The following is a 57,671-nucleotide window of genomic DNA, read 5'->3' as shown; positions in this document are numbered from 1 at the left end:
CCGGTGAGCGAGGCGGCGACGAAGGCGTCGGCCTCCGAGCAGACGGCGAGCACGATGGCGAGCGCCGCGAGGAAGAGCACCGACAGCCAGGGGGAGTCGGCGAAGGCGTCGAGCACCGAGCGCGGGACGAGCACGTTGAAGCAGGCCGCCGCCATGGCGCCGACGACGAGGAAGCCCCCGGCGTGCAGGAAGTCGTGCTGGAACCCGATCCGGAACTCCTCCCAGCGGCTGTGCCCGGGGCGGTGGCCGGTGTGCCGCGCGGGCATCCTCAGCCACTCGGGCCGCCCCCACCTCAGCCAGAGCCACCCCATGGTGGCCGCCGTCGCGAGGGACGCGACGAGCCGGGCGGCCACCATGTCGGGCCGGCCGGGGAACGCGACGGCGGTGGACACGAGCACGACGGGGTTGACCGCGGGCGCGGAGAGCAGGAACGCGAACGCCGCGGCCGGGGCGACCCCGCGCCGGATGAGGCTTCCGGCGACCGGCACGGAGGCGCACTCGCAGCCGGGCAGCACCACGCCCGCAGCACCCGCGACCGGCACGGCCAGGGCGGGGTTGCGGGGCAGCGCCCGGGCGAACACCCGCTCGGGTACGAAGGCGTTGACGGCTCCCGAGACGACGGTGCCGAACAGGAGGAAGGGCAGCGCCTGCACGGTGAGGGCCACGCACACGGTCTGCCACGCCCGGAAGCCGGGGTGGCCCAGTACGGGCACCGCGAGCGCGGCGACCAGGAGGAGCGACACGGCCCCCGTGACGGCGACGGACGGCGGTATGGCGCCGGGTGGACGCTCCCCCGCCGGTGCGGCTCGGTTCATGGGGCGACACCTTAGCCGCCGAGGCGAATGACAATCATTTCGGGTAGGGCCTCGCCCGGCTCCCGCCGCCCGACCGCCCCGGTGGGCGGGGACCCGGGTGTGCGAGGGCCCGCGCGGACGGCGTCCGCGCGGGCCCTCGGCTCCGCTTCCTCGTCCCGGGTCCGGTCAGCCGCCGAAGACGGCCGGGTCCGGGCCCAGGCGCTTGCCCTCGTCCAGGGCCGCCAGGGCCGCGAGGTCGTCGGCGTCCAGCTCGAAGTCGAAGACGTCGATGTTCTCCTGGATCCGGGACGGCGTCACGGACTTCGGGATCACGATGTTGCCCAGCTGGAGGTGCCAGCGCAGCACCACCTGGGCGGGGGTGCGGTCGTGCTTGCGGGCGATGGCGACGATGGTCGGGACCTCCAGCAGGCCCCTGCCCTGGCCCAGCGGCGACCACGCCTCGGTCCGGATGTCGTGCCGGGCGTGGAACGCGCGGGACTCCGCCTGCTGGAGCTGCGGGTGGAGCTCGATCTGGTTGAGCACCGGGACCACGGAGGTCTCCGCGAGGAGGCGCTCCAGATGCCCGGGCAGGAAGTTGGAGACGCCGATGGCCTTGGCGCGGCCGTCCGCGTGGATCTTCTCGAACGCCTTGTACGTCTCGGTGTACAGGTCCTTCGAGGGCACCGGCCAGTGGATCAGGTAGAGGTCGACGTAGTCGAGGCCGAGGCGGCCCAGCGACTCGTCGAACGCGCGCAGGGTCGCGTCGTGGCCCTGCTCGCTGTTCCAGAGCTTGGTGGTGACGAAGAGCTCGTCGCGGGCGATGCCGGAGGCGGCGATGGCCTGCCCGGTGCCCTTCTCGTTCTCGTAGATCGCTGCGGTGTCGATACTGCGGTATCCGGCCTCGAGGGCCGTGCCCACCGCCTTCGCCGCCTCGTCGTCGGGCACCTGCCAGACACCGAAGCCGAGCTGCGGCATGGAGACGCCGTTGTTGAGGGTGATGGAGGGGACCTTGCTCACGAGCGGTCGATCCTTTTCGTCGTCGGTTGTTACTCCCAGGTGCAACGATCGCCTTCCGGAACGTGTTCCCCGGAACCGCGCGCCGCACCCCGGTCAGCGGTACAACGCCTCGACCTCCGCCGCGTACGCCGTCTCGATCGCCTTCCGCTTCAGCTTCAGCGACGGCGTCAGCAGCCCGTGCTCCTCGGTGAAGGGATGCGCGAGTATCCGGAACGTACGGATCGACTCGGCCTGCGACACGAGCGTGTTCGCCGCCACCACGGCCCGCCGTATCTCCGCCTCCAGCGCCGGGTCCCGCACCAGCTCGGCGGGCGGCAGGGGCGGGCGGTTCTGCATGGCCAGCCAGTGGTCGACCGCCTCCTGGTCCAGGGTGACCAGCGCCGCGATGTACGGGCGGTCGTTGCCGACCACGATGCACTGCGCCACCAGCGGGTGGGACCGCACCCGCTCCTCCAGGCCGGACGGCGGCACGCTCTTGCCGCCCGAGGTCACCAGCATCTCCTTCTTCCGGCCGGTGATGGTCAGGTAACCGTCCGCGTCGAGCGCGCCCAGGTCACCGGTCGCCAGCCAGCCGTCCCGGAGCACGGCGGCGGTCGCGGCCGGGTTGCCCAGGTAGCCGGAGAAGACGTGCGGGCCGCGCAGCCACACCTCGCCGTCCTCCGCGATGTGCACCGTCGTGCCGGGGATCGGCGGGCCGACCGTGCCGTACTTGGTCCGCTCCGGGGGGTTGGCGGTGGCCGCCGACGCCGACTCCGTCAGCCCGTACCCCTCGTACACGGTGACGCCCGCGCCCTCGAAGAACAGGCCGAGGCGCCGGGCCATCCCCGATCCGCCGGACATCGCGTGCCGCACCCGCCCGCCCAGGGCCTCGCGCACCTTGCCGTACACGACCTTGTCGAAGAACTGGTGCTGCACCCGCAGCGCCGCCGACGGGCCGGGGCCCAGCCCGAAGGCCCTCGCCTCCAGCGCCTCGGCGTACCGCACCGCCACCTCGACGGCCTTGTCGAAGGGCCCCACCCTTCCGTCCGCCTCCGCCCGGCGCCGCGCCGCCTGGAACACCTTCTCGAAGATGTACGGGACCGCCAGCACGAACGTCGGCCGGAACGCCGCCAGGTCGGCCAGCAGCGGGCCGGCCGACAGCTGGGGCTGGTGGCCGAACTTGACCCGCTTGCGGACCGCAGCGACCTCCACCATCCGCCCGAAGACATGGGCCAGCGGCAGGAACAGCAGGGTCGACGCCTCGTCGCCGGGTTTGGAGTGGAACACCGGCTCCCAGCGGCCGACGAGGGTGTCCGCCTCGAACATGAAGTTCGCGTGCGTCAGCACGCAGCCCTTCGGGCGGCCCGTCGTCCCCGAGGTGTAGATCACCGTGGCGACCGACTCGGGCGTCACCGCGCGCCGGTGCCGCTGCACCACCTCCTCGTCGATCCGCGTCCCCGCCGCCACCAGCTCGGCGACCGCCCCGGCGTCCAGCTGCCACAGCCGCTTCAGCCGGGGCAGCCGGTCGATCACCGAGCCGACGGTCATGGCGTGGTCCTCGTGCTCCACCACGCACGCGGTCACCCCGGCGTCGTGCAGCATCCAGTGGACCTGGTCGGCGGAGGAGGTCGGGTAGACCGGGACCGACTGCGCGCCGACCGTCCACAGGGCGAAGTCGAAGAGCGTCCACTCGTAACGGGTGCGCGCCATGATGGCGACCCGGTCGCCGAACCGCACCCCGTCGGCCAGCAACCCCTTGGCGAGCGCCAGCACCTCGTCGCGGAACTCCGCCGCCGTCACATCGGCCCACCGGCCGTCCGCGTCCTTGCGCCCCAGCGCGACGCGATCCGGATCGTCCATGGCGTGCTCGAACACGGAATCGGCCAGTCCGCCGACCAGGGGAGCCGTCGCCACGGGTGGGACAGTGAACTCGCGCAATGGCCTGCTCCTTGGGGGGTGCTCCGCACGGCGGAGGGTGACGGTACCCCAGACGGGACCCGCGCGGGAGGGCCTTCGTGAACCCCGTCGGCCCGGCATCACCACTGGTCAGGAGCGGAGTGCCCGGCCATGGGCATGGGTGCGCGCGGACTACTGACTGCCGGGTAAGTAGCTGCTGCCGGAATCTCCACGGAATCTGTACGGCCCGCTCACGCCGGGCCGCCGTCCCCCTCCCGGGCGGTGCCCCGAGGGCGTCCGTGCGGGAGTCGCGTCGACGCCGGCCGGACCCGGACCGGGCCGGCCCGCGCGGGCACCGGGGCGGGTCCGCCGCCGGCCGGGCCGCCCCGGGGGGCGCCCGGGCCATGCCGATCACGCGCCGGTCCGCGCCGGTCGCGCACCCCGCCGCCCCGTGATGATCACCCGGCTCGATACCGTGAGGTCATGCCCTCACTCGACGCCCCGGACGCCGCCCGGTGAACCGCACCTGGATACGCCCCGGCGCCGCCCGCCCCTGCTCCCTGGTGGTCTGCCGCGGCTGCTGCTGCGGTGACGCCCGCAAGCACCCCGGTACCGACCACGCCGGCCAGCTGGCCCGCCTGCGGGAGGCCGCCGCGTCCTCCGGCGGCCGACTCGTCGTCCGGACCAGCGACTGCCTCGGCCCCTGCGGCCAGGCCAACGTGGTGGTCGTCCAGCCCTCGACGGAGGCCCGGCGGCGCGGCGCCCGTGCCGCGTGGATCGGCTGGGCGCTCGACGACGACTGCCTCGACGACATCCTCGCGTGGGTGGAGGCCGGCGGGCCCGGCGTCGCGGAGCCCCCGGCCACGCTGGCCCTCCAGATGATCGACCCGCCGGGGAAGTAGCGGACGGGGCGGAAGGAGCGGTACGGCGGGGGCCCTGGCAGGGGCAGTCGCGGGGGACGGGGGCGGGGCGCGCCCGGTGTCAGTCCCGCCGGGCCGCCGGCTCGAAGGCGATGCGGTCCTCGCCCGCGTACACGTTCATGTTCGGGCCCCGCAGGAAGCCGACGAGCGTCAGGCCCGTCTCGGCGGCCAAATCCACCGCGAGCGACGACGGCGCCGACACCGCCGCCAGCACCGGGATGCCCGCCATCACCGCCTTCTGCGCCAGCTCGAACGACGCCCGGCCCGACACCAGCAGGATCGCCCGGTCCAGCGGCAGCAGGTCCCCCCGCAGCGCACGGCCGACCAGCTTGTCGACCGCGTTGTGCCGGCCCACGTCCTCCCGCACGTCCAGCAGCTCGCCGTCCTCCGAGAACAGCGCCGCCGCGTGCAGCCCGCCGGTCCGGTCGAAGACCCGCTGCGCCGCCCGCAGCCGGTCGGGGAGGTCCGCGAGGAGCCCGGGCCCGACGCGCACCGGGGGAGTGTCGGCGATCGGGAAGCGGGCGGTGGTGCGTACGGCGTCGAGGCTTGCCTTGCCGCACAGACCGCACGACGACGTCGTGTAGACGTTCCGTTCCAGGGTGATGTCCGGGACGGGCACGCCGGGAGCGAGCTGGACGTCGACCACGTTGTACGTGTTGGTCCCGTCGTCCCTGGCCCCGGCGCAGTACACGATGTTCCGCACGTCGGCGGCCGAGCCCAGGACGCCCTCGCTGACGAGGAAACCGGCCGCCAGCGCGAAGTCGTCGCCAGGGGTGCGCATGGTGATCGCCAGGGGCCTGCCGTTCAGCCGGATCTCCAGCGGCTCCTCGGCGACCAGGGTGTCGGGCCGGGTCGAGACCGCCCCGTCCCGGACGCGGATGACGCGGCGGCGTTCGGTGACCCGTCCCATGCTGATCAGTCCCGCTTCCGAACGTATTGGCAGCCGAAACGGCCCTTGACGCAGAGGTTGCCGTCGGTCACCGGGTCGTCGTCGTGCGGCGGGGTGACCTCGACGGTCCCATTGTCCCGTACGCCCGGGACGAGGTCGCGGTCGCGTGCGCGGTCAGCGGGGCCCTCGTCGTTCCCGTGGAGGACGGAAGGCGCGGCCCCCGGTTTTCGCGGGGAGGGGCCATTGGGAAGGGGGATGTTGCGGACTCTCCAAGAGGCGGGCGTAAATCCTGTCGGTTCACCTCACCGGTTACTCGCCGGTCGCTGACGAGACTGAGGAGCTCCTGTACCGGCCGGAGCCCGGCCGAGCATTCGCAGCACTTCACACAAGGGGGTCCCGAGCATGACGGGCACTCGTATCGCCGCGCTCGGGCACTACCAGCCCGCCAAGATCCTGACGAACGCCGACCTGGCCGAGCTGGTGGACACCAGCGATGAGTGGATCACCAGCCGGGTCGGGATCCGGACCCGCCATGTCGCGGGCCCCGACGAGCCCGTCGACGAGATGGCAGCCCACGCGGGCGCCAAGGCGCTGGCCGCCGCGGGACTCGCCCCGGCCGACATCGACCTGGTCCTGGTCGCCACGTCCACGGCGATCGACCGCTCCCCGAACACCGCCGCCCGGGTGGCCGCCCGGCTCGGCATGGGAGCGCCCGCCACCATGGACCTCAACGTCGTGTGCGCCGGGTTCACCCACGCGCTGGCCACCGCCGACCATGCCGTACGGGCGGGTTCGTCGGTCCGTGCGCTGGTGATCGGCGCCGACCAGATGACCGCGATCACCGACTGGACGGACCGGACCACCTGCGTCCTGGTGGGCGACGGCGCGGGCGCGGCGGTCGTGGAGGCGGCGCCCGGCGAGACCGGCATCGGCCCGGTGCTGTGGGGATCCGTCCCGGAGATGGGGCACGCCGTCCGCATCGAGGGCACCCCGCCGCGGTTCGCCCAGGAGGGCCAGGCGGTGTACCGCTGGGCCACCACCCGGCTGCCGCCCATCGCCCGCAAGGCGTGCGAGCGGGCGGGCATCGCGCCCGAGGACCTGGCGGCGGTGGTGCTGCACCAGGCCAACCTGCGGATCATCGAGCCGGTCGCGCAGCGCATCGGCGCGGTGAACGCGGTGATCGCCCGCGATGTCACCGAGTCCGGCAACACCTCGGCCGCCTCCATCCCGATGGCGCTCAGCAAGCTGGTCGAACGCGGCGAGGTCGCGTCGGGGGCGCCCGCGCTGTTGTTCGGCTTCGGCGGCAACCTCTCGTACGCGGGCCAGGTCGTCCGCGTGCCCTGACGGGCCACGCGGCGCGGGGCGCGGCATGGGGCGCGGGCCGGGTGCGGCCGTAATGAGCCGCACCCGGGGCTGTGAGGCGCCGCACCTCCGGGCCGCGCCGCCGGACCTCCGCGCCCTCCCCCCCGGCACTCCCCGTCGTGTGCCGCCGCCTTCGCGCTGCGACGGACCGCGCCGAGCGGCTTTGTCCTGGCGGTGGGGAAAGTTGGCGTCGATCGACGCGCAACTTCTTCCCCCTGCGGCAAAGCGCTGCTACGTTCCCCTCCGAAGCAGCACACCGAGGCCGGACTCGACGGCGGGGAGGGGCGCGTGAGACGTATGACGGCTCGACCCGCCAACGCGCACCAGGCCCGGCTGCTGCGGCTGTTGCGCGACGGGGGTCCCAACTCCCGGGCACAGCTGGGCGATCAGGTGGAGCTGTCCCGCTCCAAACTGGCCGTCGAGGTGGACCGGCTCCTGGACACCGGGCTCGTGGTGGCGGACGGTCTCGCCGCGTCGCGCGGCGGGCGGCGGTCGCACAACATCCGCCTCGCGCCGGGCCTCCGGTTCCTCGGCGTGGACATCGGCGCCACCTCGATCGACGTCGCCGTCACCAACGCCGAGCTGGAGGTGCTGGGCCACCTCAACCAGCCCATGGACGTCCGCGAGGGCCCCGTCGCCGTGTTCGAGCAGGTGCTCGCCATGGCGGCGAAGCTCAGGGCGTCCGGCCTCGCCGAGGGCTTCGACGGCGCCGGGATCGGCGTACCGGGCCCGGTCCGCTTCCCCGAGGGCGTACCGGTCGCGCCGCCGATCATGCCCGGCTGGGACGGGTTCCCGGTCCGGGAGGCGCTCAGCCAGGAGCTGGGCTGCCCGGTCATGGTCGACAACGACGTGAACCTGATGGCGATGGGGGAGCAGCACGCGGGCGTCGCCCGTACCGCACGCGACTACCTCTGCGTCAAGATCGGCACCGGTATCGGCTGCGGCATCGTCGTCGGGGGCGAGGTGTACCGCGGTACGACGGGCAGCGCCGGCGACATCGGCCACATCCAGGTCGTCCCGGACGGTCGCCCCTGCGCCTGCGGCAACAGGGGTTGCCTGGAGGCCCACTTCAGCGGCGCGGCGCTCGCCCGCGACGCCGAGGACGCGGCGCGCGCCGGCCGGTCCGAGGAGCTCGCGCGCCGCCTGGAGGCGGCCGGGCGGCTCACCGCCCTGGACGTCGCCGCCGGTGCCGCCGCCGGGGACGCCGCCTCGCTCGCCCTGATCCGCGAGGGCGGCAACCACGTGGGCCAGGTCATCGCCGGGCTCGTCAGCTTCTTCAACCCCGGCCTGGTGGTGATCGGCGGCGGGGTGACCGGCCTCGGCCACAACCTGCTCGCCGCCGTCCGCACCCAGGTCTACCGCACGTCCCTGCCCCTGGCCACCGGAAACCTGCCCATCGTCCTGGGCGAGCTGGGTGCCGTCGCCGGAGTCACCGGCGCCGCCCGGCTCATCAGCGACCACCTGTTCTCACCGGCCTGACCCACAGGCGCGGCACGCACGCACCACCCCGTACGCGCCACCGACCGCCCCGCAGGCACCACCCGGCACGCACGCACCGCCCCGCACGCACCACCCCGTACGCGCCACCCGGTACACATCGCCCAAGCCACCGCACGCCTGGTTCATTCGCCCTGCCCGCTCACCGGCACCGCACCCGCCCGCCGAGGGGATTGTCATGGCAACACCGGAACCACCCCTGCTCACCATGTCCGGCATCACCAAGTCGTTCCCCGGCGTACGCGCCCTCGACGGCGTCGACCTGGAGGTCCGGCCCGGCGAAGTCCACTGCCTCCTGGGCCAGAACGGCGCCGGGAAGTCCACCCTCATCAAGGTCCTCGCCGGCGCCCACCAGCCCGACGACGGCACGATCACCTGGCGCGGCGAGCGGGTCACGCTCAAGTCCCCCATCGCCGCCATGCGTCTGGGCATCGCGACCATCTACCAGGAACTGGACCTGGTGGAGGGGCTGTCCGTGGCCGAGAACGTCTTCCTCGGCCATGAGCCCACCACCGCCGGGTTCGTCGTGCGCGGCCGGGCCGCGCGCGCCGCCACCGCCGCCCTGCTGCGCCGCCTGGGCCACCCGGAGATCGACCCGGCGCGGGCGGTCGGCGACCTGTCGGCGGCCCAGCGGCAGATCGTCTCGATGGCCCGCGCGCTCTCCCACGACGTACGCCTCATCGTGATGGACGAGCCGTCCGCCGCCCTCGACCCGGACGAGACCGCCAACCTGTTCCGGATCGTCCGCGACCTCACCGCCGACGGGGTCGCCGTCGTGCACATCTCCCACCGCCTGGAGGAGATCCGCCGCATCGGCGACCGCGTGACCGTGCTCAAGGACGGGCGCGCCGTGGCCGGGGGGCTGTCCGCCGAGGACACCCCGACACGCGACATCGTTGCCATGATGACCGGCCGGAACGTCGAGTACGTCTTCCCCGAACGTCCCCCGGCCGCGCCGTCGCGGACCCGCCCGCCCGTGCTGAGAGCCGAAGGGCTCACCCGCGAGGGGGAGTTCGCACCGGTCGACCTGGAGCTGTGGCCGGGGGAGATCGTCGGGCTCGCCGGGCTCGTCGGCTCGGGGCGTTCCGAGATCCTGGAGACGATCTTCGGCGCCCGCCGCCCCACCGCCGGCCGCGTCCTCGTCGACGGCCGGCCCCTGCGCCCCGGGAGCGTCCGCGCCGCCGTCCGCGCCGGACTCGGGCTCGCCCCCGAGGAACGCAAGGCGCAGGGCCTGCTGATGCTCGAATCCGTCACGCGCAACGTCTCCGTGTCGTCCCTGGCCCGCTTCTCGCGCGGCGGCTGGATCGACCGCGCCGCCGAGCGGGCCGCCGCCCGCGCCGCCACCCGTGAACTGTCGCTGCGCCCGGACGCCCCCGACGCCCGGGTCCGCACCCTCTCCGGAGGCAACCAGCAGAAGGCGGTGCTGGCCCGCTGGCTGCTGCGCGGCTGCCGCGTCCTCCTCCTCGACGAACCGACCCGCGGTGTGGACGTCGGCGCCCGCGCCGAGCTGTACGCCGTGATCCGCCGCCTCGCCGACGACGGGCTCGCCGTCCTGCTGGTGTCCAGCGAGGTGCCCGAGGTTCTGGGCCTGGCCGACCGGGTGCTGGTGCTCCGGGAGGGAGAGGTCGTGCACACGGCACCCGCCCGGGAGCTCGACGAACACCGCGTACTCGACCTGGTGATGGAAGGGAGCCCGACGTCATGACCCAGCCCGCTCCGGTCACGACCGCCGAACCACCCGTGGGCAAGACCGCGGGCCGCCCGCCCCTGGGGCTGCGGGCCGACGTCCGCAACCTCTCCCTCCTCGGCGTCCTCGCCGTGCTGATCGCGGTCGGCGGCGTCACCAAGCCCGACCAGTTCCTCGACACCTCCAACCTCCAGCTGGTCCTCACCCAGGCGTCCGTCATCGGCGTCGTCACCGTCGGCATGACGTTCGTCATCACCAGCGGCGGCATCGACCTGTCGGTCGGCGCGATCGTCGCCCTCGCGTCCGTGTGGGCGACGACGGTCGCCACGCAGGAGTACGGCTTCGCCGGCATCCTGTTCACCGCCGTGGTGGTGGGGCTGGGCTGCGGCCTGGTGAACGGCGTCCTCATCGCGTACGGGGGCATGGTCCCCTTCATCGCGACCCTGGCCATGCTCGCCTCGGCCCGCGGCCTCGCCCTCCAGATCACCGACGGCCGCACCCAGATCGTCACCGTGCAGTCCGTCCTGGACCTCGGCGTCCCGGACGCGTACGTGCTCGGCGTACCGCCGCTCGTGCTGGTCTTCGCCGCCGTCACCGTCGTCGGCTGGCTGCTGCTGAACCGCACCACCTTCGGCCGCCGCACCGTCGCCGTCGGCGGCAACGCGGAGGCGGCGCGGCTGGCCGGGATCGACGTACGCCGCCAGCGCCTCTACCTGTACCTGCTGTCCGGCCTGTGCTGCGGTGTCGCGGCGTTCCTGTTGATCGTGCTGGCGGGCTCGGGCCAGAACACCAACGGCAACCTGTACGAACTCGACGCCATCGCCGCCGCGATCATCGGCGGCACCCTCCTCAGCGGCGGACGCGGCACCATCGCCGGCTCGGTGCTGGGTGTGCTCGTCTTCACCACCATCACCAACATCTTCGCCCTGAACAACCTGCAGAGCGACGTGCAGCAGATCGCCAAGGGCGCGATCATCGTCGCCGCCGTCCTGGTCCAGCGCCGCACCGCGCGCGGCGCCGGCGAGGGCTGACGCCCCGCCCGGCTCCGCCCCGCGCCCCGCCCGCCGCCCGCGCCCCGTTCCCCGCCACACCCCGCTCCCCGCGTCACCGCTCCCGCCACCGTCCCAACGGAAAGGGTCGAACCGCCATGCCACCAACCAGCCGCAGAGGACTGCTGTTCGGCACCGCCGCCGTCTCCGCCGGCGCGCTGCTCACCGCCTGCACCAGCAACGAACCCAAGAACGCGGCGCCCGCCGCCGGCAACGCCCCCGCCGCCGACGACAAGCCCGGCCGGCCCGTCACCATCGGCTTCGCCGGACCGCAGGCCGACCACGGCTGGCTCAACGCCATCAACCAGAACGCCAAGCGGCGGGCGGAGAAGTACTCCGAGGTGACCCTGGAGATCACCGAGGGCTCCAACGACACCGCCGCCCAGATCGGCCAGATCCAGACACTGATCAACAAGAAGGTCGACGTCCTGGTGGTCCTGCCCGCCGACGGCAAGGCCCTCACCCAGGTGGGCCTCCAGGCCATGCGGGCCGGTATCCCGGTGATCAACCTCGACCGGGTCTTCGCCTCCCCGCAGGCGTACCGCTGCTGGATCGGCGGCGACAACTACGGCATGGGCCTCAACGCCGGCCGCTACATCGGCGAACAGCTCAAGGGCAAGCCGAACGCCAAGGTCGTCGAACTGGCCGGCCTCGACAACCTGGAACTGACCAAGCAGCGCACCCAGGGCTTCGACGACGCACTGAGGAACTACCCCAACATCACCAAGGTGGCGCGCCAGGCCGCCGAGTTCACCGTCGAGTCCGGCCAGGCCAAGATGGCCCAGCTGCTCCAGGCGCAACAGCGGTTCGACGCCCTGTGGAACCACGACGACGACCAGGGAGTGGGCGCCCTGCGCGCCATCCAGCAGGCGGGCCGCGACGACTTCCTGATGGTCGGCGGGGCGGGCGCGAAGTCGGCGATGGACGCCATCAAGGCGGACGACGGCGTGCTCAAGGCGACCGTGCTCTACCCGCCGACCATGGCGGCCTCCGCCATCGACCTGGCCCGCGCGCTGGGCCAGAAGAAGGGCGTCGGCGGCATGTCGGAGCTGGAGATCCCCGCCTCGATCACCCTGTACTCGGCCGTCGTCACCAAGGACAACGTCGACGAGTACCTCCCCACGGGCTTCAGCTGACCCGGCTTCGCCCCCCACCGAGCAACCGACGAGGAGGAACCGAATGGCCGGGAAGGAACACAACGGCGGCCGCGCCCCGGGCCGGACCCTGGGGATCGGCATGGTCGGCTACGCGTTCATGGGCGCCGCCCACTCACAGGGCTGGCGCACCGTGGGCCGCGTCTTCGACCTGCCGCTGCGGCCGGTGCTCGCCGCCGTCTGCGGACGCGACGCCGGCGCCGTGCGGGCCGCCGCGGACAGGCACGGCTGGGCGGCCGCCGAGACCGACTGGCGGGCCCTCGTCGCGCGGGACGACGTCGACGTGGTGGACATCTGCACCCCGGGCGACAGCCACGCGGAGATCGCCATCGCCGCCCTGGAGGCGGGCAAGCACGTCCTGTGCGAGAAGCCCCTCGCCAACACCGTCGCCGAGGCGGAGGCCATGGTCGCCGCCGCCGACCGGGCCCGCGCCCGGGGCCGGGCCGCCATGGTCGGCTTCAACTACCGGCGTGTGCCCGCCATGGCGTACGCGCGGGAACTGGTCGCCGGCGGGCGGCTCGGCGCGCTGCGCCACGTCCGGGTGACGTACCTCCAGGACTGGCTGGTCGACCCGGACTTCCCGCTGACCTGGCGGCTGGAGCGCGCACACGCCGGGTCGGGCGCGCTCGGCGACCTGGGCGCCCACATCGTGGACCTGGCGCAGTACCTGGCGGGGGAGCCGATCGTGGGGGTGTCGGCGCTGACCGAGACCTTCGTGCGCGAGCGCCCGCTGCTCGCCGGCGCGTCGTCCGGGCTCTCGGCGTCGGGGGGCGCCGAGCGCGGGACGGTCACGGTGGACGACGCGGCGCTGTTCACCGGACGGCTGGCGTCCGGGGCGCTCGTGTCGTTCGAGGCGACGCGGATGGCGGCGGGCCGCAAGAACGCGCTGCGGCTGGAGCTCAACGGCGAGCGCGGCTCGCTCGCCTTCGACCTGGAGCGGCTCAACGAGCTGTCGTTCTTCGACGGGGCCGACCCCGCCCGGACGGCCGGGTTCCGGCGCATCCTCGTCACCGAGCCCGACCACCCCTACCTGGAGGCGTGGTGGCCGCCCGGGCACGCCCTGGGGTACGAGCACACCTTCGCCCACCAGGCGCGCGACCTCGTACACGCCATCGCCTCGGGCACCGAACCCGTGCCGTCCTTCGCGGACGGGCTGCGGGTGCAGCGGGTGCTCGCGGCGGTGGAGGAGAGCGCCGAGAAGAACGCCGTCTACACGCCCGTCACCCCGTAGGAGGCCCGCCGTGCCCCGTCCCTTCACCCTCTTCACCGGCCAGTGGGCCGACCTGCCGCTGGAGGAGGTCTGCCGCCTCGCCCGCGACTTCGGCTACGACGGCCTCGAACTCGCCTGCTGGGGCGACCACTTCGAGGTCGACAAGGCGCTGGCCGACCCCGCCTACCTGGACGGGCGGCGGGCGCTGCTCGACAAGTACGGACTGGAGTGCTGGGCGATCTCCAACCACCTGGTCGGCCAGGCCGTCTGCGACCATCCCATCGACGAGCGCCACCAGGCCATCGTGCCCGGCCGGGTCTGGGGCGACGGAGACCCCGAGGGCGTACGCCGGCGGGCCGCGCGCGAGCTGGCGGACACCGCGCGGGCGGCCGCCGCCTTCGGCGTGCGGACGGTCATCGGGTTCACCGGGTCGTCCATCTGGCACCTGGTGGCGATGTTCCCGCCGGTGCCCGAGCGGATGATCGAGCGCGGCTACGAGGACTTCGCCGAGCGGTGGAACCCGGTCCTGGACGTCTTCGACGCGGAGGGCGTGCGGTTCGCCCACGAGGTCCACCCCGGCGAGATCGCGTACGACTACTGGACCACGCTACGGGCCCTGGAGGCGGTGGACCGGCGCCCGGCCTTCGGCCTCAACTTCGACCCCAGCCACTTCGTGTGGCAGGACCTCGATCCGGTCGGTTTCCTCTACGACTTCCGGGACCGGATCTACCACGTCGACTGCAAGGAGGCGCGGCGGCGGCTCGACGGCCGCAACGGCCGGCTCGGCTCGCACCTTCCCTGGGGCGACCCTCGGCGCGGCTGGGACTTCGTGTCCGCCGGGCATGGTGACGTGCCGTGGGAGGACGTCTTCCGGATGCTGCGCTCGATCGGCTACGACGGCCCCGTCTCGGTGGAGTGGGAGGACGCCGGAATGGACCGGCTGACCGGTGCTCCGGAAGCGCTTGCCACGCTGAAGCGGTACGACTTCGACCCGCCCACAGCCTCCTTCGACGCCGCGTTCGGGGGTGCCGACTAGGCGGAAACGGCAGGTGGACGGCCCGATGGCGCACCCGCCACCGGGTGGTCCGCCGTGCCCGGCGGGCGCTTTGTCCTGTGCCGGGAAGAAGTGGGAGCGAAGTCGTGCACAAGGGCTTTCGGCCAGGGACCAACCCGGCTAACGTCCCTCCCGTACGCCCCTGAGGTGTACAGGTCAGGAATTCCCGGTTCGGTCCCCTTCCGCCCGACGACCAGCGTGACGGCGCACGCCGGTCCCCGGACAACCCGGCGCGGCACTCCTGGGAGCACCCCCAGGAGCGGCCGCCCGATCGAGGCACCAGGCAACTCGCCCGTACCCCGGCCTTCTCCGGAGGACATTCGTGCACAGGACAAAGCTCGGAGCACGCAGGAAACCCACGGCACACAAGGCACTCGCGCTCCTCACCGGCGGCCTGCTGGCCGCGACGTCGATCGCCCTCGGCGCCCCACCGGGCATGGCGGCCGGGGCACCCGCCACCGCGGCGGCCGGTGAGCAGTTCCAGCAAGTCACCCTCGCCAAGGGCGGCGAGGAGGTCGGCGAACCGATGTCGCTGGCCGTGATGCCCGACCGCAGCGTGCTGCACACCTCCCGCAACGGCCAACTGCGGCGCACCGACGCCGCCGGGAACACCGAGGTCATCGGCACCGTCCCGGTCTACTCCCACGACGAGGAGGGCCTGCAGGGCATCGCCCTCGATCCGGACTTCGCGCGCAACCGATCCGTCTTCCTGTACTACGCGCCCCCGCTCGACACCCCCGCCGGGGACGCGCCCGACGACGGCACCCCCGCCGACTTCGCGCGGTACGACGGCGTCAACCGGCTCTCGCGGTTCACCCTGAAGCCGGACGGCACGCTCGACAACGCCAGCGAGAAGAAGGTCATCGACATCCCCGCCACCCGCGGCATCTGCTGCCACGTCGGCGGTGACATCGACTTCGACGCGCAGGGCAACCTGTACCTGTCGACCGGAGACGACTCCAACCCGTTCGCCTCCGACGGCTTCACCCCGATCGACGAACGGCCCACCCGCAACCCCGCCTACGACGCGCGCCGCACCTCGGGCAACACCAACGACCTGCGCGGGAAGATCCTCCGCATCAAGGTCGCCGAGGACGGCTCGTACACGGTGCCCGACGGCAACCTCTTCGCCCCCGGCACGGCGAAGACCCGTCCCGAGATCTACGCGATGGGCTTCCGCAACCCCTTCCGCTTCAGCGTCGACAAGAAGACGGGCGTGCTGTACGTCGGCGACTACGGGCCCGACGCGGGCGCCGCCGACCCGGCCCGCGGCCCGGCCGGCCAGGTCGAGTTCGCCCGTGTGACCAAGCCCGGCAACTTCGGCTGGCCGTTCTGCACCGGCGACAACGACCCCTACGTCGACTACGACTTCGCCACCAGGATCTCCGGCGCCCCCTTCGACTGCGCGGCGCCGAGGAACGACTCGCCGCACAACACCGGCCTGGTCGACCTCCCGCCGGCCGAGCCCGCGTGGATCCCCTACGACGACGGGTCACTGCCCGCGTTCGGCTCCGGGTCGGAGTCGCCGATGGGCGGACCGGTGTACCGCTACGACCCCGCGAACCCGTCACCCGTGAAGTTCCCGGAGGCGTACGACGGGGACTTCTTCGCCGGCGAGTTCGGGCGCCGCTGGATCAAACGCGTCGAGCACGACGCCGACGGGACGGTGCGGTCCATCGACCCGGTGCCCTGGACCGGCACCCAGGTGATGGACATGACCTTCGGCCCGGACGGCGCGCTGTACGTCCTCGACTACGGCACCGCATGGTTCGGCGGCGACGAGAACGCGGGCCTGTACCGGATCGAGAACGCCACCGGCGGCTTCTCGCCGGTCGCCGAGGCATCGGCGAACAGGACGTCCGGCACGGCGCCGCTGCGGGTCGCCTTCTCGTCGGCGGGCACCACCGACGCCGACGGCGACGCGCTCACCTATAGCTGGGACTTCGGCGACGGCACCGCCACGTCGACGGCCGCGAACCCGGTGCACACTTACCGGAAGAACGGCACCTACACCGCCACCGTCACCGCGCGCGACCCCTCCGGCCGCACCGGCTCCGCGAGCGTACGCGTCGTCGTCGGCAACACGGCCCCCAAGGTGACGCTCGACCTGCCCGCCGAGGGCGCGCTGTTCGCCTTCGGCGACGAGATCCCCTTCAAGGTCACCGTCACCGACCCGGAGGACGGCGCGATCGACTGCGCCAAGGTCAAGGTCACCTACATCCTCGGCCACGACAGCCACGGCCACCCGGTGACCTCGGTCCAGGGCTGCTCGGGCACCATCAAGACCTCGGCGGACGGCGGCCACGACCCCAACGCCAACATCTTCGGCGTCCTCGACGCCGAGTACACCGACGGCGGAGGCGGCGGCCAAGCGGCGCTGACCAGCCACGACCAGGCGCAACTCCAGCCCCGGCACCGCCAGGCCGAGCACTTCTCGGCACAGTCCGGCATCCGCACCCACGACAAGGCCACCGCACACGGCGGCCGTACGGTCGGCGACATCGACGACGGGGACTGGATCTCCTTCACGCCCTACCACCTGACCGGGTCCACCAAGCTGACCGCCCGGATCTCGTCGGCCGGCGCGGGCGGCTTCCTCGAGGTGCGCGCCGGATCGGCGACCGGCACCCTCCTCGGGTCCGCCCCGGTGCCGGTGACCGGCGGCTGGGAGACCTTCCAGGACGTCGACGTCCCGCTGCGGGCCGTCCCCAAACGCACCACCCAGCTGTTCCTGGTCTTCAAGGGCGGGGCGGGAGCCCTCTACGACATCGACGACTTCGAGCTGTCGAACACGCCGGTGGACCGCACCGCCAAACGGGTCCTGGTCTTCTCCAGGACCGCCGGCTTCCGGCACGACTCCATCCCGGCCGGCATCGCCGCCCTCAAGGAACTGGGCGCGTCCAGCAACATCACGGTCGACGCCACGGAGACCGCCGCGCAGTTCACCACCAGCAACCTGGCCCGGTACGACGCGGTGGTGTTCCTGTCCACCACCGGTGACGTCCTCGACGCCGGGCAGCAGAAGGCGTTCGAGCACTACGTCGCCACCGGCGGCGGGTACGTCGGTGTCCACGCCGCCGCCGACACCGAGTACGACTGGGAGTTCTACGGCGGCCTCGTCGGCGCCCACTTCGCCTCCCACCCGCACATCCAGAAGGCCACCGTCCGCGCCGAGGACCACCGGCACCCCGCCACCGCACACCTCCCCGCGGCCGGCTGGGAACGCACCGACGAGTGGTACAACTACCGCACCAACCCGCGCGGCCAGGCCCGCGTCCTCGCCACCCTCGACGAGACCACCTACGAGGGCGGCACCATGAAGGGCGACCACCCCATCGCCTGGTGTCAGAGCTACCAGGGCGGACGCTCCTTCTACACCGGCGGCGGCCACACCGCCGCGTCCTACGCCGAACCCGCCTTCCGGCAGCACCTGCTCGGCGGCCTGCGGTACGCCACCGGACAGGTGAAGGCGGACTGCGCGCCGCGCACCGGCCACCGCCCCCTGTTCAACGGACACACCCTGGAGGGCTGGAAGCAGGCCGGGCCGGGGAGGTTCACCGTCGTGGACGGCGAGCTGCGCACCGAGGGCGGCATGGGGATGCTCTGGTACCAGGCGAAAGAGCTCTCGTCGTACTCGCTGAAGCTGGACTGGCGGATGACGGACGACGACAACTCCGGCGTGTTCGTCGGGTTCCCGGCGTCCGACGACCCGTGGTCGGCCGTGAACAAGGGCTACGAGATCCAGATCGACGCCACGGACGCGGCCGACCGCACCACCGGCGCCGTCTACGGCTTCAAGTCCGCGAACCTCAAGGCCCGCGACCGGGTCCTGCGGCCCCCGGGCCAGTGGAACAGCTACGAGATCAAGGTCCAGGGCGAGCGGCTCCAGGTGTTCCTCAACGGTGTGAAGATCAACGACTTCACCAACACCGACCCGGTCCGCAGCCTGAGGGACGGCCACATCGGCATCCAGAACCACGGCGCCGACGACCAGGTGTCCTTCCGCGACATCCAGCTCAAGGAGCTGCCCTCGTCCTCGTAGGGGACCGCTCCGGTCAAGCCGGCGGCGGGCGGGGAGGCGCCGTACCCCCCGCCCGCCGTCTCCAACGCACCACACCCAGGGAGGCTGGCCATGCTCGAAGAACGCCGTGTCGGAGACGTCGGTGTCTGGTTCGTCGGGGCCCGGGGCTCCGTCGCCACCACCGCCGTGGCGGGGTGCGCGGCCGTCGCCGCCGGGCTGCACCCCCCGGTGGGCATGGTCACCGAGACCCCGCCGTTCGCCGCGTCCGGCCTCCCCTCCCTGTCCTCCCTCGTCTTCGGCGGGCACGACACGGCGACGTGCCCGCTTCCCAAGCGGGCGGAGGAACTCACCGCGGCCGGAGTCCTCCCGCACGGCCTGGCCGCCGCCGTACGCGGTGAACTCACCGCCGCGGACATCGACATCCGCCCCGGCGGCCCCTCGGCCGGCGACACCCGCACCGACGACGAACTCGTCGCGCGCTTCGCCTCCGACATCACCGACTTCACCCACCGCCACGGCCTCGCCCGCACCGTCGTCATCAACGTCGCCTCCACGGAACCCACCCCCGCACCGGACGACCCGCGCCCGGCTCCCAGCTCCCTCTACGCGGCCGCCGCGCTGCGCGCCGGCTGCCCCTACGTCAACTTCACCCCCTCCACCGGGGCGCGCACCCCGGCCCTCGCCGACGCCTTCGCGGCCCGGGGACTTCCCCACGCCGGGCGGGACGGCAAGACCGGCCAGACGCTGCTCCGCTCCGTCCTCGCCCCGATGTTCACGCAGCGGGCCCTCGCCGTACGGGCGTGGTCGGGCACGAACCTGCTGGGCGGCGGGGACGGGGCCGCGCTGGCCGACCCGGCCGCCGCGGCCGCGAAGAACGCCGGCAAGGAGCGGGTCCTCACCGACACGCTGGGCCACGCCCCGGAGGGCGAGGTCCACATCGACGACGTACCGTCCCTCGGCGACTGGAAGACCGCCTGGGACCACGTCGCCTTCGACGGGTTCCTCGGCTCGCGCATGGTCCTGCAGACCATCTGGCAGGGCTGCGACTCGGCCCTCGCCGCGCCTCTGGTCCTGGACCTCGCCCGTCTGGTCGCCCGCGCCCACGAGGCCGGCCTGTCCGGGCCGCTGCCTGGGCTCGGCTTCTACTTCAAGGACCCCGACGGCGGGCCGGCGGCCCTGTCCGAGCAGTACACCGCGCTGCTGTCCTTCGCCGCGCGGCTTGGGGACGCCCGGTGACCCGCGCCCGGGGCACCGCGGACGGGGCCGGAGGGGGAGCGGCGGGGCCGGCGGGAGCGGACCCGGCGGGCCGGGCCGGTGAGCGTACCGGGGTGCGCCCGCGCGGGACGCGGCGGCGGGCCTGGGCGGAACTCCTGCGGGTGTCCGCCCTGTTCTCGGTGCCCGGCGACGCGCTCGCGGGCGCCTCGGCCGTGGGCCTGCGCCCGAGCCGGCGCACCGCGCTCGCGATCGGCTCCTCGCTGTGCCTGTACGAGGCGGGCATGGCGCTCAACGACTGGGCCGACCGCGACGAGGACGCCGTCGACCGCCCGCACCGCCCCGTCCCGTCGGGCCGCGTCACCCCCCGCGCCGCCCTGGCCGCGTCAGCGGCCCTGACGGCCACGGGCCTGGCGCTCGCCGCCCGCGCGGGCCGCGCGCCCCTGGCGGTGGCGACCGCGCTGGCCGCGACGGTGTGGGCGTACGACCTCCGCCTGAAGCACACCCGTGCCGCCCCGGCCACGATGGCCGCGGCTCGCGCCCTGGACCTCCTCCTCGGCGCGACGGCCACGGTCGCCGCACCCGTCACTCGCGCCGCGCCCACCGACCATGCCGCCCCCGCGCGGCGCCCCCACCGCCGTCCCCCGGCCCCCGCGCCCAACGGCCGGAGGGGGCCCGGCCGCCGGGTCCCGGCGGTGGCCGCCCTGCCGTCCGCCGCCCTGCTCGGAGCACACACCTACGCGGTCACCGCCGTGTCCCGTCATGAGGCGCACGGCGGTTCGACGACCGCCCCGCTCGGGGCACTCGCGGCCACCGTCCTGCTCGGCGCCGTGGCGTCCCGCCCCCGGGGCGGTGCGGCCGGCGACCGCACCCGGACGGCGGCGGCCCTCACCGCGGCGGCCTACCTCCGCACCGCCGCCGTCCCCCTCCTCCACGCGGCGCTCAACCCGTCGCCACCCCTCACCCGGCGTGCCGTCGCAGGCGGCATCCGGGCCATGATCCCCCTCCAGGCCGCGCTCGCCGCCCGGAGCGGGGCCACCCTCACCGGGCCGGCCCTCATGGGACTCGCCCCGCTCGCCCGCGCCCTCGCCCGGAAGGTGAGCCCCACATGACCGAGCCCACCAGGGCCCCCGGTGCCACCACCGGCCCTCGCGCCACCGAACCGCCCACCACCGGCCCCTCCGACGCCGGCTCCCGGGCCGCCGATCCGCCCACCGCCGAACCGGGGCCCGGCGTCCGCGCCACCACCCCGCGCTTCGGATACGGCACCAACGGCCTCACCGACCTCCGCCTGGAGGACGCCCTCGTCCTCCTCGCCGACCTCGGCTACGACGGCGTCGGCCTGACCCTCGATCACATGCACCTCGACCCCCTCGCCCCCGACCTGGCCGCCCGCACCTCCCGGGTCGCCCGCCGCCTCGGCGACCTCGGGCTGGACGTCACCGTCGAGACCGGCGCCCGCTACGTCCTCGACCCGCGCCGCAAGCACGGGCCCTCCCTCCTCGACCCCGACCCCGAGGGACGGGCCGCCCGCACCCGCCTCCTGCTCCGCGCCGTCCAGGTCGCCGCAGACCTCGGCGCACACGCCGTCCACTGCTTCAGCGGCGTCGCCCCCGACGACCTCCCGCCCACCGACACCACCACCGCGTGGAAGCGGCTCGAGGAATCACTCACACCCGTCCTGGACGCGGCGGCCACCGCCCGCGTCCCCCTCGCCGTCGAGCCCGAACCCGGCCACCTCCTCGCCACCCTCGCCGACTTCCACCACCTCCGCCGCCTCCTCGGCGATCCCGCGCCCGGCCTCCTCGGCCTCACCCTCGACATCGGCCACTGCCAGTGCCTGGAGCCGGCCGCCCCGGCCGACTGCGTCCGCGACGCCGCCCCCTGGCTGCACCACGTCCAGATCGAGGACATGCGACGCGGCGTCCACGAACACCTGCCCTTCGGCGACGGAGAGATCGACTTCCCGCCCGTCCTCCAGGCCCTCACCGCCACCGGCTACCAGGGCTTGACGGTCGTCGAACTGCCCCGCCACTCCCACGCGGGGCCCGAACTCGCCCGCCGGTCCATCGACTTCCTCCGCCGGCAGACCGGCGGCAAGGGGGCGACGACACCGTGACGACCACTCGCGAGGAACTGGCCCACCGGCTCCACGACGCCGCCCGCGCCTGGCTGGACGAGGGCCTCACCGAGGCCGCGCACGCCGCCGGAGCCGCACCTCCCGCCACGCCCGGTGCCGTGCCCGCGTGGGAACTGCGGTTCGCCTCCGCCGGCCGCCACTGCGGCCCGGAGCACGCCGACTCCGTACGCGCCCTCCTCCTGACCGAGGCCCGCGCCGACCCGGACACCCTCAGCCGCCTCTACCGGCACGGCACCGCCGCCGAGCGGCGCGCCGTCCTGCTCGCCCTCCCCTCCCTCGTACCGGGCCCGACGGCCCTGCCCCTGGTCGAGGACGCCCTGCGCACCAACGACACCCGGCTGGTCGCCGCCGCCGTCGGCCCCTACGCGGCCACCCACCTCGACCCGCACGCCTGGCGCCACGCCGTCCTCAAGTGCCTCTTCACGGGCGTCCCCGTCGACACCGTCGCCGACCTGCCCCGGCGGGCCCGCCACGACACCGAACTGGCCCGGATGCTCCGCGACCACGCCGACGAACGCACCGCCGCCGGCCGCCCCGTCCCCGCCGACCTCCACCGCGTCCTCGCCCTGACCGTCCCCCCGGAGGAGTCCTGATGCGCATCTTCGACCCGCACATCCATATGACCTCCCGCACCACGGACGACTACGAGGCCATGTACGACGCGGGGGTCCGCGCCCTCGTCGAACCCTCCTTCTGGCTCGGCCAGCCCCGCACCTCGCCCGCCAGCTTCCTCGACTACTTCGACGCGCTGCTCGGCTGGGAGCCCTTCCGCGCCGCCCAGTACGGCATCGCCCACCACTGCGCCCTGGCCCTCAACCCCAAGGAGGCCAACGACCCCCGCTGCACCCCCGTCCTGGACGCCCTGCCCCGCTACCTCGTCAAGGACTCCGTCGTCGCCGTCGGCGAGATCGGTTACGACTCCATGACCCCCGCCGAGGACACCGCCCTGGCCGCCCAGCTCCAGCTGGCCGCCGACCACGGCCTGCCCGCCCTCGTCCACACCCCCCACCGCGACAAGCTCGCCGGCCTGCGCCGCACCGTCGACGTCATCCGCGAGTCCCACCTCCCCCCGGAACGGGTGCTGCTCGACCACCTCAACGAGACCACCGTCAAGGAGGCCGCCGACAGCGGCGCCTGGCTCGGCTTCTCCATCTACCCCGACACCAAGATGGACGAGGACCGCATGGTCGCCGTCCTGAAGAACCACGGAACCGAACGCGTCCTGGTCAACTCCGCCGCCGACTGGGGGAGGAGCGACCCCCTCAAGACCCGCAGGGTCGGCGACGCCATGCTCGCCGCCGGCTTCACCGACGACGACGTCGACCAGGTCCTGTGGCGCAACCCCGTCGCCTTCTACGGCCTCAGCGGACGGCTCCACCTCGACCTCCCCGACCCGGGCACCCTCCACGAGGGCAACTCCATCCTCCGCGGCGGGGAATGAGAGGAGCCGGCCATGCGCTTCCGCCACCCGGACGGCTCGACCGTCCACCTCGCCTACTGCACCAACGTCCACCCCGCCGAAACGCTCGACGGCGTCCTCGCCCAGCTGCGCGACCACTGCGAACCGGTCCGCAGACGCCTCGGGCGCGACCGTCTCGGCATCGGACTGTGGCTCGCCCGGGCCGCCGCGCGGGCCCTGACCGACGACCCGGCCGCGCTGCGCCGGCTGCGCGCCGAACTCGACCGCCGCGGCCTGGAGGTCGTCACCCTCAACGGCTTCCCCTACGAGGGCTTCGGTGCCGGCGAGGTCAAATACCGCGTCTACCGCCCGGACTGGACCCGCCCGGAGCGTCTGGCCCACACCACCGACCTGGCCCGCCTGCTCGCGGCGCTCCTGCCCGACGATGTCACCGAGGGCTCGGTCTCCACCCTGCCCCTCGCCTGGCGCACCCCCTTCGACAGCGCCGCCGCCGCGCGCGCCCGCACCGCGCTGCTCACCCTCGCCGACCGCCTGGACGCCCTCGAAGAGCTGACCGGGAAGTCGCTCCGCGTCGCCCTCGAACCCGAACCCGGCTGCACCATCGAGACCACCGCCGACGCGATCGGCCCGCTCACCGAGGTGTCCCACCCCCGCATCGGCGTCTGCGTCGACACCTGCCACCTCGCCACCTCCTTCGAGGACCCGCACACCGCGATCGAAGCCCTGGTGGCCGCCCGCGTCCCCATCCCCAAAGCACAGCTCTCCGCCGCACTCCACGCCGAACACCCGCACCTTCGCGAAGTCCGCGCGGCTCTCGCCGCCTTCGCGGAACCGCGCTTCCTCCACCAGACCCGCACCAGCACCTCCGCCGGCCTGCGCGGCACCGACGACCTCCCCCAGGCACTCGACGGGGAGACGCTCCCCGACGGCGGCCCCTGGCGGGCCCACTTCCACGTCCCCCTGCACAGCCCGCCCGCCGCGCCCCTCACCTCCACCCTCCCCGTGCTCCGTGAGGCCCTCGGCCGGCTCGTCGGCGGGCCGGCGCCCCACACCCGCCACCTCGAAGTCGAGACGTACACCTGGCAGGCCCTTCCGCCCGGCCTGCGGCCCCGCACCCGCGGCCGGCTCGCCGACGGCATCGCCGCCGAACTCGCCCTCGCCCGCGACCTCCTCACCGACCTCGGCCTCAAGGAACTGCCATGAACCGGCCCACCCCCCTCCTGGTGCTGGACGTCGTCGGCCTCACCCCCCGGCTCCTGCGCCACATGCCCCGCCTCGAACGGCTCGCCGCGACCGGCTCCCGGGCCCCGCTCGGCACCGTCCTGCCCGCCGTCACCTGCGCCGCCCAGTCCACCTTCCTCACCGGCACCCTCCCCGCCGAGCACGGCATCGTCGGCAACGGCTGGTACTTCCGCGAGCTCGGCGACGTCCTGCTGTGGCGCCAGCACAACGGACTCGTCACCGGCGACAGACTCTGGGACGCCGCCCGCCGCGCCCACCCCGGCTACACCGTCGCCAACATCTGCTGGTGGTACGCCATGGGCGCCGACACCGACATCACCGTCACCCCCCGCCCCGTCTACTACGCCGACGGCCGCAAGGAACCGGACTGCTACACCCGGCCCCCGGCCCTGCACGACGAACTCACCGCGACCTGCGGCACCTTCCCCCTGTTCCACTTCTGGGGACCCGGCGCCGGCATCGTGTCCAGCCGGTGGATCACCGACGCCACCCGCCACGTCCTCCACACCCGCACCCCCGACCTCGCCCTGAGCTACCTCCCGCACCTCGACTACGACCTCCAGCGCTACGGCCCGGACGACCCCCGCTCCCACCGGGCCGCCGCCGAGCTCGACTCCGTCATCGCCCCCCTCCTCGACGACGCCGAGGCCGAGGGCCGCACCGTCGTCGCGCTGTCCGAGTACGGCATCACGCGCGTGAACCGGCCCGTCGACATCAACCGCGCGCTGCGCCGCGCCGGCCTGCTGGAGGTCCACACCCAGGACGGCATGGAGTACCTCGACCCCATGGCCTCCCGCGCCTTCGCCGTCGCCGACCACCAGATCGCCCACGTCTACGTACGACACCCGGAGAACCTGGCCGCCGCCCGCGAAGCCCTCGCCGGCCTGCCCGGCATCGAGACGCTCCTCGACGACGAGGGGAAGAAGGCCCACGGCCTGGACCACCCCCGCTCGGGCGAGCTGGTCGCCCTCGCCGAACCGGACGCCTGGTTCACGTACTACTACTGGCTCGACGACGCCCGCGCGCCCGACTTCGCGCAGCTCGTCGAGATCCACCGCAAGCCCGGCTACGACCCCGCCGAGCTGTTCATGGACCCCCATGACCCCTACGTCCGCGTCAAGGCGGCCACGGCGCTGGCCCGCAAGAAGCTCGGCATGCGCTATCGCATGGCGGTCGTGCCCCTCGACCCCTCACCTGTCCGCGGCAGCCACGGCCGCCTCCCCACGAGCGACGACGAAGGTCCGCTCATCGTGTGCTCCACCCCCCGCACTCTGCCGGGCCGCGTCGCGGCCACCGACGTGAAGTCCCTGCTGCTGCGGCTCGCCGGTCTCCACTGATCCCCAGCGACCTCCAGTGAAGCAGAAGCCACCGACAACGAGGAGTTATCCACATGCCGCGCACGCCCAGGACCACCGACCCCGAACTCGTCCACAGGCTCAGCAGGCGCGACATGCTCGGCGTCGCCGCCGGAGCCACCGCCGCCGCCCTGCTCGGCGGCACCGGAACCGCCTCTGCAGCCGGCCCCGCCCCGGCCGCCGGGACCGGCACGAACACCGGGCACGCCATGGATATTGGACACGGCCACGGACGAGGCCGCCCCGTCCTGCCGCCCGGACGGCTCGGTATCCAGCTGTACTCCCTGCGCGACAAGGTCTCCACCCTCGGCTTCGCCAGGGTCTTCGAGGAGCTGCGGCGCTTCGGCTACGACGAGGTCGAGTACGCCGGGTACTCCCAGGGCTCGGCCGGCCCCCTCACCCTCGCCCAGCTCAAGCGGCTGACCCGCGACAACGGCCTGCGCGCCATCGGCAGCCACGTCGGCTACCACTCCTCCGACCCCGGCGCCTACACGTTCGCCCAGAACCTCACCCGGGTCCTCGACGACGCCCAGGCCCTCGGCCTGAAGCACATCGGCACCGCCTCCGGCCCCTGGCGCTACGGCGCCACCGTGGACGGCTGGAAGCGCTGTGCCGAGGAGTTCAACCACTACGGCGCCGAGGCGAGGAAGCGCGGCATGAAGTTCTACCAGCACAACCACGCCGAGGAGTTCTCCTTCGCCACCGACCGTCCCGACGTCCGCCTCTACGACGTCCTCCTCGCCGAGACCGACCCCGACCTCGTCTACCTGGAGATGGACATCTACTGGGCGTACGCCGGCCGGTTCCGGTTCGGCAGGCGCGCCGACGGCACGCCCGCGCCCTTCGACCCCCTCGCGTACGTCCTGAGGCAGCCCGACCGGTACCCGCTCTTCCACGTCAAGGACGGGGAACGCGACGAGTCCGCCCGGGACGGCTACCGGATGGTGGACGTCGGGGACGGGGACATCGACTACCAGCGCTTCATGTCGGCGGTCGGCCGCACCCACGGCGGTCGGCGCGACCACCACTGGCAGGCGGAGCACGACAACCCGGTCGACTCCCTCACCTTCGCCCGCAAGGCGAGCGCGCACCTCCACTCACTGCGCGAGAGGGACTGCTGAGCCGAGGCACCGCTCCACGTCCGGCCGGCCGGCCGCGGGCCCGCCTCGATGCGGCGGGCCCGCGTCCGGCCGGCGAAGTGCCTTCCGATCCGTCCGTGTGCGGCCCCGACCGTCCGTGCGGCCCTCACCGTCAGTACGGTGCCGGAAACCCTGCGTACGCGGTGCGGGAGTGGCTCCGCGAGCCCCCGCCCACCCTCCTGACCACGGGATATACAGGTGAAGGGCACCTCGAACCCCTGGTAGAGTTATCCATGTCGCCGCGGGGAACGCCCCGCGAAGCGGCGGACACCTTGTCCGGGTGGCGGAATGGCAGACGCGCTAGCTTGAGGTGCTAGTGCCCTTTATCGGGCGTGGGGGTTCAAGTCCCCCCTCGGACACCACACCAGTTAAAACCCCAGTTCATCTGGGGTTTTTCTGTTTTTCCCGGCGGCGGGTGCCGACGGACGGCGGCGGCCGCCGGGACGACGACGCTGTCGTCCCGGCGGCCGCCGTTCGGCGAGCGGGTCGGCTACCACTCGGCGCCGATGGCCCCGCCCTTGTTCCAGCCGCCGGCGGCGATCTTCGAGCCGCCGGCCGACTCAAGGGCGGCGAACTTGCCCTTGTCCCACTCGACGGCGTGGAACTTGCCGTGGGCGTCGTCGTTCTCGTAGCCGTCAGCGGCGGCGGGGGCGGTGCCGAGCGCCAGGGCAGCGGCGACGAGAGCCGTGCAGGCAAAGGCCTTCCTGAGCATGTGTTCCTCCGTGGACGCGCCGCCCGGTCCGTCCGGGCGGGGTTCGCAGGGAGGGGTTCCCGCGATCGCGGGGACCGGCGCGCCCCTCGGGGCGGATCCCACCCTTTCGAGGGGTGCCCGGTCAGCGCATTTGGCGGCGTACCAGGTCGTACAGGTGACCGTCCGGGTCGGCGAGGAGCGCGGCGGGCGGACCTTGCTCGACGACGCGGCCGGCCGACATGACGATCACCCGGTCGGCGTCCATGACCGTCGACAACCGGTGGGCGATCACCAGCCGGGTGGCGTCCAGGCGGCGCGTGGAGTCGATGACGACGCGCTGCGTCTCGTTGTCCAGCGCGCTGGTCGCCTCGTCCAGGAACAGGATCCGGGGCCGGCGGATCAGGGCCTGGGCGATCATCAGCCGCTGGCGCTGGCCGCCGGAGACCGCCCCGCCGCCGGCGATCATCGTGTGCAGGCCCATAGGCATCCGCCTGATGTCCTCCGCCAGGCCGGCCATCTCCGCGGCGGCCCACACCTCCTCCTGGGAGAAGGACTCCGCTCCGCCGATGCAGTCCAAGATGGAGCCGGTCAGCGGCTGGGCGTTCTGCAGGACGACACCGCACTGGCGCCGCACCGCCGCCTGGTCCAGGGCGGTCAGGTCCTGGCCGTCGTACAGGACGCTGCCCGAGAGCGGCCGGTCGAAGCCGATGAGCAGGCGCAGCAGCGTCGACTTGCCGCAGCCGCTCGGGCCGACCACCGCCACGAACTCGCCCGGGCGGATGTCGAGTGACACGTCGTCGAGGACCAGGGGCCCGTCGTCGGAGTAGCGGAAGGAGAGGTTGCGCGCCTCCACGGCGCCCGACAGGACACCGGGCGGGGTGGTCGACCCGCGGACCTCGGGCGCCTCCTGGAGGACCGGCTTGACCTGCTCGTACAGGGGCAGCGCCGCGGCGGCCGAGACCAGGGCGCCGGTGACCTGCGTGACGGAGGTCAGCAGCATCGTCACCGAGGTGCTGAACGTCAGGAACCCGCCGGCGGTCATGCTGCCGCGCGCCGGGCCCGCCAGCAGCATGAACATGATGAGCGAACACAGCGGCAGGTACACCGCGTCCAGAACGGTGGTGATGTTGCGGATGCGGCCCGCCTCGCGCTGGAGCTCGCGCGAACGGGCGAACCGCCGCGCCCATGCGGCGTACGCGAAGCTCTCCGCCGCCGCGACCCGCAGTTTCGGCAGCCCCCGCAGGATCTGGAACGCCTGGTTGTCGAGCTTGTTGTGCAGCTCGACCAACCGCCGCTGCCGGCGCACCTGCCACAGCCCGAGCACCAGGAACACGACCGTGACGACCATCAGCATGGCCATCGCCGTCAGGGCCAGTGGGACGCTGAGGCAGAGCAGCAGCACCACGTTGACCGCGCCGACCGTCGTCGCCTGCACGGTCACCGGGCCGATGCCGGTCAGGACGCGGCGGATCGCGCTGATCCCCATGGCGGCGCTCGCCAGCTCGCCGGTGGAGCGCTCGGCGAAGAACCTCGTCGGCAGCCGCAGCAGCCGGTCCCACACGGCAGGCTGGAGGACGCTCTCGACACGTCCCTCCATCCGCAGCACCGTCAGGTTCTGCATCAGCGTGAACGCGGCCGACACCACGCCCGCCACCATCACGGCCAGCGCCAGCTGAGCGATCGGGTCCGTCCGCCCGGCCGGCACGTACACGCCGAGGATCCGCCCCGTCGCGACCGGCACCAGCGCGCCCAGCCCCACCGTCACCAGCCCGGCGAGGGCCAGCCTGCGGGCGTCGCCCCCGGCGCCCCGCAGGCTGAAGCGCAGCAGCCGCGCCGGTGTCATCGGCCGCTCGGGCAGCGGCCGGTAGAACATCACCGCCCGCGGTTCCAGCTCGGCGGCCTTCCTCTCGTCGATCCGCAGCCGCAGGCCCGACGCCGGGTTCACCGCCTCGTACCGGCCACGCCGCCACAGCAGCGCCACCGGGGCGCCGGACTTCGCCCAGTGTCCCACCAGGGGCCCGGAGTCGGTCCGCCACCAGCGCCCCTCCAGCCGCACCGACCGGGTGCGGACCCGGGAGGCGAGTGCGATGCGCTCCACCGCGCCGGTCCGCTCGTCGGTGACACCGCTCGCCGATGGTTCGGCCAGGGTGATCCCGGCCGCCCGGGCGACGTGCCGGCACACCGCGAAGGTGGCGTCGTCGGACGCCCCGCGGGTGTTCCTCCGGCCCGTGCGCCCCGGCCGGCCGATGGACGCCAGCAGCGCCTGGTCGGCCCGCGTACGGACCGCCTCACCCGCCCTGATCCCGGCCGCCGCCCGGTCCTCGTGGGCCCGCTCCAGCCGCTCGATCCAGCGGTCCACGGCGGACAGCAGCCGGTACTGCTGGTCCACCATCCGCTGCCACAGGGCGGCGTCGACGAGCAGGTCGCCCGCCGCCTCCGCGCCGTACACGGGGTGCGCGGCGCCGTGACGGACGCTGCCGGGCGGAACCGGCATCCACAGCATGTCGTCGTCGGCCGGGGCCCCGTCACCCCTGGCTCGCCCGTCGTCGAGCGGTGCCTCGAACAGCACGCCCAGGCTGCGGGCGGTGCCCAGGGCGACGGCGTGCTCCACGAGCGCCGCCGCGCCGTGCGTGCCGTGCGCGTCGTACGTGCGGTACGGGTCGTACACGCCGTACGGGTCATGGGCGCCGTACGCGCCGTACGGGTCGTGGCCGGCGGACAGCTCGCGCAGCGCTATCCGGCGCAGCGCGCAGTCCCGCGTCGGGCGGCCGACCAGTGTGTGCCGCGGTCCCTCGACGGGGCCGAGGAGCAGGCTCCCCGCCTCCAGGCGGCCCAGGAAGTGCCAGTGGCCCTGCTCGGCGGCGTCGACGGCGAACAGGTCGAGCCCGCCCGCCACGACCAGCCACAGCACGTGCGGCCCTTCCAGCGGCACGTTCCGCGGACCGGAACGGGGGACGGGCCGGCCCAGCTCGCCCAGGGCGTGGATGACCGGGTCGGCGGCCACCCCCGGGTGCCCGGACTCCGGGTGCGGGGACTCGGGACGCGGGGACACCGGGCGTACCGACTCGGGACGCGGGGACTCCGGGTGCGGGGACATGTCAGCGCTCCTCGACCAGCTCGGCGTACGCCCCCCGGGCGGCGAGCAGGTCCTCGTGGCGGCCCCGTTCGGCGACCGTGCCGTGGTCCAGCACCACGATCTCGTCGCTGTCGCGGACCGTGGACAGCCGGTGGGCGATCACCACGCACGCGCAGCCGCGCCGCCGCAGGTTGTCCATGACGACCTGCTCGGTGCGGGCGTCCAGGGCGCTGGTCACCTCGTCCAGCACGAGGACGCTCGGCCGCCGCACCAGCGCGCGGGCGATCTCCAGGCGCTGGCGCTGCCCGCCCGAGAAGTTGCGGCCGTCCTGTTCCACGCGGCTGTGGATGCCCCCGGGGCGGCGGGCGACGACGTCGTCGTACACGGCGGCGTCCCTGAGGGCGGCGACGACCGCGTCGTCCGGTACGGAGGGGTCCCACAGGGCGACGTTGTCCCGCACCGTGCCCTCGAAGAGGAACACGTCCTGGTCGACGAAGGACACGGAGGCGGCCAGCGCGCCGCGCGGGATGTCCTCCAGGCGCCGGCCGTCGATCCGGACCGTCCCCTCCCACGGGGTGTAGAGCCCGGCGATCAGCCGGGACACGGTCGACTTGCCGCTGCCCGAGCCGCCGACCAGCGCGACCTGCCGGCCGGGGCGCACGGTCAGCGAGAAGCCGCTCAGCAGCGGAGCGTCCAGCGGGCTGTAGCCGAAGGTGATGTTCTCCAGCTCGACGTGGCCCTTGAGGCGGCGGGTGTCGGCGACCGGCTCCACGCGCGCGTGGAGGGCGTCCGCGGGGAAGTTCTCGACGTCCTTCAGCCGGGCCACGTCGGCGGCGAAGTCCTGGATGCGGCCGGCCACCCCGCTCAGCCGGGTGAGGGGCGCGGTGAAGCGTGTGACCAGGGCCTGGAAGGCGACGAGCAGGCCGACGGAGAGGTGCCCCTCCACCGCCCGAAGACCGCCGATCCACAGGATGAGCGCGCTGTTGAGGGTGGCCAGGGCGGGGGCGACGACCGCCAGGGCGGCGCTGGGCACGCCGAGGCGTTGCTGCACCTCCAGGGTGGTGGCGTGCTGACCGGCCCAGCGGCGGAAGTACCCGTTCTCGCCACCGGTCGCCTTCAGGGTCTCGATCAGCTGGAGGCCCGTGTAGGAGGTGTTGGCCAGCCGCGCGCTGTCGGCCCGCAGCTTCTGGGTGTGCGTCGACCGCAACCGGATGACCGTCCGTATGGCGACGACGTTGAGCAGCGCCATCAGCACGCCCACCAGCGTCAGTTGGGGGTCGTACGTCCACAGCAGCAGCGCGTAGAGAACCACCACGACCCCGTCGACCCCGGCGGCGGCCAGGTCCCTCGCCAGCGTCTCCGCCACCGCGTCGTTGGACCGGAGCCGCTGCACCAGGTCGGCGGGGCTGCGCTGGGCGAAGAACGTGACCGGCAGCCTCATCAGGTGCCGCAGGAAGCGGGCGCTGCCGAGCGTGGAGGCGATGATGCGGCCTCGCAGCAGGTTCGCCTGTTGCACCCCGGTCAGCACGGCGGTCAGGGCGACCATGGCCGCCATCGCCGCGAACAGCGGGCCCAGCACCGAGGTTTGGCCACCGATCAGGAACATGTCGATGTACGTACGGCTCAGCGCGGGCAGCGCCGCGCCCACCGCGACGAGCAGGAGGCTGGCGAGCAGCGCCGCGAGCAGCGTGCCCGTCGTGCCGCGCAGCCGGGCGGGCACGGCGCTCAGGAATCCGGGTCTGCGGCCGCCCGGGCGGAAGCCGGGGCCGGGCTCGAAGACCAGGACGACACCGGTGAAGCTGGTGTCGAACTCCTCCGGCGGGACCAGGCGGCGGCCCTTGGCGGGGTCGTTGACGTACACACCGCGTCGGCCGGGGCGGCGCCCCGGCCCGTCGTAGACGACGTAGTGGTTGAACTCCCAGAACAGGATGGCCGGGGCCGGCACCCCGTCGAGCGCCCCGGGTTCCATCTGCATGCCCTTGGCGTTCAGGCCATAGGTCCGGGCGGCCTTCAGGACGTTGTCGGCGCGGGAGCCGTCGCGGGAGACCCCGCACGCGATGCGCAGCTCCTCCAGCGGCACGTGCCGCCCGTGGTGGGCGAGGACCATGGCGAGGCAGGCGGCTCCGCACTCCACGGCCTCCATCTGGAGCACGGTGGGCGTGCGGACGGGACGCCGCCGGCCGGCGGCGGGCCGCGCGGCCCTCGCCCGGCCCCTGGGAGCCGGTTCGGCGCGGCGCCGGCCGCCGGGCGCGCTCACGGCAGCAGCCATTCGGCCGGGTGCTGCGAGGCCAGGTGGACGGAGGCGCTCACCTGGGTCATGGAGTCGAGCGGGTACGCCGGGCCGCGGGACGTCGACCAGGCGTACCCGGTCCGCGTCGAGGGCGAACGTTCCAGCCGGACCACGACCGCCACGGGCCGGCCGGCGCGCGAGAACTGCTCGCCGAGCCGGCTGTCGCCGAGGAACGCGCCGATCTGCCGGGGGGTCCGGGGGGTCCGGCCGACGGACTTCACCCGGCCGCGCAGGACGCCGTACGTCTGTGCCGGTACGGAAGGGACGGTGAGGTCGACGGCGGCGCCCACGGGTACGGTGGCGCCGCGCTCCGCGGAGACGTAGACCGTCGCCGTAAGGGGGGCGTCCTCCGTGGCGACCCGCTCGACGGCCGCGACGTCCGAGCCGGTGGTGACCACGGAGCCGATCGACGCCACGAGTGTCGTCACCCGGCCCGCGGCGAGGGTGCGCACGACGGACGGACCCCGGGGGGTGCGGACCTCCAGCAGCGGCGCGCCGGCGGGGAGGTGGTCCCCCTCCTCGGCGAGCACTCGGACGACCTGCCCTGCGACGGGGCTCTGGAGGACGTAACTGCCGCCGCTGTGGGTGAGGACGCCGGGCGCGGTGAGTGTGGACGACACCGTTCCGGTGACGGCCCAGACGGCCGCGGCCGTCATGGCGACGACGGTGACGGCGAGTACGAGAAGGCCCTGCGGCCGGGCGAGTCGCACCGGCAGGTCTATTTCCTCGGGCGATTGCAGCTTGGAAAGGGCCTTTTGGCGGAACTGCACGAAACTCTTCCCTCGACTGCGCGTGTCCGGGTCAGGGGGCGAACAGAGCGGTGAGCCCCGGAACGGTGTTGTTCCGGGGCCCGCCCGTACCGTCTCTCAGAGACCGGCGACCAGGCCGGTGACGGCCGAGGTGTTCAGGCCCGCGAAGGACTCGACGGCGCCGACGGCCGTGGTGGCGACGGTGGAAACCGGGGCGACCGAGTCGAGCGTGGCCGTCGCGCTGCCGACGACACCGCTGGCGACGGCGCTGTGCAGGCCACCGGACACGGCGTCCAGGTCGGCGTCGGAGATTTCCTGGGTCTGGATCTGGGGGTTCATGGTGTTCCCTTCGCACGAATAACTCGAAATCACTGCGGAGCGAGCCTTTGCGAGACCGCCGCAGTGCGAAGGATCAAAGCACGCGGGTGTGTTGTGCAGCCAATCCGGACGGTATCCGCAACGGCGTTATGCGGGTGCCGAATTGTGTTGCTGTGCAGAAGGGTCCATGGCTTGGTGGCAGCTTCTTCACAGGGTCGTCCGGCCGCCCTCGCGAGGGCATGGCCGGTGGCATTTCGGAACGGGACATTCCGGTATCAACGGCCGAGTGGTCCCGCCGCTGTCATGAGGGGACGCGGGAGGCGGTGTGACGCCTGTACATTCGCTGTGCAGATTCGCTGGCATTGCCTCAAAAGGGATGTGCGGCCGGGTGGGGCGCCGGCCGGTTCCCGGCGCCGGCCCCGCCGTGGCAGAGGCGTCCGCCCCGGCCCGTGGGGGCGTCCGCCCCCACCCGGCCCGTGCTCACAGCGAGCGGCCCACCACGAACGGCAGCAGCGTGAGCAGCCGCCCGGCCGGTTCCGGCGCCAGCGGGACCGCGCGCAGGCAGGCCCGTGCCCGGTCCAGGCGGTCGCGGGCCTCCGACATGGCCGCCGCCCGGCCGCCCGCCTCCTCCACGAGACCGGCCGCCCGCGCCGCCGCCGCCCCGTCCAGGGGACCGGGCCCGGACAGGAGCGCCGCCAGCTCCCGGGACGCCGGCGTGCCCGCCGCGAGGGCCGCCAGCACCGGCAGCGTCTTCTTGCGGCGCCGCAGGTCGCCGTGGACCGGCTTGCCCGTCGCCGCCGGGTCGCCCCACAGGCCCAGGACGTCGTCGACCGCCTGGAACGCCACGCCGAGCTGCCGCCCCGCCGTGGCCAGCGCGTCCACGGTCGCCCCCGGCGCGCCCGCCAGCAGGGCGCCCAGGGCCGCCGCGCAGCCCAGCAGGGCGCCCGTCTTGTGCTCGGCCATGCGGAGGTAGGCGTCGACCGGGACGGCGTCCGGGCCCGTCCACGGCCGCCCCTCGAAGAGCAGGTCGTCGGCCTGTCCGTCCACCACGTCCGCCATGTCCCGGGACAGGCGCCGCACGGCAGCCCCTCCGTGCGGGCCGGGCGAGCCGGCGAGGACCTCGAAGGCCAGCGCGAACAGCGCGTCCCCGGCCAGGACGGCGGGCCCCGTCCCGTACGTCTTCCAGACCGCGGGGCGTTGCCTGCGGGTCTCGTCGCCGTCCATGACGTCGTCGTGGAGGAGGGAGAACGTGTGCACCAGCTCCACGGCCACGGCACCGTCGACGGCCGCCCGCGCCGGCGCCCCCGCCGCCTCGGCGCACAGGACGGCCAGCGCCTGCCGCACCCCCTTGCCGGACGATCCGGTACGGGGCGCGCCACCGCGCTCCCACCAGCCGAAGGCGTACCCGGCCATCTCGGCCGGCCACGCGTGCATCCCGCCGACCCGCGCCCGCAGCTCAGGCTCCACCATGGCGCGGCACCGCGCCAGCACCGCCTCGACGCCGTCGGCGTCGTCCGGCGCGGGATGCGCCCGCCCGCCCGCGCCGCCGGCGTCCTCCGCCACGGCCGCGTGCCCGTCCCGGTCCGCTCCGCGTCCGGCGTCCGCCCTCCGTCCGGCGTCCGGCGCCCCGTCCGGGGCACCCCACCCGCCGACCGGCGCACCCGACGGACCCGACGCGCTCGACGGACCCGGCGGGCCCTCCGGCGCGGCGGGCGCCGGAGGGCCCTGCGTGCCACCCGCGGGGGACGGCGGCGGGGCGGGGCGGTTCTGGGGCGGGCGTGTCATCAGCGGGACTCCTCGAAGGACAGGCCGAGCTCGGCGAGGGCCTTGTCCACCATGGCGCGGGCATGGCGCAGACCCATGCCGTCCAGGATGCCGCCCAGCTCCGCCAGCTCGGCGGCGGTCCGCTCCGGGTCCGCGCCGAGCCGGGCGCGGGCCTTGACCGAGCCCAGGCGGGACAGGGCCTCCCCGCGCGGTTCGCCCATCGCGCGGAACTCGCCCAGCGCCTGCTCGTACGTCTCCAGCGCCTCCGCGTACCGCCCCGCCCGGTACAGCACGTTCGCGCGCATCTTGTGGTTGTAGGCCAGCGCGCTCGACAGGTTCATCTCGCGGCAGCCCGCCTCCGCCCGGCCGAGCAGCTCCAGCGCGCGGGCGGTGTCCCCGTCCCGTACCGAGACGATGTCCGCCAGCCCGCGCAGCGCCCAGGCGTGACCGCGCCGGTCGTCCGCGGCGGCCGCTATGCCGGCGGCCTCCTCGAAGAGGCGGTACGCCGTGTCGTACCGGCCGCTGTTGCGGTGCATCTGGGCGATGCCCTCCAGCGCCCACACGGTGTGCCGGGCCTCTCCCCGCTCGCGCGCCGCCGCGAGCAGCTCGTCGTGCAGCGCGCCGACCGCCTCGTAGTCGCCCCGTATGCGGCCGGTCTCGGCGAGCCCGGCCAGCGAGTAGCCGTGGGCGACCACGTCACCGCCCCGTTTGCCCAGGTCGGCGGCGTACCGCAGCAGACGGAAGGCCAGGGCGAGAAAACCGCGCTGCCGGGCGAGCGTGCCGCCGCTCCACAGCGCCCACGCCATGGCCGGCACGTCCCCGGCGGAGCGGGCTGTGCGATAGCTCGTCTTCCACGCCAGGTCCGCCGCTTCGACGTGGCCGAGCCGCCGGTTCGCCTCCGCCACCGCGAGCGCGGCCCGCGCCGTCTCGTGCGCGTCGCCGGCCCGCCGGGCGGCGATGAGCTGCCCGGTCGCCGTCTCCAGCACGTCCGTGAGCGAGGAGTTCACCGACAGCGCGCTGAGCGCGCCTTGGTATTCGGGCGCGAATGCCTTGCTGAACATGCGTACCTCTCCACGAGGGGCGGCCACGGACCGTACGGCGTGTGCGCCATCGGCGGCCCCCTCTCTTTCGTCGTCCTCGGCTGTCTGCGCGCGCTTCGGCAGGGAAGAGGATCAAGAGACGGGAGAGGTTCCCTTTCCGGGTGACCGATGGTGGGGGCTCGCCGCGTACGCCGCCCGTAGCCGGGAACCCGCCGAGGTCCGGAGCACCACCAGGAGGACCGCCCATGACCGCACCGGCCCCCGCCCACCGGCTGAGCGCCCTGCGCGCGGTGGTGTGCGACACCGACGGCGTGATCACCGACACGGCCCCGACGCACGCCACCGCCTGGAAAGCGGCCTTCGACGCCCATCTGCGCACCCTCGGGGACCCGGCGGCCCGCCGGCCCTTCGACGCCGGCGAGGACTACCTCCGGTACGTCGACGGCAGGTCCCGCCTCGACGGCGCGGCGGCCTTCCTCACCGCCCGGGGGCTGCACCCGTCGCCCGCCGAGACCCGGGCCGTGGCCACCGAGAAGGAACGGCTGTTCACCGAGCTGATCCGGGAGCGGGGCGTGCGCGCCCACCCCGGCACCGTGCGGCTGCTGGGCGCCCTGCGCGCGGCGGGCGTCCCACTGGCCGCCGTCTCCGCCTCCCGGCACGCCCGCGAGGTCCTCGCCTCCGCGCGTGTCCTCGACCTCTTCGACGCGGTCGTCGACGGGGTCGACGCGGCCCGGCTGCGGCTGCCCGGCAAGCCGGATCCCGCGCTGTTCCTGGAGGCGGCCCGCCTGCTGGCCGTACCGCCCGCCGACTGCGCGGTTTTGGAGGACGCCCGGGCGGGCGTCGAGGCCGGCCGGCGCGGCGGCTTCGGCCTGGTCGTGGGCGTCGACCGCGCGGCCGGCCCCGGCACGGCGGACGCGCTGCGAGCCGCGGGCGCCGACGTGGTCGTACGCGACCCGGCGGAGCTGCTCGCCGCCCCGGGCGCAGGGGTGCCGTCGTGACGGCCTGGACCTGGGAGTACGAGGGCTACCAGCCCGCGCAGGAGAGCCTCCGCGAGTCCTTGTGCGCCCTCGGCAACGGCTACTTCGCCACCCGCGGCGCCGCCCCGGAGTGCTCCGCCGACGGCGTCCACTACCCCGGTACGTACGTGGCGGGCTGCTACAACCGCCTCACCTCCGACGTCGCCGGACGCACCGTCGAGAACGAGGACATGGTCAACCTGCCGAACTGGCTGCCGCTGCGCTACCGCGTCGACGACTCCGAGCCCCCCGGCGGCTGGCTGGGGCCCGACAGCGACGAGCTGACCGACCTCCGCCAGACCCTCGACCTGCGGGCCGGCACGCTGGAACGCCTCATCCGGTACGAGGACGACGACGGCCGCCGCCTCGCGGTCCGCCAGACCCGGGTCGTCCACATGGCGTCCCCGCACCTCGCGGCACTGCGCACCGAGTTCACGGCCGAGAACTGGGCAGGCACCCTGGACGTCGAGGCCGAACTCGACGGCGACGTCACCAACGCCGGGGTGGCCCGCTACCGGCAGCTCGCCTCCCGCCACCTCACCCACGTCCACACCGGCGACTCCGGCGCCGACACGGTGTGGCTGCGCTGCCGCACGAGCACCTCCGACATCCGCGTCGGCATGGCCGCCCGCACGACCGTCACCGGCGCCGAGGACGCCCGGATCACGGTCCACCACGCCGGCCGCCGGGCCACCCAGCGCCTGCGGCTGCCCCTCAGGCCCGGCAGCCCGGTCGTCGTGGACAAGACCGTCGCCCTGCACACCTCGCGGGACGCGGCGATCAGCGACCCCCTGCACGCCGCCGTCGACCGGGTGCGCCGCGCCCCCCGCTTCGACGCGCTGCTGCTGTCCCACCGCGCCGCGTGGCGGCAGCTGTGGCGCCGGGCGGCGCTGGAGGTCCCCGACCAGGCGGGCCGCATCCTGCGCCTGCACCTGTTCCACGTCCTGCAGACCCTCTCCCCGCACACCGCCGACCTCGACGCCGGCGTCCCCGCCCGCGGTCTGCACGGCGAGGCCTACCGCGGCCACGTCTTCTGGGACGAGCTGTTCGTCCTGCCCTACCTCAACCTGCACTTCCCCGAGGTGTCCCGGGCCCTGCTCACCTACCGCCACCGGCGGCTCGAACGCGCCCGCTTCACCGCCCGCGACGCGGGCTGCACCGGCGCGATGTACCCCTGGCAGAGCGGCAGCGACGGCCGCGAGGAGACCCAGCGGCTGCACCTCAACCCGCGATCGGGACGCTGGCTGCCCGACCACTCCCACCTCCAGCACCACGTCGGCTCGGCCATCGCCTACAACGTGTGGCAGTACTGCGAAGCCAGCGGCGACACCGAGTTCCTGCACACCAAGGGCGCGGAGATGCTGCTCCAGATCGCCCGCTTCTGGGCCTGCCGCGCCGCCTGGGACCCCGGCATGGGCCGCTACCGGGTCCGGGGCGTCCTCGGTCCCGACGAGTACCACGACGCCTACCCGGACGCCGACCGGCCCGGGCTCGACGACAACGCGTACACCAACGTCACGGCCGCCTGGGTGCTCGCCCGCACCCTGGAGCTGCTGCGCGACCTGCCCGAACCGCGCCGCCGGGAGCTCGCCGAGCGCACCGAGCTCGACCACACCGAGCTGGAACTGTGGGAGGACGTCTCGCGGCGGCTGCACGTGCCGTTCCACGCCGGGGTCATCAGCCAGTTCGAGGGCTTCGGCGACCTCGCGGAACTCGACTGGGAGGGCTGGCGCCGCCGCTACGGCGACATCCGCCGGCTCGACCGGATCCTGGAGGCCGAGGGCGACTCCGTCAACCGCTACCAGGCGTCCAAGCAGGCCGACGTCCTCATGCTCGGCTACCTCTTCTCACCCGCCGAGCTGCGGGCGCTGCTGCGCCGCCTGGGCCACGACCTGGACGACGGCACCTGGCACCGGACCGTCGACTACTACCTGCGCCGCACCAGCCACGGCTCGACGCTCAGCGGCCTGGTCCACGGCTGGGTGCTGGCCCGGGTGCGGCGCTCCGAGGCGTGGCGGTTCTGCCAGGAGGCGCTCGAGGGGGACATCGCCGACATCCAGGGCGGCACCACCGGCGAGGGCATCCACCTGGGAGCGATGGCGGGCACCCTCGACCTCGTCCAGCGCGGCCTGACCGGCCTGGAGACCCGGGGCGGGGCCCTGCGCCTCGACCCGGTGCCGCTGCCCGAGCTGTCGGAGTACGACTTCACCCTCCGCTACCGGGGCCACTGGGGGGTCCGGCTGCGGATGACCCCCGGCCACCTGCGCATCGCCGTGCCCGGCTCCGGCAGTGAACCGATCGCCGTCGAGCCGGCCGGGGGAGTGCCCGTCGCGGTCGAGCCGGGGGAGGTGTGCGAGCTGCGGCTCCCCGACCACGACGCGGGGTCCGCCGAACAGGACGCGGGCGCCGGGCCCGCGGGGAAGGACGGGCCCGCCGGGAGGGGCGGGGACCCTACGCGTGGGTGAACGGCACCTCGATCCGCCGGCCGCTGACCCGGACCGGTGTCACGGCCACCCACCGGGCCTCCTCGCCGGCCCACGGGGTGCCGTACGCCTGCTCGTCCAGTCCGCGCACCGCGTCGGGGTCCGTGACCGGGTGCGGCGCGCCGACGACCAGGACGCTCCAGCCCCGGCACAGCGCGTCGTCGATGTGGTCCACCTCGAAGGCCACCCGGCCGTCCCCGGCCGCCGGCGCGAGCGCGTCCGGCGCCACCCGGAAGGCGACCTCGCCGTCGGCGATCAGGTAGTTCACCGGCAGGATGGCGGGGCCCTCGCGCGTCGTCACGGCCACATGGCCCACCCCGTGGGTGCCCAGCAGGGTGCGGCACTCCTCCAGGTCGAGTTCGACGAGCTCCGGGTGGAGCGGGGCGCGGCCGGCGCCCGGGGGCAGGTCGGCGGCGCCGCCCGTGAGCTCCACGACGGTGGTCTCCAGGGCGTCCGCCAGCCGCAGCAGGAAGCCGATCCCGGGCGTCGCCGGCTGCTCCTCCAGGTACTGGATGTACCCCGGCGCCGACCCCGACCTGACGGCCACCTCGGCGCGGCTCAGGCCGAGCTGCTCCCGGCGCGCGGCCACGCGCCGGCCGATGTCCCCCCGGCAGGGGCCGTGCGCGTGCACACCGGTGGCACGGCCCCTCAACAGTGATTCCTCGGGCATGGGAGGCACCGTCCTTCCGGGTGCGCGCTTCGGCGGGCTGCCTATCTGCCCACGGTACGCCTCGGCGCGCTCCCCGACCCGTGCCGTACGGGCCCGACGTGTCAGACCCGGTCCGCCGCGATCAGCAGGTAGTGGAAGCTGCCCTCCCTGTACGCGGTGAGGAAGGGGTCCTCGATGCCCGTCGCGAGGGAGGACGTGGCGCGCAGCTCCCAGTACGGGATGGTCTGCGCCGTCAGGTCCACGACACTGATCGGCACGAGGCCGTTCGCCGCGAGGGCCTTGAAGTACTCGCTGCGCGGGTGGATGTTGCACGTGTAGTGCTCGTCGATGCGGCTGACGGCCTTCGACCGGCCGCCGGTGAGGTCGTTGTAACAGCCGGTGACGCAGACGTAGCGGCCACCGCGCCGCAGCACCCGGGAGATCTCGGCGTACAGCTCGAAGAGGTCCACGTACATGGTCGTCTCGTTGGTCCAGGCGGCCCGGCGGGAGCCGGTCTCCAGGCGGGTGTCCAGCATGTTGCGGAAATGGAACTTCACGCGGTCCGAGACACCGCGCTCCTCGGCCTGGGTGTTGGCGAAGCCGACCTGGTACTCCGAGATCGACACACCGTCGACGTAGCAGCCGAAGCGCTGGTTGGCCATGATGCTGGTGCCGCCACGCCCGGAGCCCGCGTCGAGCAGCCGGTCCTCGGCGGTGACGGGGCCCAGGTGGTCGAGCAGGACATCGGCCTGGGCGGTCTCCAGCCGGTGCAGTTCCCGGACGATGCGCTCCTGGCGGGTGGTCTCGGGGCCGTCCAGCACGGCGGGGTCGTAGTCGCCGATCCCGTAGTGGTGGTGGTAGAGGCCGTCGACCTCACCGAGCCGCAGGTTGACCGGGTCCTGCTGGTTGGTGTTCCAGTAGGCGGCGACGGACTTCTGGAAGTCGGTGCGCAGCACCTCGCCGGAAGGGGTGGTCAAGGTCATGCTGAGGGACTCCTTGTGGCAGGTGTGTGGGGGGTGAGGGGCGGGGATCAGGCGGCGTTCGCGTCGTTGTAGCGGGCACTGCCCGCATGCCACTCGCGGTTGCCGCCCACCCACGCCCAGGTGCCGGCCAGGAAGCGGCGCAGCTCGGGTGAGCCGGTGGTGGAGAGTGCGGCGGCCTCGGCCTCGAACGTGTGCATCAGCTCGTCGTGGATCTCGACGCTGCGCTCGACGGCCACCTCCATCGAGCACTCCTCCTCGGCCGCGATCAGCATCGGCAGGCTGAAGTCCGTCGGGTCTTCCTTGCCCATCGAGTACAGATCGTTCATCAGCACCGTCGCCGTGCCCGCCAGGTTGAACGCGCGGCGCACCCGTGGATCGGAGAACTCGGCCATCGGCACCTCGTAGCCCGCGACGGCGTCGACCAGCACCATGCACGGGACGAAGCTGTTCTCGTGCCGGTGCGTCAGGTACTCCCAGACCGGCGGTCGCCGGCCCGTGGTGTGCCAGACGCCCTCCTGGCCGTACGCGACGAACATGATGGCCAGTTCGTGACGGAGGCGGCGCACCTGGGTGGTGGTGGCGTGGTCGTGCAGGCCGGTCAGAGCCGAGCGCAGGGCCATGGCGACCGGGTCCTGCCGGACGACCCGCTCCAGCTGGGGCGCGTACCGCGCCGGGAGCTGGGCCTGGTCGATCACCGAGTGGGCGATCGCCAGCCGGCGGCCGAGCAGGTCGTGGCGGGCCTCCTCCACCTCCCCGTCGACGTAGTGGTCGTCGACGGCCCATTCGGCGAGCGCGCACCTGGCCGCCGCCAGCAGCCGGTCGGGGTCGTCCGTCTCGGGGTGGGCCAGCATCATCAGCCGGCCGAAGCCGGCCGAGCGGACCTTGTCGAGCTGGCCGGGGTAGATCCCGATCTCCTCGGCCCAGGCGACCAGCCGTTCGTCGACCACCTCTCCCAGTGCGGGGTCGTCGCGGACGGCGGGCGGACAGTAGAGCCGGGGTCTCGCCGGCGCGTCGGCCTTCGCCGTCGCGGACGAGCCGGCGGACGCGTTCGGGGACGAGCCGGCGGACGCGTTCGTGGCCGGGCCGGTGGCGCGGCCCGCGGACGGTGGCGCGGCCGGGGACACGGCGGTGCGCTGGGTGAACAGCCGGGCGGCGGCCGTGCCCAGCCCCGTCGGTCCGGCCGGGAGCCGGGAGGCCGGCGGGGTGTTCAGCCGCGCGGGGCCCGCCGCTCCGGAGAGCAGGGCGCCGACCAGGCCGGCGAGTTCGTGGACGGCCGCGGGCGCGGTCATCCGGTACAGCGGTGACACCGTCCTAGCCCTCCTTCACCTTCTGGTCCTCGCGCCGGGCGGGGCGGGGCGGCTACTCGGCACGAGGACGGACCTCGACGTTCTCGAGGATGCCGATCGCGTCCGGCACCATGACCGCGGCCGAGTAGTAGGTGCTGACGAGGTAGGAGATGATCGCCTTCTCGTCGATGCCCATGAAGCGGACGTTGAGGCCGGGCTCGTACTCGTCGGGCAGCCCGGTCTGGTACAGGCCGATGACGCCCTCGTTGTCCTCGCCGGTGCGCATCGCGATGATCGACGACGTGTGGTGCTCGGTGATCGGGATCTTGCCGCAGGGCAGCAGCGGGATGCCTCGCCACGCGGGGATCTGGTGGCCGCCGACGTCGACGCTGCCGATGTACAGACCGCGCTTGTTGCACTCCTTGCCGAACGCGGCGATCGTGCGCGGGTGCGCGAACAGGTACTGGGTGTTGCGGCGCATGCTGATCAGGTCGTCGAGGTCGTCCGGGGTGGGCGCGCCGGAGTGGGCCTGGATGCGCTGGTTGTAGTCGGTGTTGTTGAGCAGCCCGAAGTCGCGGTTGTTGACCAGCTCGTGCTCCTGGCGCTCGCGCAGTGCCTGGATGGTGAGCTTGAGCTGCTGCTCCGTCTGGTTCATCGGCTGGTTGTAGAGGTCCGCGACCCGGCTGTGGACCTTCAGCACCGTCTGGGCGACGCTCAGCTCGTACTCGCGCGGCTCGAGCTCGTAGTCGACGAAGGTGGTCGGCAGGTCCGGCTCGCCCTCGTGGCCGGAGAGGAAGCTGATCTCCACCTCGCCGTACTTGTTCGTCGGCTTGTGCCCGTTGGACGTCAGTCCCTGGACGTGGGAGCGCAGGGACTCGTACTGCGAGGCCACCTGCTTGTACGCCGCCTGGGTGAGCACCAGGACGGTGGTCCTGGTGGTGGCGCGGACGGAGAACTCCCAGGTGAGGCCGGCGTCGCAGGCCAGCATCCGGCCGCCGAACGAGTCGCCGTCGGCGAGCATGCCCAGCCGGGTCTCGGCGTCGTCGTACTTGCCCTTGCCGATCTTCTCGACCTTGCCGTGCGCGAGCAGGAAGACCTGGTCCGCCTTGCGGCCCGCCTCCACGATGACCTGGCCCGGCTCGAACTCCTTCTGCACGAACTTGTCCGCCAGCGCCGCCAGCGCGGTGGGGTCGGTGTACCCGCGCAGCAGCGGCAGCTCACCCAGCTCGGCCGGCACGACCTGCACCTTGGCGCCGGTCTGCACGAAGGTGACCCGGCCGTCGCCGACGGCGTACGACAGGCGCCGGTTGACCCGGTAGGTGCCGCCGGGCACATGGACCCAGGGGAGCTTGCGCAGCAGCCAGCGCGAGCTGATCTGCTGCATCTGGGGTTCGGACTTGGTGGTCGTCGCGAGGTTCCGAGCCGCCCGCGTGCTGAGGCTGAGCTGGATCTGCTCCTGGGTCTGGATCTGCGGCTCCGCCGGAGCCGGGCGCGTCTTGACTGCCATGGGCTGATGTCCCTTTCGTACGCTGATCCGTGCGGCGGGGGCGGCCGTCCGGACCGGCGTGCCGACCCCGCCAGGCGTTGTCACGCGTAGTGAATATCCGTCACACACAGTGAAAGGGGATCGGCGCGCGTGCGCACGAGTCGTGCCGTAGCGCACCGCATGTGCACGCGCCCCGTTGCCCGCGCCCCCGCGCGCCCCCCGGTCGCCGGGCCGCGACTCACCCGTACGGGAGCGGTGAAACGTTCACTCCGGCTGCATATGGCGGTGCTCCGGCGCGCCCGCGCCGCCCGCCGGTGTCGCTCGCCGCCGTCCGGTACCGGGCCGGGCCTGCGTGACGAGGACGACCTCCAGCGTCCGGGGGCCGTGCACCCCCTCCACCCGGTCGAGCTCGATGTCACTGGTGGCCGACGGGCCGGAGATCCAGGTCGACGGCCGCGCCGGGTCCAGCCGCGGCAGGGCGAGCGGCACCGAGGCCACGACCTGGGCGGGCGCGCGGACGACGCAGATGTGCAGGTCCGGCACGAGCGTGAGGGCGCGCCGGCCCTGGCCCTCCGTCGCGTCCAGGACGATCGTGCCGGTCTCGGCGATCGCCAGGGCGCAGGTGGTGACGACGGCGTCGGTGGCGTCGAGTGCGTACGCCGTCAGCGGGCGTTCCGCCGTGTCGTGCCGCGCCTCGGCCTCCGTCACCGACAGCCAGGCCGCCGGCAGGCCGGGCGGCACGGCGACGGACGCGGCGCCGTGCCCGGCCAGCAACCGGGCGATCAGCGACGGCAGTTCCGCCTCCGTCGCGCGGTGGACGCGGGCCCGGTACTCGGCCAGGTTGCGGTGCAGCAGGTCCAGCAGGGCGGCCGGGTCCTCGGGGGAGTGGCTCGTCCGGTAGTCCCGGGCCGGCTCGGGGGCGTCCGGCGCGCCGGCGACGGCCGCGCGGACCCGGCCGAGGATCCGCTCACGGGCGTTCACGCGCGGTTCTCCCTCCACCAGTCGCGGAACGGCCGCTGCGGCACCTCGGGCAGCTCCCGGCCACCGGTCCACGCGCCGGAGCCCGGCGGCCGGGACGGGACGACCCTCCGGGCCGCGGAGGCGGCACGCTCGCCCGTCGCGAGGGCCCCGGGGTGGTCCAGCAGCCAGGTCGCGGCCCTGACCGCCGCCCGCTCCAGGCGGTGGCCCCGGCCGCCCCGCCCGGCGACCCGGCCGCGCAGGTGGACCAGCACCTCGGGAATGTCGATCGCGACCGGGCACACCTCGTAGCACGCCCCGCACAGCGACGACGCGTACGGCAGGGAGGCGTCGGCCTCGCTCGCCGTGCCGCGCAGTTGCGGGGTCAGGATCGCGCCGATCGGCCCCGGGTAGACCGAACCGTAGGCGTGCCCGCCGGCCCGCTCGTACACCGGGCAGACGTTCAGGCACGCCGAGCAGCGGATGCAGCGCAGCGCCTGGCGGCCCACCTCGTCGGCGAGCGCGGCGGTGCGGCCGTTGTCCAGCAGGACCAGGTGGAAGGCGCCCGGGCCGTCGGCGTCCGTGGTGCCCGTCCACATGCTGGTGTACGGGTTCATCCGCTCCGCCGTCGACGACCGGGGCAGCGTCTGCAGGAACACCTCCAGGTCCCGCCAGGTGGGCACCACCTTCTCGATCCCGACGACCGAGATCAGCGTCTCCGGCAGGGTCAGGCACATCCGCCCGTTTCCCTCGGACTCGACCACCACCAGCGTGCCGGTCTCCGCCACCATGAAGTTGGCCCCCGAGACGCCCACCTTCGCCCGCAGGAACTTCTCCCGCAGGTGCAGCCGGGCCGCCTCCGCCAGATCGGCGGGCGCGTCGGTCAGATCGTCCGGCGCCGGCCGCCCCCAGTCGGCCATCCGGTCGCGGAAGACGTCCCGGATCTCCCCCCGGTTGCGGTGGATCGCCGGAACGAGGATGTGGGAGGGCCGGTCCTCGCCCAGCTGCACGATCAGCTCCGCCAGGTCCGTCTCGTACGCGGCGATGCCCTCGGCCTCCAGGGCCTCGTTCAGGCCGATCTCCTGGGTCGCCATCGACTTGACCTTCACGACCTCCCGCTCGCCGGTCGCCCACACCAGCCCCGTCACGATCCGGTTGGCCTCGGCGGCGTCCTCCGCCCAGTGGACCGTGCCGCCCGCCGCCGTGACCGCCTCCTCCAGCCGCAGCAGGTGGGTGTCGAGGTGGCGCAGTGTCCGGTCCTTGATCCGCCGGCCCGCCTCCCGCAGCAGCGCCCAGTCGTCCAGCTCCGCCACCGCCCGGGCCCTCTTGTCGCGGATGGTGTGCGTGGCGTGCCGCAGGTTCGCCCGCAGCACCGGGTCGGCCACCGCCCGCGCCGCCGCCTCCGGGAAGGCGGGCATGCCCAGGAACGTCCTCCTCATCGCGGCGGTTCCTCCTCCGTGCCGGCCAGGATCTCGGCGATGTGCACCGGCCGCAGCCCCGCGCCCTCGCGCCGCAGCACGCCGCCGATGTGCATCAGACACGAGTTGTCCGCACCGCACAACACCTCCGCCCCCGTGCCCACCGCGCTGCGCGCCTTGTCGCGGCCCATCGCCACCGACACCGCCGGGTTCTTCACCGCGAACGTCCCGCCGAAGCCGCAGCACTCCTCCGCGCCGGGCAGCTCCACCAGCTCCAGGCCCCGCACCGCCGCCAGCAGCCGGCGCGGCCGGTCGCCGAGTCCCAGCAGCCGCAGACCGTGGCAGGACGGGTGGTACGTCACCCGGTGCGGGAAGTACGCCCCCACGTCGGTGACGCCCAGCACGTCGACCAGGAACTCCGTCAGTTCGTACGTCCGGGGCCCGAGCCCCGCCCCGCCCAGCCCGGCGTAGTGGGCGCGCACCATGGCCGCGCACGAGGCGGAGGGGGTGACGACGTACTCGTACCCCTCGAATGCCCGTGCCGTCCGGCGCACCAGGGTCCGGGCCTCCCGGTGGTATCCGGTGTTGTACTGGGGCTGGCCGCAGCAGGTCTGGGCCGCCGGGAAGTCCACCTCCACGCCCAGGCGTTCGAGGAGCCGGACCGTGGCGATCCCGGTCGCGGGATACAGCGCGTCGTTGACGCAGGTGACGAACAGCGCGACGCGCATCGCGGCGGCTCCTTCCTCCCGGGCGCGCCCACCGGGGGGCCGGGGCGTCCGCGTCCCAGCGTAGGCGCGGCGGCACGCGGCCGGGCGAGGGCGGTTCAGTCGCCGAGCAGCCGCCACGCGGTGAGGGCGAGCGCGGCCCGGGTCAGCCCGGCGGGGTCGGTGAGTTCGACGCCCAGGGCCGAGGCGATCCGGTCGAGCCGGCGGGAGACGCTGCTGTGGTGCAGGTGGAGCAGGTCGGCGGCCCGGCGCAACGAGCCGGTGGCGCAGTAGGCGTCCAGGGTGTCGAGGTCCTCGGGGCTGTCCGCGATCCGGGCGATCGCGGCCACGTCGGTGTTGTCCCTCAGGGTCGCGTCGGGCACCTGGGCGAGCAGCGCGAGGGCTCCCAGCGCGTCGTGGCGGACGACCGGCCGGCGCGCGGTGGTGAAGCGCAGGGCGGTACGGGCCTCCCGCCAGGCCAGGTCGGGGCGTTCGGCGGTGCCGATGCCCGCGCGGACGCCTGCCGGGAGCCGCGCCGGGTCCACGGTGGCCGCCAGGACGACGCCCACGTCGGCGAGGCGCGCCGCCCTCACCGGGCGGTCCGGGCAGAGCAGGCCGCCGACCCGGTCGAGCGGGAGCGGTGAGCGCACGGCGACGACGCGGACGGGCGCGCCGGCGGCGAACCCCAGGAGGCGCAGCGCGCGGGCCCTGGCCGCCTCGTCGCCGTCGCAGCCGACCACCAGCTCGACCAGGGCGGGGTCGGCCATGGTGGTGCGGGCCGGGCCGTACCTCTCGACGACCCCGGCCACGGCGAGGGCGAGCCGCTCCAGCAGCACGTCGTCGAGCGGGACGGCCGGGCCGGGCCGTTCCAGCCACACGGTGCCGATCTCCTCCTCGTCGAGGGTGATCGGCGTGCTGGTGGACGCGGGCACCGGCGGGGCGGGGGCGTCCAGGCCGTCGGGCGCCACGCGGATCGTCCGTCCCGTGCCGTGCAGCCGGATCCCCGTCACGCATTCGGCCAGGCCCGCCGACGCCCGGGCCAGCGCCGGGAGGTCCACCCGCCGGCGCATGAGCGTGTCGTAGAACGCGACGACCCGGATGGCTCCCTCGGCGAGCGCGTCCAGTCCCGACAGCCGTACGGCGAGTGCCTCCATGGCAGGAGCATAGGCGCCGGGTCCCGTGGGGTGCCGGGGCACCCGCTCGGGGGCCCGACGGGGCGTCAGCCGACCGGATCGGCCTGCGGGTCGCGCGGTTCCGCCTGCACGGTGTCCCGTGGGTCCTGGCGGGAGCCGGACGGCACCGCGACCCGTGAGGGTCCCTGACCGGCGGACCGCCGGGGCGGGAGGCCCCACGGGCCGGGCGCGCGGCGTCTCAGTCGTCGTCGGTCGCCGTGCCGACCGCCGCCGCCAGGGCGGTGGCCACGTGGGCCTCGGTGGCCGCCTTGGTGATGCCGAGACCCGTGAGGAGTCCCTCGCCGTCCTCGAACTCCAGCAGCGCCAGCAGGAGATGCTCCGTGCCCACGTAGTTGTGGCCCAGGCGCAGCGCCTCGCGGAAGGTCAGCTCCAGGACCTTCTTCGCCCGGGCGTCGAAGGGGACGAGATCGGGGGCCGTGTCCGCCTTCGGCGGCAGCGCGGCGGTGGCCTCCTGCCGGACCGTGTCCAGAAGGACCCCCTGGGCGACGATCGCCTTGGCCGCGATCCCCTCCGGCTCGTGCAGCAGTCCGAGCAGCAGGTGCTCGGTGCGGATCTCGTCGTTCTCCGCAGCCCGGGCCTCGTTCTGCGCGGCCATCACCACGTTTCGGGCGCGCGGGGTGAAGCGGCCGAAGCCCTGGGAGGGGTCGAGGTCCGAGGACTCGCCGGCCTTCGGTACGAAGCGCTTCTGGGCGGCCTGCCGGGTGACCCCCATGCTCTTGCCGATGTCCGTCCAGGACGCGCCCGACCGCCTGGCCTGGTCCACGAAGTGGCCGATCAGGTGGTCGGCCAGTTCGCCGAGGTGGTCCGCGGCGATCACGGCGTCGGAGAGCTGGTCGAGCGCGTCGGTGTGGACCTGCTTGATGGCCTCGATGAGGTCGTCGAGGCGGACCTTGTGCGTCATGCCGACTGGTTTCGTCATGTGTCAACCGTAGGTTGACACGCGCCTGTCGTCAACCCTGAGTTGACACCTGCCTCCCGTTGTCCGGTTCGCGTGGTGAGGGGCCCGTCCTGGGCGCCGGCCCGGCTCCGGCGTCCCCCGGAGACCGTGAGCCTCCGGGGCAGGGCCCCGGCACCGGACGGCCGGTCCGGAGCCGCTTCTACCGGAGCGGCCCGGTGGGCAGCAGTTCGCCGCCCACCGGCAGGCCCTCCAGACCCCGGTTGTCGACGACCACCAGCTCGTACGGGTGGCGGCGGCCCCGCTGCCACTGCCCGCCGGCCAGCCGCACCGTGGCGATCCGCGGTACCGGGCCGGACGTCCAGTCCAGCGGGCCCGCGACGGTCTCCAGCCGGGTCGCCCCGAGCGCGGCCGCGACGGACGCCGGGGTGGTCGGGTCACCGGCCGTGGCCAGGGCGTGCGCGGCCACCTCCACCAGGGCGTACGCCAGCCCCAGCGGCTGGAGCCACTGGTTGCCCGTGGCCCGCTCGTACCCCTCGGCCAGCTCGGCGGCGGTCGTGCCGTCGAGGGAGGAGCGGTACGGGTGGGCCGGGGTCCAGTACACGAGCGTCGCCACGTTCGCCTGGGGCGGCTCGCCGGCTCCGGTGGCCGCGCCCGGCGCCGCACCCGTGGTCCCGGCGGCGCGCGTGCCGGGCGTCGCGGTCGTCGCGGGCGGGTAGGCCAGCCACCGCGAACAGGTGATCAGCCGGGGCCGCAGCCCCCGCGCGGCGGCCTCCCGGCGGAACACCCCGAGGTCCGCGCCGGTCGCCGCGCTCGTGACGACGTCCACGCCCGCCTCCTGGAACGCCGCCACATGGCCGCCCAGGCCGGTGGCCGGCTCCCGGTAGCCGGCCGGGTCCACCAGGCGGTGGCCACGCGCGCGTGCCGCCGGCAGGAAACCGCGCGTCGTGTGGCGCGACCACATGCCCTGCGGACCGTCGTTCCACAGACACCCCACCGTCCGCCCCGTACCGCCGGCCGCCTCCCACAGGTCGGCGAACGTCTCCGCGATGTCGTCGAGTCCCCAGCAGAAGTGGTACGTCCAGCGGCGCGGCGCGCCGCCGTAGTGGTACACCTGCCAGGGGAAGGTGCTCGACAGGCATGGGACGCCCGCCTCCTCGCACGCGTCGGCCACCGCCGGCAGCACCTCCGTGCCCGCCAGCGTCAGCACCAGCCGCGCCTCCTCCACCTCCACCAGTTCCCGCACGGCCCGCCGGGCGCCCTCGGCGGTGGACCGGCTGTCCCGTCCCACCAGGCGCAGCCGCCCGCGCAGTCTCGGCGCCAGCAGGTCCATGACGTACGCCAGCGGGTCCCCCAGCCCCGCCAGCCGGCCCGTGCGCGCGACGACCACGCCCACCGCCGGCACCCGGGCGGGCGGCCCGCCCGCCCCGGGCGCGCCCGCCGTCGTCAGCCGTCCGTCCTCATCGTCGTTCGTTTGATTCATGTCCCGGACAACGCCTCAGCGACGCAGGTGTCACGCTCCGCCGGGGCCGCGCCCGGGATGAACCGATCCATGCCGGTACGCGGGCGGCGGCCGCGGTCCCGGCGGAACGCCCCCGGACCCGTGGCCGCCGCCTCCGGCGTCCGGCGTCCGGCGTCAGCCGACGGTGAGGACCAGCTTGCCGGCCGTCCGGCCCGTCTCGCCCAGCTCGTGCGCCCTGGCGGCGTCCGCGAGCGGGAAGGTGCCGGCGATCGCCGCCCGGAGGCGGCCCTCCTCCACGAGCCGGGCGATCGCGTTCATGCCGGCGTGGTCCGCCTCGACGAGCAGCAGCTCGGTGCGTACGCCGTGCTCGCGCGCCCGGGCGGCCAGTTCCTCGCCGCCCATCGGGAGGATGGACACCAGCAGGCCGCCCCGGCGGAGCGTGCGCAGGGAACGCGTGCGGTAGTCGTCGTCGCCGATGGTGTCGAGGACGACGTCCACGTCGGCGACCTCCTCGGCGAAGTCCCGCTCCCGGTAGTCGATCACCTCGTCGGCGCCCAGCTCGCGGAGGAACGCGTGCTTGCCCGCGCTGGCCGTGCCGATCACGTACGCCCCGCGGGCCTTGGCGATCTGCACGGCGAGGTGCCCCACCCCGCCGGCCGCCGCGTGGATCAGCACGCGCTGCCCGGCCTCGACGCGGGCGGTGTCGACCAGGGCCTGGTGCGCGGTCAGCGCGGCCAGCGGCAGGGCGCCCGCCTGGACGTGGTCGATGCCGGCCGGCTTGCGGGCGAAGGCGCGCGCGGGGCCGGTGACGTACTCGGCGTGGGAGCCGGCGCCGTGCGGGTAGGGCAGCATCCCGAACACCTCGTCGCCGGGCTTGAACAGGGTGACGCCCATGCCGACCGCCTCCACCACTCCGGAGACGTCCCAGCCCAGGACGTACGGCGGGTCGCCCAGGAACATCCGGCCGCCGCGGTGCTTCCAGTCGGTCGGGTTGACCCCCGCCGCGTGTACGCGGACCAGAACTTCGCTGGGGCCCGGCTCCGGGCGCCGCAGTTCGACTTCCTTGAGGACCTCGGGGCCGCCGAGGACGTCCTGGCTGATCGCGCGCATCGTTGTCGTGTTCGTCATGCGCTCCACTGTGCCCCGAACGGCCCGCGGGAGAAATGGCAGGATTGCCATTATCCGATAGGATCGTGCCATGCATCGTGTGGTCGTCCTCGCCCTCGACGGCGTCTATCCCTTCGAACTGGGCATCCCCAACCGGGTCTTCGGCTCCGCCGACGGCCGCTACGAGGTGCTCACCTGCTCCGTCGACGGCGAGCCGGTGCGTACCGGCTCCGACTTCTCGATCGCCGTCGAGCACGGCCCCGAGGCGCTGGCCACCGCCGACACCGTGGTCATCCCGCCCTTCGACCTCGGACTCGCCGCCGCCGACCTGCCCCGGCCGGTCGCCGACGCGCTCGCCCTGATCCGCCCGGGGACCCGCATCGTGTCCATTTGCACGGGCGCCTTCCTGCTGGCGGCGGCGGGGCTGCTCGACGGCCGTACCGCCACCACGCACTGGTCGCTGGTGCCGCTCTTCCGCCGGCTCTTCCCGCACGTGGCGCTCGACCCCGACGTCCTCTTCGTCGACACCGGCGACGTCCTCACCTCCGCCGGCGCCGGATCGGGCGTCGACGTCTGCCTGCACATCGTGCGCGAGGACCACGGCAGCGCGGTGGCCAACCAGGTGGCGCGCCTGTGCGTGGTGCCGCCCTGGCGGGACGGCGGCCAGGCCCAGTACATCGAGCAGCCGGTGCCCGAGACGTCGGAGAACGGGACGGGCGCCACCCGGCACTGGGCGCTGGAGAACCTGCACCTGCCGCTCACGCTCGCCGACCTCGCGCAGCACGCGCGCATGAGCACCCGCACCTTCGCCCGCCGGTTCGGCGAGGAGGTGGGCATGAGCCCCGGCCGGTGGCTCATCCAGCAGCGCGTCGCCCGCGCCCGGCAGCTGCTGGAGTCCACCGACCTGCCGGTCGACCGCATCGCGGGCGAGGTCGGCTTCGCGACGGCCACCTCGCTGCGGCAGCACCTGCACGCCGCGATCGGCGTCTCCCCGCTGGCCTACCGCCGTACGTTCCAGGCCGCCGACCGGGTCCTCACCCGGGCACCCGCGTGACCGTCACCGCCGGGATGAACGCGATCCGGGTGAGCGATCCGTCGTCCGCCCACCGCACCTCCACCAGCTCGCCGTCCGCCCGTTCCACGGCCGCCGCGCCCGCGAGCGGCGCCGCGTCCGGGGCCGCCGTCAGGGACGCCAGGGCGACCAGCACGGCCGTGCCGCCCGTCGCGGAGGGGGCGGTCAGCCGGGGGACCACCGCCCAGCGGGTGAACGCGGTGCCCTGCGGGGCACGCAGCTCCTCGGCGTCCGCCGCCTCCCACCCGTACAGTCCCAGCAGCTGCGAGGCGAGCGGCTCGTCCGGGCCGGTGGCCCAGCCCGTCAGGCGCACCCGCGCCCCGCGCTCCAGGCCCACCAGGCGGTGCACCCGCAGCTCGTAACGGCCGCGGGCCACCGTCACGCTCCGCACCCGCAGTCCCGGCACCATCGGCGGCCCGGCCGGGAACACCGGCCGGTGCCAGGAGGCGGCCCAGCCCCAGCCGTCCCCCTGGCCCGCGCCCAGCGGCCGGATCCGGCACCGCACCGACGCCACCCCGCCGGCCTCGACGGCCAGGTGGTTGTCGGGCGGGTTCGCCGCGGAGGTCGGCCCGGTGCGGGTCGAGTACGCGAGCCGCCCGTACAGCACGTCATGCCCCCCGGCGCCGTCCCCGGCGGACGGCGGAACGGCGTCGCTGCCGTGGTTGTGCAGCCGGGCGATGCCGTCCGCGCCGGTCGTCTGGACCAGCAGCCCCGGCGCCGGCAGTGCCCGCACCCGGTCGCCGCGCTCGGCGGGCGCCGCCTCCTCGCGCGCCGTCCACAGCGGGTCGTCCGCCGGGACGAGCAGCGCCACGAACGCCTTCGACGCCCAGTAGGGCGAGGCGGGGCCCGAGTACGGCTGGAGCGTCGGCCCGTGCGGGCCGTGCCAGCCGGGCGTCAGCAGTCCGTCGCGCGCGTCGACCGCGCCCCGGTCCAGGAAGTACCGCAGGCAGCCGCTCAGCAGCCGCCGCGAGACCCCGGGCGCCAGGGGGGTGTGACCGGTCAGCGCGCCGAGCCCCACGGCGGCGCCGGCCGCGAACCGGTACGTCAGCGACCGCCCGAAGTGCACCGGCGCCCCGTCGCCGCCGAACAGCAGCGCGAACCCCTCCAGGTGCTCGCGCAGCCGGGGCCCGTACACACCCAGCAGGGCCCGGTCGTCCGCGAGGTGGGCGTGCAGCAGCGGGTAGAGGTGCAGGGCCCAGCCGTTGTAGTGGTCGAACGCCCGGCCGTCGCCGTCCGCGTACCAGCCGTCGCCCGCGTACCAGCCCTCCAGCAGCTCCAGGCCCCGCCCGATCGCCCGTGCCGTCTCGGCGTCGCCGCGCCCCACGGACTCCAGGAACCCGGCGACGGTGAGCGGGAAGAGGTACCAGTTGTTCGGAGCGGGGGTGTGCCGCAGCGCGCCCCGCAGCCACTGTTCGGCCCGGTCCTGCACGCCGCCGTCGAGGCGGTCCCACAACCAGGGCCGGGTCAGCCGCAGCCCCAGCGCCACGGACGCCGACTCGACCATCGGCTGGCCCCCCAGGTGGTGGTCGCGGACGGGCGGCCACGACTCGGCGTCCTCACGGCCGGGCGTGCGCGTCCCGGCGGCCAGCCCGTCCGCGTACCGGCCGAGCAGTCCGTGCGGGTCCGCCCCGCCGGCGCCCGCGACGCGGAACGCGGCCGCGAGGAACGTCCGCGCGTATCCCTCCAGCCCGTCGGAGCGGACCCCGGAGACGGACGGCCGCCCCGGCAGGTCCAGCAGCGCGCCCCGGGGCGTGGCCCAGCGCCAGGCGGCCCGCACCAGGCCGTCGGCCGCCGCCTCCCAGTGGGCGCGGGTGAACCCGGTGTACGGGCTGGACGCCCGGTCGTCGGGCGGCAGCCGCGGGTGCTCACTCATGCGGGGCGCACCGGCCTTTCGCGTCGTCGTGGCGAAGGGGCGCAGGCCGGGCCCCGACGGGGCGCCGTGCCCGGCGAAGGCGCCGAGCCCGCGGGCGCCGCGCCGGTCGTGCGGGGCGGACGGCGGATCGCGGTCCCCGTGCGCGCCCCCGCCGGCCGGGCGCCGGTGGCCGGCGGGGGAGGAGGGTGGGCGTTCCGGGTCGGCATCGCGCGCTCCAGGCCGTCGGCACGTCGCCGACCCCGGCATGGTGATCGACCACCGGCGACCCGGTCAAACGATCGAACGATCAGCCCGTTCTCGCGGCGAGTTCGGCGATCGCGTCCGGCCCGACCCGGCAGCAGCCGCCGATCAGCCGGGCCCCGGCCCGCCGCCACCCGCTGACGCTCTCGGCCGAGAACGTCGCACGGCCCCGCCAGGCACGGGCCTCGGCGTCCCACTCCTCCCCGCTGTTCGGGTACACGACCACCGGTTTGCCCGTGACCCGGGCCGCCACCGCGACCGCGTGGCCGGCGTCCTCGGGCGCGCAGCAGTTCACCCCCACCGCGACGATCTCCTCGGACGCGGCGGCGACCGCGAAGGCCTCCTCCAGGGGCTGGCCCGCTCGCGTCCGGTCGCCGACGACGCTGTACGACAGCCACGCCGGTACGCCCAGCCCGCGCACCGCGCGCACCAGCGCCCGGCCCTCGTCCGCGTCCGGCACGGTCTCCAGCGCCAGGACGTCCGGGCGGGCGGCGGCCAGGACCTCCAGCCGCGGGCGGTGGAACCGTTCCAGTTCGGCGGCGGTCAGTCCGTAACGCCCCCGGTACTCCGACCCGTCGGCGAGCATCGCGCCGTACGGCCCGGCGGAGGCGGCCACCCACAGCGGCCGTCCCGGCGCCCTGGCCTCGGCGCGCCGGGCGGCCTCCCGCGCCAGCTCCACGCCGAGGGTGAGGAGCCCGGCCGCCCCGTCGAGCCCGGTCCCGCGACGGGCGAACCCCTCGAAGGTGGCCTGGTACGTCGCCGTCGTCGCCACGCTCGCGCCGGCCTCGTAGTAGGCGAGGTGCGCGGCGACGATCGCCTCGGGCCGGTCGGCGAGCAGCCGCGCGGACCACAGGCCGTCGGCCAGGTCGTGCCCGGCGGACTCCAGTTGGTTGGACAGTCCGCCGTCGAGGACGACGGGCGAGGCCGAGGACGTCAGCGTTTCGGCGAACGCGGGGGCTGCGGCGCTGGTCATGGGGGTGAAGCTAGTCCAGGACGCGCGGGCATGCGGAACGGATCACCGGGTAACAGGCTCCCACGCGGACAACCGGCGCTTGGCGTCAGGAAGGAGACCGGCCGTGCTGATGGCTCACCCCGCCGTCCTGAACAACCTGGTCGAGCAGTACGACACCCTGAAGGTGCTGCATGCCGAGGCGGGTGGTCCCGAGGTCCGGGAGCGCATGGCCGAGCTCGCCCGCACCCTGTGCGTCGCCACGGGCACCGGGGACGTGGACACCGCCCTGGTCGCCGCCCGGCACCGTCTTCCCGGCGCCCGTCCGGAGGACGACTCGCTGCTGACCGCGTCCTGACGCCGTCCCGCCCCCGCGCCCGTCCGGCGGGTGCCGTCCCGAGCGCGGTCAGCCGCCGTCCGGGCGCCGCGCGGGGACGGCGCACGCCCCCGTGCCGCCCGGCAACCGGCGGCGGTTGTCCGCGACCAGCCGGTACGCGCCGTGGGCGGCCCATCGCACCGGAGGCACCAGGAGGAACGCCCCCAGCGGCGCCCAGCCCCGGCCCGAACGCAGCAAAATCTTCGCCACCGCCTGCGCGCCGCCGTACACCCTGCCGACCGGGGTCACCCACAGCGCCTCGTGACCGGCCCGCTCCCGGGTGACCCCCAGCGCGGCCAGATCCGCCCGCTGCGAGGGCACGACGTCGCAGTCGGGACGCAGCCGGCGCCCGACGAACGTCACGCAGGCCGTGCAGAAGCCGCAGTCACCGTCGTAGACGAGCACAGGTCGAGTCCGCATCCGTCCATGATGCCGAACCCGCCGCCCGCCGCCCCGCCCCCGCACCGTCCCACGGCCCGGACCGCCTGCCGCCGCGGCCCGCCGCCCCGGCCGCCGCACCGCACACCGCTCGCACCGCCCCGCACCGCGCCGGCCGC

At 74.3% G+C, this 57,671-nt stretch carries 46 protein-coding genes, 1 tRNA gene and 1 pseudogene (1 of these 48 only partly in view); 22 read left to right on the top strand and 26 right to left on the bottom strand.

Annotated elements, in window-relative coordinates; all coding sequences use genetic code 11:
• The 3 genes from IE109_RS03635 to IE109_RS03625 form a co-directional block, all read right to left on the bottom strand.
• A protein-coding gene (locus IE109_RS03635; RefSeq protein WP_189548979.1) for a permease crosses the window boundary here: on the bottom strand, window positions 1-815 show its 5' portion. It extends 172 nt beyond the left edge of the window; 815 of the gene's 987 nt are visible here — the first part of the coding sequence; the start codon lies at window positions 813-815; its stop codon lies beyond the left edge, outside the window.
• Window positions 816-980: 165 nt separating this feature from the next.
• On the bottom strand, window positions 981-1,811 hold the full coding sequence (locus IE109_RS03630; RefSeq protein ID WP_189548978.1) for an aldo/keto reductase: 831 nt from the start codon (window positions 1,809-1,811) through the stop codon (window positions 981-983).
• Between the two features lie 93 nt (window positions 1,812-1,904).
• Window positions 1,905-3,704, bottom strand: coding sequence for an AMP-dependent synthetase/ligase (locus tag IE109_RS03625; protein WP_189548977.1), 1,800 nt, complete (start codon window positions 3,702-3,704; stop codon window positions 1,905-1,907).
• Window positions 3,705-4,201: 497 nt separating this feature from the next.
• Here IE109_RS03625 and IE109_RS03620 point away from each other — a divergent pair, with 497 nt between their 5' ends.
• On the top strand, window positions 4,202-4,588 hold the full coding sequence (locus IE109_RS03620) for a thioredoxin domain-containing protein (RefSeq protein ID WP_189548976.1): 387 nt from the start codon (window positions 4,202-4,204) through the stop codon (window positions 4,586-4,588).
• 79 nt (window positions 4,589-4,667) lie between these two features.
• Here the strand turns inward: IE109_RS03620 and fdhD are convergent, their stop codons facing one another.
• Together fdhD and IE109_RS32955 are read right to left on the bottom strand one after the other, a co-directional pair.
• Window positions 4,668-5,516, bottom strand: coding sequence for a formate dehydrogenase accessory sulfurtransferase FdhD (gene fdhD, locus IE109_RS03615; protein WP_189548975.1), 849 nt, complete (start codon window positions 5,514-5,516; stop codon window positions 4,668-4,670).
• Window positions 5,517-5,521: 5 nt separating this feature from the next.
• Window positions 5,522-5,638: pseudogene (locus IE109_RS32955) on the bottom strand (2Fe-2S iron-sulfur cluster-binding protein); the annotation flags it as partial.
• A gap of 259 nt (window positions 5,639-5,897) precedes the next feature.
• Here IE109_RS32955 and IE109_RS03605 point away from each other — a divergent pair.
• The 17 genes from IE109_RS03605 (at window position 5,898) to IE109_RS03525 (ending at window position 27,399) form a co-directional block, all read left to right on the top strand.
• Entirely contained in the window at window positions 5,898-6,839 is a 942-nt protein-coding gene (locus IE109_RS03605) for a beta-ketoacyl-ACP synthase III (RefSeq protein WP_189548974.1), read from the top strand.
• A gap of 315 nt (window positions 6,840-7,154) precedes the next feature.
• Window positions 7,155-8,336 carry an ROK family transcriptional regulator gene (locus IE109_RS03600; protein WP_189548973.1) on the top strand — a complete coding sequence of 394 codons (1,182 nt, stop codon included), beginning with the start codon at window positions 7,155-7,157 and terminating at the stop codon, window positions 8,334-8,336.
• 196 nt (window positions 8,337-8,532) lie between these two features.
• The gene (locus IE109_RS03595) at window positions 8,533-10,059 is read left to right on the top strand and encodes a sugar ABC transporter ATP-binding protein (protein ID WP_189548972.1); all 1,527 of its coding nucleotides are present in this window, start codon (window positions 8,533-8,535) and stop codon (window positions 10,057-10,059) included.
• The gene (locus tag IE109_RS03590) at window positions 10,056-11,072 is read left to right on the top strand and encodes an ABC transporter permease (protein ID WP_229890514.1); all 1,017 of its coding nucleotides are present in this window, start codon (window positions 10,056-10,058) and stop codon (window positions 11,070-11,072) included. The genes IE109_RS03595 and IE109_RS03590 overlap by 4 nt, the downstream gene beginning before the upstream one ends.
• Before the next feature lie 116 nt (window positions 11,073-11,188).
• A complete protein-coding gene (locus IE109_RS03585) occupies window positions 11,189-12,226 on the top strand; it encodes a substrate-binding domain-containing protein (RefSeq protein WP_189548971.1) in 1,038 nt (345 codons plus the stop codon).
• A 43-nt stretch (window positions 12,227-12,269) separates the two neighbouring features.
• Complete coding sequence (locus IE109_RS03580) at window positions 12,270-13,475, top strand: Gfo/Idh/MocA family protein (RefSeq protein ID WP_189548970.1); 1,206 nt, start codon at window positions 12,270-12,272, stop codon at window positions 13,473-13,475.
• A 10-nt stretch (window positions 13,476-13,485) separates the two neighbouring features.
• Entirely contained in the window at window positions 13,486-14,490 is a 1,005-nt protein-coding gene (locus tag IE109_RS03575; protein ID WP_189548969.1) for a sugar phosphate isomerase/epimerase family protein, read from the top strand.
• 340 nt (window positions 14,491-14,830) lie between these two features.
• Window positions 14,831-18,550 carry a ThuA domain-containing protein gene (locus IE109_RS03570; RefSeq protein WP_189548968.1) on the top strand — a complete coding sequence of 1,240 codons (3,720 nt, stop codon included), beginning with the start codon at window positions 14,831-14,833 and terminating at the stop codon, window positions 18,548-18,550.
• Window positions 18,551-18,640: 90 nt separating this feature from the next.
• Window positions 18,641-19,765, top strand: coding sequence for an inositol-3-phosphate synthase (locus IE109_RS03565; RefSeq protein WP_189548967.1), 1,125 nt, complete (start codon window positions 18,641-18,643; stop codon window positions 19,763-19,765).
• Between the two features lie 92 nt (window positions 19,766-19,857).
• A complete protein-coding gene (locus tag IE109_RS03560) occupies window positions 19,858-20,853 on the top strand; it encodes an SCO3242 family prenyltransferase (protein WP_189549598.1) in 996 nt (331 codons plus the stop codon).
• Complete coding sequence (locus IE109_RS03555) at window positions 20,850-21,860, top strand: sugar phosphate isomerase/epimerase family protein (RefSeq protein WP_189548966.1); 1,011 nt, start codon at window positions 20,850-20,852, stop codon at window positions 21,858-21,860. Before IE109_RS03560 ends, IE109_RS03555 begins: the two co-directional genes overlap by 4 nt.
• Entirely contained in the window at window positions 21,857-22,474 is a 618-nt protein-coding gene (locus tag IE109_RS03550; protein WP_189548965.1) for an EboA domain-containing protein, read from the top strand. Before IE109_RS03555 ends, IE109_RS03550 begins: the two co-directional genes overlap by 4 nt.
• Window positions 22,474-23,322, top strand: coding sequence for a TatD family hydrolase (locus tag IE109_RS03545; protein ID WP_189548964.1), 849 nt, complete (start codon window positions 22,474-22,476; stop codon window positions 23,320-23,322). Before IE109_RS03550 ends, IE109_RS03545 begins: the two co-directional genes overlap by 1 nt.
• Before the next feature lie 12 nt (window positions 23,323-23,334).
• Window positions 23,335-24,504, top strand: a complete 1,170-nt coding sequence (eboE, locus tag IE109_RS03540; protein WP_189548963.1) for a metabolite traffic protein EboE — start codon at window positions 23,335-23,337, stop codon at window positions 24,502-24,504.
• Entirely contained in the window at window positions 24,501-25,880 is a 1,380-nt protein-coding gene (locus tag IE109_RS03535) for an alkaline phosphatase family protein (protein WP_189548962.1), read from the top strand. Before eboE ends, IE109_RS03535 begins: the two co-directional genes overlap by 4 nt.
• Window positions 25,881-25,933: 53 nt before the next feature.
• Window positions 25,934-27,019, top strand: a complete 1,086-nt coding sequence (locus IE109_RS03530; RefSeq protein ID WP_189548961.1) for a sugar phosphate isomerase/epimerase family protein — start codon at window positions 25,934-25,936, stop codon at window positions 27,017-27,019.
• 292 nt (window positions 27,020-27,311) lie between these two features.
• Window positions 27,312-27,399: transfer RNA gene (locus tag IE109_RS03525), tRNA-Leu, on the top strand.
• A 128-nt stretch (window positions 27,400-27,527) separates the two neighbouring features.
• On the opposite strand, the gene IE109_RS03520 is transcribed toward IE109_RS03525, so the two are convergent.
• The 7 genes from IE109_RS03520 to IE109_RS03490 all read right to left on the bottom strand — a co-directional run bounded on the left by IE109_RS03520 (window position 27,528) and on the right by IE109_RS03490 (window position 36,986).
• Entirely contained in the window at window positions 27,528-27,749 is a 222-nt protein-coding gene (locus tag IE109_RS03520) for a hypothetical protein (RefSeq protein ID WP_189548960.1), read from the bottom strand.
• A 121-nt stretch (window positions 27,750-27,870) separates the two neighbouring features.
• A complete protein-coding gene (locus tag IE109_RS03515; RefSeq protein ID WP_189548959.1) occupies window positions 27,871-30,825 on the bottom strand; it encodes an NHLP bacteriocin export ABC transporter permease/ATPase subunit in 2,955 nt (984 codons plus the stop codon).
• Between the two features lies 1 nt (window position 30,826).
• Window positions 30,827-33,073 carry an NHLP family bacteriocin export ABC transporter peptidase/permease/ATPase subunit gene (locus IE109_RS03510; RefSeq protein ID WP_189548958.1) on the bottom strand — a complete coding sequence of 749 codons (2,247 nt, stop codon included), beginning with the start codon at window positions 33,071-33,073 and terminating at the stop codon, window positions 30,827-30,829.
• Complete coding sequence (locus IE109_RS03505) at window positions 33,058-33,864, bottom strand: HlyD family efflux transporter periplasmic adaptor subunit (RefSeq protein ID WP_189548957.1); 807 nt, start codon at window positions 33,862-33,864, stop codon at window positions 33,058-33,060. Before IE109_RS03505 ends, IE109_RS03510 begins: the two co-directional genes overlap by 16 nt.
• 96 nt (window positions 33,865-33,960) lie before the next feature.
• Window positions 33,961-34,182, bottom strand: a complete 222-nt coding sequence (locus tag IE109_RS03500) for a type A2 lantipeptide (RefSeq protein WP_189548956.1) — start codon at window positions 34,180-34,182, stop codon at window positions 33,961-33,963.
• 459 nt (window positions 34,183-34,641) lie between these two features.
• A complete protein-coding gene (locus IE109_RS03495; protein WP_189549597.1) occupies window positions 34,642-35,631 on the bottom strand; it encodes a polyprenyl synthetase family protein in 990 nt (329 codons plus the stop codon).
• 314 nt (window positions 35,632-35,945) lie between these two features.
• A complete protein-coding gene (locus IE109_RS03490; protein ID WP_189548955.1) occupies window positions 35,946-36,986 on the bottom strand; it encodes a tetratricopeptide repeat protein in 1,041 nt (346 codons plus the stop codon).
• A 224-nt stretch (window positions 36,987-37,210) separates the two neighbouring features.
• Between IE109_RS03490 and IE109_RS03485 the strand changes: the two genes are divergently transcribed.
• Window positions 37,211-37,963 carry an HAD family hydrolase gene (locus IE109_RS03485; RefSeq protein ID WP_189548954.1) on the top strand — a complete coding sequence of 251 codons (753 nt, stop codon included), beginning with the start codon at window positions 37,211-37,213 and terminating at the stop codon, window positions 37,961-37,963.
• Entirely contained in the window at window positions 37,960-40,446 is a 2,487-nt protein-coding gene (locus IE109_RS03480; protein WP_189548953.1) for a glycoside hydrolase family 65 protein, read from the top strand. The genes IE109_RS03485 and IE109_RS03480 overlap by 4 nt, the downstream gene beginning before the upstream one ends.
• Here IE109_RS03480 and IE109_RS03475 read toward each other — a convergent pair.
• The 11 genes from IE109_RS03475 to IE109_RS03425 form a co-directional block, all read right to left on the bottom strand.
• Complete coding sequence (locus IE109_RS03475) at window positions 40,433-41,134, bottom strand: helix-turn-helix domain-containing protein (protein ID WP_189548952.1); 702 nt, start codon at window positions 41,132-41,134, stop codon at window positions 40,433-40,435. The two genes, IE109_RS03480 and IE109_RS03475, sit on opposite strands and share 14 nt — an antisense overlap.
• Window positions 41,135-41,235: 101 nt before the next feature.
• Entirely contained in the window at window positions 41,236-42,096 is an 861-nt protein-coding gene (locus tag IE109_RS03470; protein ID WP_189548951.1) for a geranyl diphosphate 2-C-methyltransferase, read from the bottom strand.
• Window positions 42,097-42,143: 47 nt separating this feature from the next.
• Window positions 42,144-43,403 (bottom strand): family 2 encapsulin nanocompartment cargo protein terpene cyclase, encoded by a 1,260-nt coding sequence (locus IE109_RS03465; RefSeq protein WP_189548950.1) that lies wholly within the window; start codon window positions 43,401-43,403, stop codon window positions 42,144-42,146.
• Between the two features lie 52 nt (window positions 43,404-43,455).
• A complete protein-coding gene (locus IE109_RS03460) occupies window positions 43,456-44,889 on the bottom strand; it encodes a family 2B encapsulin nanocompartment shell protein (RefSeq protein WP_189548949.1) in 1,434 nt (477 codons plus the stop codon).
• Window positions 44,890-45,132: 243 nt separating this feature from the next.
• A complete protein-coding gene (locus IE109_RS03455) occupies window positions 45,133-45,849 on the bottom strand; it encodes a LutC/YkgG family protein (RefSeq protein ID WP_189548948.1) in 717 nt (238 codons plus the stop codon).
• On the bottom strand, window positions 45,846-47,264 hold the full coding sequence (locus tag IE109_RS03450; protein WP_189548947.1) for a lactate utilization protein B: 1,419 nt from the start codon (window positions 47,262-47,264) through the stop codon (window positions 45,846-45,848). Before IE109_RS03450 ends, IE109_RS03455 begins: the two co-directional genes overlap by 4 nt.
• Window positions 47,261-47,971 carry a (Fe-S)-binding protein gene (locus IE109_RS03445; protein ID WP_189548946.1) on the bottom strand — a complete coding sequence of 237 codons (711 nt, stop codon included), beginning with the start codon at window positions 47,969-47,971 and terminating at the stop codon, window positions 47,261-47,263. The genes IE109_RS03450 and IE109_RS03445 overlap by 4 nt, the downstream gene beginning before the upstream one ends.
• Window positions 47,972-48,066: 95 nt before the next feature.
• Window positions 48,067-49,101: a helix-turn-helix domain-containing protein gene (locus tag IE109_RS03440; protein WP_189548945.1), complete on the bottom strand. Its 1,035-nt coding sequence runs from the start codon at window positions 49,099-49,101 to the stop codon at window positions 48,067-48,069.
• Between the two features lie 217 nt (window positions 49,102-49,318).
• Window positions 49,319-50,059, bottom strand: a complete 741-nt coding sequence (locus IE109_RS03435; protein ID WP_189548944.1) for a Clp protease N-terminal domain-containing protein — start codon at window positions 50,057-50,059, stop codon at window positions 49,319-49,321.
• 178 nt (window positions 50,060-50,237) lie between these two features.
• Entirely contained in the window at window positions 50,238-51,518 is a 1,281-nt protein-coding gene (locus IE109_RS03430; RefSeq protein ID WP_189548943.1) for an ABC transporter substrate-binding protein, read from the bottom strand.
• Between the two features lie 153 nt (window positions 51,519-51,671).
• Window positions 51,672-52,625: an NADP-dependent oxidoreductase gene (locus IE109_RS03425; protein WP_189548942.1), complete on the bottom strand. Its 954-nt coding sequence runs from the start codon at window positions 52,623-52,625 to the stop codon at window positions 51,672-51,674.
• A 70-nt stretch (window positions 52,626-52,695) separates the two neighbouring features.
• Between IE109_RS03425 and IE109_RS03420 the strand changes: the two genes are divergently transcribed.
• On the top strand, window positions 52,696-53,658 hold the full coding sequence (locus tag IE109_RS03420; RefSeq protein ID WP_189548941.1) for a GlxA family transcriptional regulator: 963 nt from the start codon (window positions 52,696-52,698) through the stop codon (window positions 53,656-53,658).
• On the opposite strand, the gene IE109_RS03415 is transcribed toward IE109_RS03420, so the two are convergent.
• Both IE109_RS03415 and mmuM read right to left on the bottom strand, forming a co-directional pair.
• The gene (locus IE109_RS03415) at window positions 53,639-55,549 is read right to left on the bottom strand and encodes a DUF2264 domain-containing protein (protein ID WP_189548940.1); all 1,911 of its coding nucleotides are present in this window, start codon (window positions 55,547-55,549) and stop codon (window positions 53,639-53,641) included. The genes IE109_RS03420 and IE109_RS03415 overlap by 20 nt on opposite strands.
• Before the next feature lie 286 nt (window positions 55,550-55,835).
• A complete protein-coding gene (mmuM, locus tag IE109_RS03410; RefSeq protein WP_189548939.1) occupies window positions 55,836-56,762 on the bottom strand; it encodes a homocysteine S-methyltransferase in 927 nt (308 codons plus the stop codon).
• 103 nt (window positions 56,763-56,865) lie between these two features.
• On the opposite strand from mmuM, the gene IE109_RS03405 reads away from it, so the two are divergent.
• Window positions 56,866-57,096: a DUF5133 domain-containing protein gene (locus tag IE109_RS03405; RefSeq protein ID WP_189548938.1), complete on the top strand. Its 231-nt coding sequence runs from the start codon at window positions 56,866-56,868 to the stop codon at window positions 57,094-57,096.
• A 48-nt stretch (window positions 57,097-57,144) separates the two neighbouring features.
• Here the strand turns inward: IE109_RS03405 and IE109_RS03400 are convergent, their stop codons facing one another.
• Window positions 57,145-57,534 carry a thiol-disulfide oxidoreductase DCC family protein gene (locus tag IE109_RS03400; protein ID WP_189548937.1) on the bottom strand — a complete coding sequence of 130 codons (390 nt, stop codon included), beginning with the start codon at window positions 57,532-57,534 and terminating at the stop codon, window positions 57,145-57,147.
• Window positions 57,535-57,671 lie beyond the last annotated feature (137 nt).

The organism is Streptomyces lavendofoliae, from assembly GCF_014649735.1.
In the GTDB taxonomy this organism is placed as follows: Bacteria; Actinomycetota; Actinomycetes; order Streptomycetales; family Streptomycetaceae; genus Streptomyces; species Streptomyces lavendofoliae.
The sequence above is the reverse complement of the archived record's forward strand: the minus strand, read 5'-3'. Positions and strand labels throughout refer to the sequence as shown.

Coding starts and splice junctions, on each gene's coding strand:
- fdhD (WP_189548975.1), bottom strand. CDS start 5,516: ATGGGACGGGTCACCGAACGCCGCCGCGTCATCCGCGTCCGGGACGGG.
- IE109_RS03605 (WP_189548974.1), top strand. CDS start 5,898: ATGACGGGCACTCGTATCGCCGCGCTCGGGCACTACCAGCCCGCCAAG.
- IE109_RS03600 (WP_189548973.1), top strand. CDS start 7,155: ATGACGGCTCGACCCGCCAACGCGCACCAGGCCCGGCTGCTGCGGCTG.
- IE109_RS03595 (WP_189548972.1), top strand. CDS start 8,533: ATGGCAACACCGGAACCACCCCTGCTCACCATGTCCGGCATCACCAAG.
- IE109_RS03590 (WP_229890514.1), top strand. CDS start 10,056: ATGACCCAGCCCGCTCCGGTCACGACCGCCGAACCACCCGTGGGCAAG.
- IE109_RS03585 (WP_189548971.1), top strand. CDS start 11,189: ATGCCACCAACCAGCCGCAGAGGACTGCTGTTCGGCACCGCCGCCGTC.
- IE109_RS03580 (WP_189548970.1), top strand. CDS start 12,270: ATGGCCGGGAAGGAACACAACGGCGGCCGCGCCCCGGGCCGGACCCTG.
- IE109_RS03565 (WP_189548967.1), top strand. CDS start 18,641: ATGCTCGAAGAACGCCGTGTCGGAGACGTCGGTGTCTGGTTCGTCGGG.
- IE109_RS03555 (WP_189548966.1), top strand. CDS start 20,850: ATGACCGAGCCCACCAGGGCCCCCGGTGCCACCACCGGCCCTCGCGCC.
- IE109_RS03545 (WP_189548964.1), top strand. CDS start 22,474: ATGCGCATCTTCGACCCGCACATCCATATGACCTCCCGCACCACGGAC.
- eboE (WP_189548963.1), top strand. CDS start 23,335: ATGCGCTTCCGCCACCCGGACGGCTCGACCGTCCACCTCGCCTACTGC.
- IE109_RS03535 (WP_189548962.1), top strand. CDS start 24,501: ATGAACCGGCCCACCCCCCTCCTGGTGCTGGACGTCGTCGGCCTCACC.
- IE109_RS03530 (WP_189548961.1), top strand. CDS start 25,934: ATGCCGCGCACGCCCAGGACCACCGACCCCGAACTCGTCCACAGGCTC.
- IE109_RS03520 (WP_189548960.1), bottom strand. CDS start 27,749: ATGCTCAGGAAGGCCTTTGCCTGCACGGCTCTCGTCGCCGCTGCCCTG.
- IE109_RS03515 (WP_189548959.1), bottom strand. CDS start 30,825: ATGTCCCCGCACCCGGAGTCCCCGCGTCCCGAGTCGGTACGCCCGGTG.
- IE109_RS03510 (WP_189548958.1), bottom strand. CDS start 33,073: ATGGCTGCTGCCGTGAGCGCGCCCGGCGGCCGGCGCCGCGCCGAACCG.
- IE109_RS03500 (WP_189548956.1), bottom strand. CDS start 34,182: ATGAACCCCCAGATCCAGACCCAGGAAATCTCCGACGCCGACCTGGAC.
- IE109_RS03495 (WP_189549597.1), bottom strand. CDS start 35,631: ATGGTGGAGCCTGAGCTGCGGGCGCGGGTCGGCGGGATGCACGCGTGG.
- IE109_RS03490 (WP_189548955.1), bottom strand. CDS start 36,986: ATGTTCAGCAAGGCATTCGCGCCCGAATACCAAGGCGCGCTCAGCGCG.
- IE109_RS03485 (WP_189548954.1), top strand. CDS start 37,211: ATGACCGCACCGGCCCCCGCCCACCGGCTGAGCGCCCTGCGCGCGGTG.
- IE109_RS03475 (WP_189548952.1), bottom strand. CDS start 41,134: ATGCCCGAGGAATCACTGTTGAGGGGCCGTGCCACCGGTGTGCACGCG.
- IE109_RS03470 (WP_189548951.1), bottom strand. CDS start 42,096: ATGACCTTGACCACCCCTTCCGGCGAGGTGCTGCGCACCGACTTCCAG.
- IE109_RS03460 (WP_189548949.1), bottom strand. CDS start 44,889: ATGGCAGTCAAGACGCGCCCGGCTCCGGCGGAGCCGCAGATCCAGACC.
- IE109_RS03450 (WP_189548947.1), bottom strand. CDS start 47,264: ATGAGGAGGACGTTCCTGGGCATGCCCGCCTTCCCGGAGGCGGCGGCG.
- IE109_RS03445 (WP_189548946.1), bottom strand. CDS start 47,971: ATGCGCGTCGCGCTGTTCGTCACCTGCGTCAACGACGCGCTGTATCCC.
- IE109_RS03440 (WP_189548945.1), bottom strand. CDS start 49,101: ATGGAGGCACTCGCCGTACGGCTGTCGGGACTGGACGCGCTCGCCGAG.
- IE109_RS03435 (WP_189548944.1), bottom strand. CDS start 50,059: ATGACGAAACCAGTCGGCATGACGCACAAGGTCCGCCTCGACGACCTC.
- IE109_RS03430 (WP_189548943.1), bottom strand. CDS start 51,518: ATGAATCAAACGAACGACGATGAGGACGGACGGCTGACGACGGCGGGC.
- IE109_RS03425 (WP_189548942.1), bottom strand. CDS start 52,625: ATGACGAACACGACAACGATGCGCGCGATCAGCCAGGACGTCCTCGGC.
- IE109_RS03420 (WP_189548941.1), top strand. CDS start 52,696: ATGCATCGTGTGGTCGTCCTCGCCCTCGACGGCGTCTATCCCTTCGAA.
- IE109_RS03415 (WP_189548940.1), bottom strand. CDS start 55,549: ATGAGTGAGCACCCGCGGCTGCCGCCCGACGACCGGGCGTCCAGCCCG.
- mmuM (WP_189548939.1), bottom strand. CDS start 56,762: ATGACCAGCGCCGCAGCCCCCGCGTTCGCCGAAACGCTGACGTCCTCG.
- IE109_RS03400 (WP_189548937.1), bottom strand. CDS start 57,534: ATGCGGACTCGACCTGTGCTCGTCTACGACGGTGACTGCGGCTTCTGC.